Annotated in this window: 53 protein-coding genes and 1 riboswitch (1 of these 54 running past the window's edge); of the genes, 13 read left to right on the forward strand and 40 right to left on the reverse strand. The window is 48.2% G+C overall.

Annotated elements, in window-relative coordinates:
- Nucleotides 1–434: 434 nt before the first annotated feature.
- The 7 genes from ACTHPG_RS22750 to ACTHPG_RS22780 all read right to left on the reverse strand — a co-directional run bounded on the left by ACTHPG_RS22750 (nt 435) and on the right by ACTHPG_RS22780 (nt 6,422).
- The gene (locus ACTHPG_RS22750) at nt 435–1,655 is read right to left on the reverse strand and encodes a TraB/GumN family protein (protein ID WP_440391659.1); all 1,221 of its coding nucleotides are present in this window, start codon (nt 1,653–1,655) and stop codon (nt 435–437) included.
- 132 nt (nt 1,656–1,787) lie between these two features.
- Nucleotides 1,788–1,970: a hypothetical protein gene (locus tag ACTHPG_RS22755; RefSeq protein WP_239293079.1), complete on the reverse strand. Its 183-nt coding sequence runs from the start codon at nt 1,968–1,970 to the stop codon at nt 1,788–1,790.
- Between the two features lie 137 nt (nt 1,971–2,107).
- Nucleotides 2,108–3,403, reverse strand: coding sequence for an ABC transporter permease (locus tag ACTHPG_RS22760; protein WP_440391660.1), 1,296 nt, complete (start codon nt 3,401–3,403; stop codon nt 2,108–2,110).
- On the reverse strand, nt 3,396–4,298 hold the full coding sequence (locus tag ACTHPG_RS22765; RefSeq protein ID WP_440391864.1) for an ABC transporter ATP-binding protein: 903 nt from the start codon (nt 4,296–4,298) through the stop codon (nt 3,396–3,398). The genes ACTHPG_RS22760 and ACTHPG_RS22765 overlap by 8 nt, the downstream gene beginning before the upstream one ends.
- Before the next feature lie 20 nt (nt 4,299–4,318).
- Nucleotides 4,319–5,215 carry an ATP-binding cassette domain-containing protein gene (locus tag ACTHPG_RS22770; protein WP_440391661.1) on the reverse strand — a complete coding sequence of 299 codons (897 nt, stop codon included), beginning with the start codon at nt 5,213–5,215 and terminating at the stop codon, nt 4,319–4,321.
- 15 nt (nt 5,216–5,230) lie between these two features.
- Nucleotides 5,231–5,620: a GntR family transcriptional regulator gene (locus tag ACTHPG_RS22775; RefSeq protein ID WP_440391662.1), complete on the reverse strand. Its 390-nt coding sequence runs from the start codon at nt 5,618–5,620 to the stop codon at nt 5,231–5,233.
- An 88-nt stretch (nt 5,621–5,708) separates the two neighbouring features.
- Complete coding sequence (locus ACTHPG_RS22780) at nt 5,709–6,422, reverse strand: hypothetical protein (protein ID WP_440391663.1); 714 nt, start codon at nt 6,420–6,422, stop codon at nt 5,709–5,711.
- Between the two features lie 209 nt (nt 6,423–6,631).
- Between ACTHPG_RS22780 and ACTHPG_RS22785 the strand changes: the two genes are divergently transcribed.
- A complete protein-coding gene (locus tag ACTHPG_RS22785) occupies nt 6,632–6,955 on the forward strand; it encodes a hypothetical protein (RefSeq protein ID WP_440391664.1) in 324 nt (107 codons plus the stop codon).
- A gap of 109 nt (nt 6,956–7,064) precedes the next feature.
- Here ACTHPG_RS22785 and ACTHPG_RS22790 read toward each other — a convergent pair whose 3' ends face one another.
- From ACTHPG_RS22790 to ACTHPG_RS22830, 9 genes are all read right to left on the reverse strand, one after another.
- Complete coding sequence (locus ACTHPG_RS22790) at nt 7,065–7,436, reverse strand: hypothetical protein (RefSeq protein WP_440391665.1); 372 nt, start codon at nt 7,434–7,436, stop codon at nt 7,065–7,067.
- A 141-nt stretch (nt 7,437–7,577) separates the two neighbouring features.
- Nucleotides 7,578–8,042 (reverse strand): DUF420 domain-containing protein, encoded by a 465-nt coding sequence (locus tag ACTHPG_RS22795; protein ID WP_440391666.1) that lies wholly within the window; start codon nt 8,040–8,042, stop codon nt 7,578–7,580.
- A gap of 35 nt (nt 8,043–8,077) precedes the next feature.
- Nucleotides 8,078–9,001, reverse strand: a complete 924-nt coding sequence (ctaG, locus tag ACTHPG_RS22800; RefSeq protein ID WP_440391667.1) for a cytochrome c oxidase assembly factor CtaG — start codon at nt 8,999–9,001, stop codon at nt 8,078–8,080.
- A gap of 108 nt (nt 9,002–9,109) precedes the next feature.
- Nucleotides 9,110–9,430 (reverse strand): cytochrome C oxidase subunit IV family protein, encoded by a 321-nt coding sequence (locus ACTHPG_RS22805; RefSeq protein WP_278297054.1) that lies wholly within the window; start codon nt 9,428–9,430, stop codon nt 9,110–9,112.
- 3 nt (nt 9,431–9,433) lie between these two features.
- Complete coding sequence (locus tag ACTHPG_RS22810; RefSeq protein WP_047840264.1) at nt 9,434–10,060, reverse strand: cytochrome c oxidase subunit 3; 627 nt, start codon at nt 10,058–10,060, stop codon at nt 9,434–9,436.
- Nucleotides 10,057–11,907 carry a cytochrome c oxidase subunit I gene (gene ctaD, locus ACTHPG_RS22815; protein WP_440391865.1) on the reverse strand — a complete coding sequence of 617 codons (1,851 nt, stop codon included), beginning with the start codon at nt 11,905–11,907 and terminating at the stop codon, nt 10,057–10,059. Before ctaD ends, ACTHPG_RS22810 begins: the two co-directional genes overlap by 4 nt.
- Nucleotides 11,908–11,978: 71 nt before the next feature.
- Nucleotides 11,979–13,031: a cytochrome c oxidase subunit II gene (gene coxB / locus ACTHPG_RS22820; protein ID WP_440391668.1), complete on the reverse strand. Its 1,053-nt coding sequence runs from the start codon at nt 13,029–13,031 to the stop codon at nt 11,979–11,981.
- A 565-nt stretch (nt 13,032–13,596) separates the two neighbouring features.
- The gene (gene map, locus ACTHPG_RS22825; protein ID WP_440391669.1) at nt 13,597–14,358 is read right to left on the reverse strand and encodes a type I methionyl aminopeptidase; all 762 of its coding nucleotides are present in this window, start codon (nt 14,356–14,358) and stop codon (nt 13,597–13,599) included.
- A gap of 133 nt (nt 14,359–14,491) precedes the next feature.
- Nucleotides 14,492–14,680 carry a hypothetical protein gene (locus ACTHPG_RS22830; protein WP_017690840.1) on the reverse strand — a complete coding sequence of 63 codons (189 nt, stop codon included), beginning with the start codon at nt 14,678–14,680 and terminating at the stop codon, nt 14,492–14,494.
- A 399-nt stretch (nt 14,681–15,079) separates the two neighbouring features.
- Between ACTHPG_RS22830 and ACTHPG_RS22835 the strand changes: the two genes are divergently transcribed.
- A complete protein-coding gene (locus tag ACTHPG_RS22835) occupies nt 15,080–15,358 on the forward strand; it encodes a transposase (RefSeq protein WP_440391670.1) in 279 nt (92 codons plus the stop codon).
- Between the two features lie 93 nt (nt 15,359–15,451).
- Entirely contained in the window at nt 15,452–15,790 is a 339-nt protein-coding gene (locus tag ACTHPG_RS22840; RefSeq protein ID WP_440391671.1) for a DUF4870 domain-containing protein, read from the forward strand.
- Between the two features lie 293 nt (nt 15,791–16,083).
- Here the strand turns inward: ACTHPG_RS22840 and ACTHPG_RS22845 are convergent, their stop codons facing one another.
- Both ACTHPG_RS22845 and ACTHPG_RS22850 read right to left on the reverse strand, forming a co-directional pair.
- Nucleotides 16,084–17,445, reverse strand: coding sequence for a nucleobase:cation symporter-2 family protein (locus ACTHPG_RS22845; protein ID WP_440391672.1), 1,362 nt, complete (start codon nt 17,443–17,445; stop codon nt 16,084–16,086).
- 1 nt (nt 17,446) lies between these two features.
- On the reverse strand, nt 17,447–18,034 hold the full coding sequence (locus ACTHPG_RS22850) for a xanthine phosphoribosyltransferase (RefSeq protein WP_440391673.1): 588 nt from the start codon (nt 18,032–18,034) through the stop codon (nt 17,447–17,449).
- Between the two features lie 301 nt (nt 18,035–18,335).
- Nucleotides 18,336–18,435: riboswitch (purine riboswitch) on the reverse strand.
- A gap of 270 nt (nt 18,436–18,705) precedes the next feature.
- Between ACTHPG_RS22850 and mscL the strand changes: the two genes are divergently transcribed.
- Nucleotides 18,706–19,200: a large conductance mechanosensitive channel protein MscL gene (mscL, locus tag ACTHPG_RS22855; protein ID WP_440391674.1), complete on the forward strand. Its 495-nt coding sequence runs from the start codon at nt 18,706–18,708 to the stop codon at nt 19,198–19,200.
- A gap of 240 nt (nt 19,201–19,440) precedes the next feature.
- Here mscL and ACTHPG_RS22860 read toward each other — a convergent pair whose 3' ends face one another.
- Nucleotides 19,441–19,743 carry a hypothetical protein gene (locus ACTHPG_RS22860; RefSeq protein WP_440391675.1) on the reverse strand — a complete coding sequence of 101 codons (303 nt, stop codon included), beginning with the start codon at nt 19,741–19,743 and terminating at the stop codon, nt 19,441–19,443.
- A gap of 79 nt (nt 19,744–19,822) precedes the next feature.
- Between ACTHPG_RS22860 and ACTHPG_RS22865 the strand changes: the two genes are divergently transcribed.
- Complete coding sequence (locus ACTHPG_RS22865; RefSeq protein ID WP_440391676.1) at nt 19,823–20,476, forward strand: NUDIX hydrolase; 654 nt, start codon at nt 19,823–19,825, stop codon at nt 20,474–20,476.
- 266 nt (nt 20,477–20,742) lie between these two features.
- On the opposite strand, the gene ACTHPG_RS22870 is transcribed toward ACTHPG_RS22865, so the two are convergent.
- Both ACTHPG_RS22870 and ACTHPG_RS22875 read right to left on the reverse strand, forming a co-directional pair.
- Complete coding sequence (locus tag ACTHPG_RS22870; protein ID WP_440391677.1) at nt 20,743–21,549, reverse strand: TrmB family transcriptional regulator; 807 nt, start codon at nt 21,547–21,549, stop codon at nt 20,743–20,745.
- 73 nt (nt 21,550–21,622) lie between these two features.
- On the reverse strand, nt 21,623–22,444 hold the full coding sequence (locus ACTHPG_RS22875) for a zinc ribbon domain-containing protein (RefSeq protein WP_440391678.1): 822 nt from the start codon (nt 22,442–22,444) through the stop codon (nt 21,623–21,625).
- A 349-nt stretch (nt 22,445–22,793) separates the two neighbouring features.
- Here ACTHPG_RS22875 and ACTHPG_RS22880 point away from each other — a divergent pair, with 349 nt between their 5' ends.
- Both ACTHPG_RS22880 and ACTHPG_RS22885 read left to right on the forward strand, forming a co-directional pair.
- Nucleotides 22,794–25,382: a UvrD-helicase domain-containing protein gene (locus tag ACTHPG_RS22880; RefSeq protein WP_440391679.1), complete on the forward strand. Its 2,589-nt coding sequence runs from the start codon at nt 22,794–22,796 to the stop codon at nt 25,380–25,382.
- Between the two features lie 94 nt (nt 25,383–25,476).
- Entirely contained in the window at nt 25,477–25,845 is a 369-nt protein-coding gene (locus ACTHPG_RS22885) for a hypothetical protein (protein WP_440391680.1), read from the forward strand.
- Nucleotides 25,846–25,938: 93 nt separating this feature from the next.
- On the opposite strand, the gene ACTHPG_RS22890 is transcribed toward ACTHPG_RS22885, so the two are convergent.
- Both ACTHPG_RS22890 and ACTHPG_RS22895 read right to left on the reverse strand, forming a co-directional pair.
- Entirely contained in the window at nt 25,939–27,009 is a 1,071-nt protein-coding gene (locus ACTHPG_RS22890) for a Gfo/Idh/MocA family protein (RefSeq protein ID WP_440391866.1), read from the reverse strand.
- Between the two features lie 47 nt (nt 27,010–27,056).
- Nucleotides 27,057–27,533, reverse strand: a complete 477-nt coding sequence (locus tag ACTHPG_RS22895; protein WP_062837317.1) for a GNAT family N-acetyltransferase — start codon at nt 27,531–27,533, stop codon at nt 27,057–27,059.
- Between the two features lie 249 nt (nt 27,534–27,782).
- On the opposite strand from ACTHPG_RS22895, the gene ACTHPG_RS22900 reads away from it, so the two are divergent.
- Nucleotides 27,783–28,853: a copper amine oxidase N-terminal domain-containing protein gene (locus ACTHPG_RS22900; protein ID WP_440391681.1), complete on the forward strand. Its 1,071-nt coding sequence runs from the start codon at nt 27,783–27,785 to the stop codon at nt 28,851–28,853.
- Between the two features lie 591 nt (nt 28,854–29,444).
- Here ACTHPG_RS22900 and ACTHPG_RS22905 read toward each other — a convergent pair.
- The 5 genes from ACTHPG_RS22905 to ACTHPG_RS22925 all read right to left on the reverse strand — a co-directional run bounded on the left by ACTHPG_RS22905 (nt 29,445) and on the right by ACTHPG_RS22925 (nt 36,182).
- Entirely contained in the window at nt 29,445–29,846 is a 402-nt protein-coding gene (locus ACTHPG_RS22905) for a RidA family protein (RefSeq protein ID WP_440391682.1), read from the reverse strand.
- A gap of 266 nt (nt 29,847–30,112) precedes the next feature.
- Nucleotides 30,113–31,087 (reverse strand): M15 family metallopeptidase, encoded by a 975-nt coding sequence (locus ACTHPG_RS22910; protein WP_440391683.1) that lies wholly within the window; start codon nt 31,085–31,087, stop codon nt 30,113–30,115.
- 240 nt (nt 31,088–31,327) lie between these two features.
- On the reverse strand, nt 31,328–32,137 hold the full coding sequence (locus ACTHPG_RS22915) for a hypothetical protein (RefSeq protein WP_440391684.1): 810 nt from the start codon (nt 32,135–32,137) through the stop codon (nt 31,328–31,330).
- Between the two features lie 55 nt (nt 32,138–32,192).
- Entirely contained in the window at nt 32,193–35,396 is a 3,204-nt protein-coding gene (locus tag ACTHPG_RS22920; protein WP_440391685.1) for a DEAD/DEAH box helicase, read from the reverse strand.
- A gap of 366 nt (nt 35,397–35,762) precedes the next feature.
- On the reverse strand, nt 35,763–36,182 hold the full coding sequence (locus ACTHPG_RS22925) for a chemotaxis protein CheW (RefSeq protein ID WP_164783412.1): 420 nt from the start codon (nt 36,180–36,182) through the stop codon (nt 35,763–35,765).
- A 364-nt stretch (nt 36,183–36,546) separates the two neighbouring features.
- Here ACTHPG_RS22925 and ACTHPG_RS22930 point away from each other — a divergent pair, with 364 nt between their 5' ends.
- Nucleotides 36,547–38,526: a methyl-accepting chemotaxis protein gene (locus ACTHPG_RS22930; RefSeq protein ID WP_440391686.1), complete on the forward strand. Its 1,980-nt coding sequence runs from the start codon at nt 36,547–36,549 to the stop codon at nt 38,524–38,526.
- A gap of 420 nt (nt 38,527–38,946) precedes the next feature.
- Here ACTHPG_RS22930 and ACTHPG_RS22935 read toward each other — a convergent pair whose 3' ends face one another.
- From ACTHPG_RS22935 to ACTHPG_RS22960, 6 genes are all read right to left on the reverse strand, one after another.
- A complete protein-coding gene (locus tag ACTHPG_RS22935) occupies nt 38,947–39,894 on the reverse strand; it encodes an aminopeptidase (RefSeq protein ID WP_440391687.1) in 948 nt (315 codons plus the stop codon).
- Nucleotides 39,895–39,994: 100 nt separating this feature from the next.
- A complete protein-coding gene (locus ACTHPG_RS22940; RefSeq protein ID WP_440391688.1) occupies nt 39,995–41,980 on the reverse strand; it encodes an alpha/beta fold hydrolase in 1,986 nt (661 codons plus the stop codon).
- A gap of 60 nt (nt 41,981–42,040) precedes the next feature.
- Nucleotides 42,041–42,607, reverse strand: coding sequence for a TetR/AcrR family transcriptional regulator (locus ACTHPG_RS22945; protein WP_440391689.1), 567 nt, complete (start codon nt 42,605–42,607; stop codon nt 42,041–42,043).
- Between the two features lie 410 nt (nt 42,608–43,017).
- The gene (locus ACTHPG_RS22950; RefSeq protein WP_440391690.1) at nt 43,018–44,316 is read right to left on the reverse strand and encodes an ABC transporter substrate-binding protein; all 1,299 of its coding nucleotides are present in this window, start codon (nt 44,314–44,316) and stop codon (nt 43,018–43,020) included.
- Nucleotides 44,317–44,855: 539 nt separating this feature from the next.
- Nucleotides 44,856–45,692: a carbohydrate ABC transporter permease gene (locus ACTHPG_RS22955; protein WP_315939158.1), complete on the reverse strand. Its 837-nt coding sequence runs from the start codon at nt 45,690–45,692 to the stop codon at nt 44,856–44,858.
- Nucleotides 45,692–46,573 (reverse strand): carbohydrate ABC transporter permease, encoded by an 882-nt coding sequence (locus ACTHPG_RS22960; protein ID WP_036607341.1) that lies wholly within the window; start codon nt 46,571–46,573, stop codon nt 45,692–45,694. The genes ACTHPG_RS22955 and ACTHPG_RS22960 overlap by 1 nt, the downstream gene beginning before the upstream one ends.
- 143 nt (nt 46,574–46,716) lie before the next feature.
- Between ACTHPG_RS22960 and ACTHPG_RS22965 the strand changes: the two genes are divergently transcribed.
- Nucleotides 46,717–48,546, forward strand: a complete 1,830-nt coding sequence (locus ACTHPG_RS22965) for a cache domain-containing sensor histidine kinase (protein ID WP_440391691.1) — start codon at nt 46,717–46,719, stop codon at nt 48,544–48,546.
- Between the two features lie 4 nt (nt 48,547–48,550).
- Nucleotides 48,551–50,179: a response regulator transcription factor gene (locus ACTHPG_RS22970; protein WP_440391692.1), complete on the forward strand. Its 1,629-nt coding sequence runs from the start codon at nt 48,551–48,553 to the stop codon at nt 50,177–50,179.
- Nucleotides 50,180–50,361: 182 nt separating this feature from the next.
- On the opposite strand, the gene ACTHPG_RS22975 is transcribed toward ACTHPG_RS22970, so the two are convergent.
- Entirely contained in the window at nt 50,362–51,327 is a 966-nt protein-coding gene (locus ACTHPG_RS22975) for an arsenic resistance protein (RefSeq protein ID WP_440391693.1), read from the reverse strand.
- A gap of 226 nt (nt 51,328–51,553) precedes the next feature.
- On the opposite strand from ACTHPG_RS22975, the gene ACTHPG_RS22980 reads away from it, so the two are divergent.
- Nucleotides 51,554–52,312, forward strand: coding sequence for a tryptophan-rich sensory protein (locus ACTHPG_RS22980; RefSeq protein ID WP_440391694.1), 759 nt, complete (start codon nt 51,554–51,556; stop codon nt 52,310–52,312).
- Nucleotides 52,313–52,434: 122 nt separating this feature from the next.
- Here the strand turns inward: ACTHPG_RS22980 and ACTHPG_RS22985 are convergent, their stop codons facing one another.
- The 4 genes from ACTHPG_RS22985 to ACTHPG_RS23000 all read right to left on the reverse strand — a co-directional run bounded on the left by ACTHPG_RS22985 (nt 52,435) and on the right by ACTHPG_RS23000 (nt 56,698).
- Entirely contained in the window at nt 52,435–52,809 is a 375-nt protein-coding gene (locus tag ACTHPG_RS22985; RefSeq protein ID WP_017690870.1) for a RidA family protein, read from the reverse strand.
- Nucleotides 52,810–52,956: 147 nt separating this feature from the next.
- A complete protein-coding gene (locus ACTHPG_RS22990) occupies nt 52,957–53,637 on the reverse strand; it encodes an oxidoreductase (protein ID WP_440391695.1) in 681 nt (226 codons plus the stop codon).
- 279 nt (nt 53,638–53,916) lie between these two features.
- A complete protein-coding gene (locus tag ACTHPG_RS22995) occupies nt 53,917–55,074 on the reverse strand; it encodes an MFS transporter (RefSeq protein WP_197997917.1) in 1,158 nt (385 codons plus the stop codon).
- A 208-nt stretch (nt 55,075–55,282) separates the two neighbouring features.
- On the reverse strand, nt 55,283–56,698 hold the full coding sequence (locus ACTHPG_RS23000; RefSeq protein ID WP_440391696.1) for a sensor histidine kinase: 1,416 nt from the start codon (nt 56,696–56,698) through the stop codon (nt 55,283–55,285).
- Between the two features lie 239 nt (nt 56,699–56,937).
- Between ACTHPG_RS23000 and ACTHPG_RS23005 the strand changes: the two genes are divergently transcribed.
- On the forward strand, nt 56,938–57,591 hold the full coding sequence (locus ACTHPG_RS23005) for a phosphatase PAP2 family protein (protein ID WP_440391697.1): 654 nt from the start codon (nt 56,938–56,940) through the stop codon (nt 57,589–57,591).
- 4 nt (nt 57,592–57,595) lie between these two features.
- Here ACTHPG_RS23005 and ACTHPG_RS23010 read toward each other — a convergent pair whose 3' ends face one another.
- Nucleotides 57,596–57,671 carry the final stretch of an HD domain-containing phosphohydrolase gene (locus ACTHPG_RS23010; RefSeq protein ID WP_440391698.1) on the reverse strand. It continues 1,436 nt past the right edge of the window, so the window shows 76 of its 1,512 coding nt (coding positions 1,437–1,512); its start codon lies beyond the right edge, outside the window; it ends in the stop codon at nt 57,596–57,598.

The raw sequence follows: 57,671 nt of genomic DNA on the forward strand, positions 1-57,671 counted from the left end.
CGTTCATTCTGCAAGCAGAATGTTTACTCACTCGTTGTTCAGTTTTCAAAGATCAAACTTGTTTTGTTACCGAATGTTTTTCTCTTCAGCAACTCTTATATAATATCATGTCCGAACCAACTTTGCAAGCTCTTTTTTTAAGTTTCTTTCGAAGCTTATTTCATTCGCTTGCCGCACCGTGTATCTCGTGTTTTTTTGGCCGGAAATAGAATATACCATGGAACATGGATGCTTGTAAAGAGCTAATTTCGAAAATATTAATTCTGCATCTTGACCATATTAAGGACTAAGAATCTACAATGAAATCTTAGGTGTAATTATATTCTGCTGCTGATCTTCTCGATATAATCAGTCTTTCTTCTATATAATAAGAAGATAACCCTCTCAACTCTCATATTCGAGACGAAAAGGTTACCTTCTATAATAATCTATATTTATTTGCGTTCTACTTTATATCCTTTATCCTCAAGCAGTTTCACGATGCCGTGATCGCCCAGGTAGTGTGCTGCGCCGACAACAATGAAATACTCTTCGCCTTTGCCGTTTTTCAAGTAACCATCAATTTTATCCGCCATACCAATGTTACGATCAACCAACATCGCTTTGTTGTACTCCTCGTTCGTGGAGAAGCTGTTTGTCAATTCAAGCAGCTGCTCGTCATTACCCGTTTTCCACATCTCCGCCATTTGATTCACACTGTTATCCAGCACGTCAAAATTCTCGATTGTCGCTTTCAGTGTTTCCTCTTGGGTTTCTTTGGAAAAGTCGTTAAACATGCCAAGTTGAGATTGGTAACTCTCCAATTCTATAACCGGAAGTTTGCGCTCGATCGCTTTCTGGATGAAATACAGATCCACTCCTGCCGAAGCTTCATATCCTGCCGTTGCGGACTTCAAACTTGCGAGTGTACTCTCCACTACCCAAGGCTTAAACGCATCCATAGCATTAGGTTCCAGACCATTTTTCTTCAATACATCCCCCAGCTTTGTATACGTTCCACTGGAAATATGATCTTTCAACGTTGTTCCATCCTGATACGAGCCCAGACTTAGAACCAACTTTTGCTGTTCTTCGTCAGCGGCTTTGCTAATATCAATCTCTACCCCGAGATAGTCAGCTTCCGCAAATGCTTCTTCGAACTCCGGACGTAATGGATAGAAGCTCTCATCGGCAATATGCATGGACCCTACCAGATATACCGTGTTTCCATTACTCTCCACTTCCCACATAAAGCCGCGTCCACCGGTTTGAACAGTTTCGCTTGCTCCGCCTTTGGATACCAACAGTACTGTGCGCGTTGCAGCATCCCAGCGTACTTCATAACCCGCTGCATCACCAACGATGCGAATTGGTGCATACGTTACACCGTTGATGCGCGTAAGTTTACTTTTGAGTGTAATTGTTTTACCATCTACCACGGCCGTGATCGTATCATCTGTCACAGTCGTTAGCTTCACGTCCATGGCATCCAGCGTAGTGCGCAGCGGGACCAGTGTTGTGCCTTTTTCCAGGATCGGTGCTCCTGTAGCATATTTCACCGCTTGATCATTGACCTTTACGGAAGTTCCCTGAGGAGCCGCCATTGCCGGTACCGCAGATGCGAGCAAACCCACCGAGATTGTAAGAGATAATAGCGTGCGTTTCCAATTCTTCATATTATGTATTCTCCTTTATTGAATATAGTTGCCAATCATTTTGATAGAATGGACATACTTAGATACTACGGATAAAGGTGGAAATGGTGCCACCCATCTTAGAGTAGCACCTATTTTTTGTTTATTTTTTCATTATTTTTTGCTGCCAGCCATCCAGAGACCTACAGCTGCAAAAATAGCTCCAGCTCCCATCATCGCCCCTTGAACTGCATCCTTCACCACAGAACCTTCTCCACTTATGACTGATGCTAACAATAGAACAACTACTCCTGCGCTCATTAACTTATAGGACTTTGTATTTAATTGATTAATCATATTCAATCTCCTCCATCGTTTTTATAGTTTTTTTACCACAGCGACTGATTATATAGTGGTGAATAAATATTCAACTCTCATTAATTTTGAAAATAGTCTCACCAATTATGACAACACACAAGAACTGAATAATTATATTAGATCTTATAAGCCTTCATGGCCTTAAATAACTCTTTAAAGGTTGGGCGTTTACCGTACATCAACACACCTGTGCGATAGATTTTGGCTGCAAGCCATCCAAAGATGACAATGGAGACGATGAGAATCGCTAAGGAAGTTAGAATCTCCCAAGTCGGTGCAACTCCCGCACCGATCCGTACCAGAATTGCGGTCGGCGACGTGAATGGAATGAAGCTTGCGATTTTCAACAACAGAATGTTCGGCGTAGAAATACTGAAGATCGCAATATAGAAAGATACAAGCGACAACATCGTAATCGGCAGGACAGCCTGACCCAGTTCTTCCGTACGACTTACCATTGAGCCAATGGCAGCGAACAACACGGCATACAGGAAGTAGCCCAGAATGTAGAATATAAGTCCGTACACAATAACCGCAATATTCACATCACTCAGACTCATATTGAAATCACCTAACACTGCACGGTTATGCGGCAGCAGGATATTTCCGGCAACCACCGCTCCGAAGATCCCGATTTGCAGCATGCCCACCATGAAAATACCGATGATTTTACCGAACATCTGACTGAGCGGTGATACACTCGTAATCAGAATCTCCATAATACGCGAGCTCTTCTCCGCTGTGATCTCAGAGGCAATCATGTTGCCTGTCATCATCGTAGAGGTGAACAGCAGGATGATCAGCAAGTACACAACAATATAGTTAATCGGGCTCATCGCACCTTCTGACTCAGCACCGGCGCCACTTTCATCTGTGCTCAAGCTTTGCTCGGTGAGCTTCACCGGTGTTGCAATTAGTTCCTTCTGCTCCGCTGTGAGCACATCCTTCACAACTACATCCAGCTTCACACTTTGCAAAGCGGCTTCGATGGATGCAATGATCTGAGGAGATACGTCTTCTGCTGAATATAGAATAGGCTGAGGGAACTCCTGTCCAGCAACAGCTTCAAACTTCAGATAGCCATCGATAAGCCCTGCTTCCGCATCCGCTGCAAGAGCCACCTCATCTTTGTCTCCACTGGCAATGAATCGATAGGCCTGTTCTCCTTGGGCTGCAGAGAAGTTCTCCAGTTTCTCGGAAACTTCAGTCTGCCCTGCACTCAGAAGACCAATATTTACAGGGTTACTGCTTGAAGCTCCGCCAATGGAACCCCCGTTGAATAAGGTAATGAAATATGGAACATTGAGTCCGATAGAAATTAAAAGTGCAAGTACAATGGTCGTGACCATGAATGATTTCGTTTTAACTTTGTTTTTGAACGTAAAACCTGTAATCGTTCCCATTTTATTCATTCGACTCACCTACCTCACGAATAAAGATTTGGTTAAGCGTTGGTTCCTTCAGTTCAAAGTGTTCCACTGTCGTCTGGGTCATGGCTGTTCTCAGGATCTCCTGAGCCGCTTCAACCTGACTAATATGTATCAGGTACCCGCGCTCATTCCGCTCGACTTTCTTCACACCAGACAATTGTTCGAGTCCTTCCACACTTCCGATCGTACCCAGGAATACCTGTTCACGTGGATACCGGCTCTTGATCTCCTTGATCTCTCCTTGTACCACCGTGTTGGAACGATGCAGAATGGTGATCTGACGACATAACTCTTCAACATGCTCCATGCGGTGTGTCGAGAACAGAATGGCTGTACCTTCGTCACGCAACTCCTTGACCGTGGACTTGAGTAATTCCACATTCACAGGATCCAGTCCGCTGAACGCTTCATCCAAAATGAGAATCTGCGGTCTATGCACTACGGCTGCGATAAAGCCCATTTTCTGCTGATTACCTTTGGATAACTCTTCAATCTTCTTATCGTAATACTCAGGTACCTCAAACCGGTCCAGCCAATACTTGAGGCTTTGGTCTGCATCCTTGCCATTCATGCCACGAAGCCGTGCAAGGTAATTAATCTGTTCGCTGACTTTCACCTTCGGGTACAATCCGCGCTCTTCGGGAAGATAACCCATAATCTGTTGCAGCTCTGTATTGTAGGGCTTGCCGTTGTACAGGATATTGCCTCCGTCAGGGTGAATCAGTCCGAGCACCATACGCATTGTTGTTGTTTTACCTGCACCATTGGCTCCCAGCAGTCCGTAAATCTCTCCCTCTTTTACATTGAGCGTGACTCCATTAACGGCTGTTTTGTCTGCATATTGCTTGACAACTTTCTTCAATTCCAATCGATTCATCATTTATCGTCTCCCTTCGGTTATCTCCACTGTACGGGTGCATACCCGGCAATCCAGAACGCCAGTACTTCATCTAATTCAAGGTTGCGGATTTTCAACACTCGGTTTTTTGATAGCTCCAGCCTCTCTTGCGCTTCACTGACTCGGGTTGTAATGACGCGAACCAGCCCCCCCTCTTCCAAAGTAGATTCCACAAGACCAGGGATACTCTCAGGCCTTAAGTCACCTTCATACCAGACTTCTTTCCACTGATCGAGCACCATATCTTTCTCGGCCATCCCGAGCGACTGCCCACGGTGCATCAATACGATGTAATCCGCAAGCCTTTTGACTTCGTCCGCAATATGTGTGGCAATCAGAATCGTGGTGTCTCCGCCCGCCATGTAGGTACGAAACTGCTCGACCATCACTTTCCAGGCAAAGGGGTCAAGTCCTGAGGAAGGTTCATCCAAAAGCAATAGTCTTGGGCGAGCTGCAATTGCAGCTGCAATCTCAAATTTTCGCCGTTCTCCCTTGGACATCTTGTTCAGCTTCACATCAACAGGCACTTCCATATCATGAATCAGTTGGTCAAACAACTTCATATCCCAACGTGGGTACCAATACGCCCGGAAATGGGCTGCTTCCTGTGCTGTTATCCGATTCTCTTCCAAACCAGCGTTATCTGCCACAAACCCAATCTGTTGTCTCAGTTCGATGGGAAGAGGCCCATCATGTTCCTGACCAAACCATATAATCTGCCCAGCATCTGGCAGCACCACTTGTTGCAGCATATTAAGAAGTGTGCTTTTTCCTGAACCATTGTGACCGAGAATAGCCACTACATACCCTTCCGGGATGGTGAGATCAATGGGGCCAATAACTCTGCGTCTTCGCATTTTGGATACGCCGTTCAACTGAACTGCTATGGGTTCCATGTATGAATCACTCCCTTACTTCGCGTAAATAGCCTTCAGAACTTCCTGGAACAGGCTCTCCATCTCTTCCTTCGTGCACCCTACCGATTTCCCAGACTGCACAGCTGCCATCATGGCTTCCTGTGCGGCCTTCAGTCTATAATTTTCTCTATCGCCGGCTTCTACCTGGGCCACAAATGTACCCGTCCCCTGCTTCGTACGAAGCAGGCCTTCATTCTCCAGATCCTGATAGACCCGTCTAACCGTAATAACACTGCAATTCAGTGCTCCGGCGAACTCCCGAATGGACGGCAAATGTGTTCCCTCCCCCAACTGCCCCGTAATAATTAATGATCTTAACTGATTTTCAATTTGGTGGTATAAAGGTTCAGCGCTATTTTCATTAATTTGAATGGGTATTTTCACATCTCGCACCTCGCCCTCCGGTACACTCCAGTCTGTTACCTGATCGTGCCGGTTTCATCCTGTATTCATACATAAGCTCAACTCTCATTTAATTCAAATCCCGATGAACAAGCTTCTTCAGCGTCAAGCGACTAAATAGCCATAATACCGCTAAGCCAGCTACCAAAGAAATCCACATCATCGGGGAAAGCAGACCCCATGATTTACTTTCATCCATCACCATTCGAAAGCCGTAACTGCCTGACATTCGAATCAATAAGGATATGCCAATGGCAATGGGTACAAAAAGCGTACTGAGAACCAAGTATTTCTTGCCACTGTTCAGAAACTCTCCATAAATATAGAATCCTGTGACCAAAAGTCCATAACCCGTACAGGTCAAGCTAAAGGCCAGATATTGATCCCATCGAAATCCTTCAGCATGAAGGTTAACCACGTATAGCGATCCGTAGAAAAAAATACCATTGTACGCAAACGCCATTACCGATTGCTGTAGCCTTGACCACATCACCGTTTGTTCAGGGATCGGGATTCTGCGATAGTAGGCCAACATCTGCGTGTAGGAATCCTCCTGTATGTAACGGAAGGAGCGCCTACAGAACATGAACCCTTGAAATGGCAACATGATCAAAAAGAAGGAATCCACTACCGGATTAATGAAATCTGTCTGTTGTTGTCCCAATAACATCACACCGCTCATGCCGCCAGTGTATATCATGAATATTGCAGACCATAGCCATTGGAGCTTATCCTTACTCATTTGGTTGCGGGTCAACCACCACGCCTGCTTCCATTCGTTCATATGCATGCCTGCCTTTCAACTGTCATTCACTCATCTTGCTTACTGTGCTCACTGTGTTTACTGTATATATCAATATACACAGTATACAGACCAAATCATCATCCCGTCAACCCCTAATTTTCCTGAATCAGGAAGAAGAGGTGGGCCACCGATCTGATTTACGTTACAATAAACACAGCACTGAACTCAGCGAAAGGGAGGTTATTCAGATGACTTGGCTGATAGAGCCCGGAATAGTCTTCCTTATCATCATTGGTGTGATCTGGTTGCTCATCCGAAGTGACCGTCAGCGTCACCATCGCGACCAAGACAGACAACCCATCCGGCGAGGTAACAGTTATACCGACTCTACCTCAGGGTCCCCGGTCATTATAGGGGATGACTCTCATGAGCGACATTCAAGACATAGCTTTGATCACAGACACCCGGAAACCGATTCTTCTTCAACCTCTCACCATCACAGCAGTGACAGCAGTAGCAGTGACTCTGGAGGAGATAGTGGCGGCGGAGATGGTGGTGGCGGGAGCGATTAACACCCATTCCCTGATCACAGCAAAAAAGCTGTACCTGATATTGTGTAAACACAATTCGGATACAGCTTTTGCCGTTCTCTAGCACCTGTTAGAAGAAGAGGCCTTGCGATTAAACGCGGTTATAGCCATTTGGCAAACTGCGGTTGGCGCGGATCTCACGAATCTCGGCAAGAGTCAGCCGCTCATTCGTGGAGATCAGGGATTCCACGTCATTGCCACGGATCAGATCATCCAAATCTCTCAAGTTGGTGTTACCGCGGAAGACACGGAATCCCCCCTGAAAGTTAGGCCGTGTAAACACAACGAGTGTTGCATTGGAACTTGTTGAGAAAAACCGCAGGCTTTCTACCCCGTCCAAAATATTGTCCAGGTTACGAAGGCCGGTGTTGCCACGATAGATGCGGCTTCTCCCTCTGTAGTTCTCTTCTGAATACACGGTAAGACGTGGATACGTTTGACTGACGTTGACTGTTTTTTTCATTTTGTTTCCCCCTCTCGAACTCATTCTATGAATGAATGAGAGGGGAAGCGTGGACGAATCCTATGCTAGATTCGTCCATTTTCATATTTTCAGAAGATTATAGTGACGCACGGCCCAGTAGATTGAACTTATATCCTTCTGTTACACACCAAGAATAGCTTCCCATACCGGACGCGTGTGACCACCAGGATATAATAGATACAACAGAACATACACGACAACACCTGTTAACGCTGAGCCGAACCAGATCATGGACGTGAACTTGCCCCAGCGGCGATGTGTTCCAAACTTCTTTTTGAACCCCAGCACCAGTGTGGAGATGCCAAAGATTGCTGCCACGGTAGCCAGGATGATATGAAAGATCAGAAATATCCGATAAAAGATCTCCAGATCAGGGTCTCCGCCCCATGCCGTATTCCCTACGAACACTGTACGAGACATATAGATTACGAAGAAGATTAGAGCTGCAATCGCACCTGCTACCATGGCGGACTGATGAGCCTCACGTTTGCCCTGAATAATCAGTACCCATCCGATCCCCACCAATACTGCACTAATCACAATGAAAGAAGTACTGATCGTTGGTAGCCAAAAATACATATCCATCGTGTGTTCCCCCTCTTGTCAGAACATTGACTTAATTATTTTGCAGCCGGATTGAGTGGCCCCCCTGCGCCCCCAGCAGGATACGAATCATCATCATCCTCCTGCTTCTCTTTCCGATACCATTGGAAAAAGACATAGGCCAACATGGAGGCGAAGATCCCTTCCTGAATAAACTTCATTACAATGCCACCGACCTGCTGATCTTCCTTCGCGGAAGACAGAAAGTTGAAGAACGCAGGCCCACCGAATGAGCGAAGTAACGCCGTAGAATCTCCAGACACACAATATCGCATCGCTTCAGCCCATACTGCCGGGTTGCTGTACGTCTGATACAACGGCTCGGACGCAAAAATAATCAATCCACACGCAGGCGTAAGCAGTACCATATTCAGAAAAATAAAACCGATCTTGGATAACCCCGACGCTTGTCTGCCCTCTGGCAACGGATTCAGCAATGTCCACCACATGAGCATCGAGGTGATGAACAGTGCAATATAATACAACCGGTGAACGGTAAAATTCAGCATGACGTAATCATGTACAATCGGTAGGTGATACAGCGAAAACAGCCCGTTAAAGAGCACTGCCGCAACGATCGGATGAGCCAGGAACGATAGCTGGCGCGTTGGCAACCAGCGCACGATTCTGCGCCATACCCAGATCGGCAGACCTTTCATCATCAACGGAGGCGCTACCAGATAGGAGAACGCCATACTCACCATGTGGAAGCTAAACATGACGTGACCGAGCAGATTAAAGGGCCCAGCTTGAGCCAGATACAGGACAAACAACCCTGTGATAAACATGATTTTCTGCCCGGCAGTCGCAGGCTCTGCATCCTTTATTTGCTCGCTTAACGGTCCCACGAGCACCAAATACGCCGCAGCAATGATCAGAAATAAAGCCAATATAAGCGGACTCCATAAGTCGTTGAAGCTAAAATACTGCAACCCGAGCATACGGGAAACCTCCCCGTGACCTAATTTGGTTGTTGCCTTCATTTCTTTGTGAAGATTCTTTCGCCAAAAAGGGGAAAAGACGGCGGCAATGCGCCGCCGCCATCTCTTTTACCACCAGACCCAATAGAGTGCCATTATGATGCACGTAAAGGCTACGAAGAAGCCAAAGGCCATGAATAGGATCGGCATTAAATGCCCTTTGTCCTTCATGTGCATCCAGTACCCCAATTGAACGAATACCTGAAGAATAGCCATGACGAGCAAAATAATAATCGTAAAGGTTGTGTTAACCCCTCCAGCAGAAGCAGCCGCGAACGCAATCAACGTGAGAATAATGGAGAAAACAAAAACCACGACGTGTTTCTGCGGCCCTTCCGTCCGGTGACGGTGTTTCACAGGCTGTTGATCCGTCTTATCCTGTGCCGACATGTGTTAGCCCACCTTTCCGAGCAGGTACACGACCGTAAAGATGAACACCCAGACCACGTCAATAAAGTGCCAGTACATTGCGGAGACGTATACTTTAGGTGCAGTTACGACCGTCAGTCCTTTTTTGAACAGCTGCCCGATAATGATTCCGATCCACACAATACCGAAAGCAACGTGGGCTCCGTGGAACCCGACCAGTGTATAGAACGCTGAACTGAAGGCACTTGTAGTCATGCCGAACTCTTTATGTTTCACATACTCATAGAACTCGTATATTTCCAGCGCGAGAAATCCCATACCCAGTACCACCGTGATGCCAAGCCACAATGCCAGTGCATCTCGCTTGCCCTTATGCATGGCCTGAATGGCAAATACACTCGTCAAACTGCTGACCAGGAGAATGAACGTTGCAGCGGCCACGAGTGGCAGGTGGAACAGTTCATTCGCCGTAGGTCCATCATTGGTTTGGCCACGAAGAGCCAGGAAGGTAGCAAAGAGTGTACCGAACAGTACCGTCTCGCCGCCAAGGAACAACCAGAAGGCGATTAGCTTGTTACGTCCTTCCAGTGTTGCTTTCTCCGGTTCATGCGGCAATTTGTCGTTCACCGGTTCGGCATGTGAGGTTGTCATGTTCTAGCCCCCTTCTCATCCTGATCCTCCGGTTCAATGTGCCAGCCATGATCATCATAAAGTGAACGCAGTGCCATTGATCCAAATGTAATGAGTAGACCGATGACAACGACAATATAATTGTTGAAAATAGCATTCATAAACGCATTTCCAAATTCATCCTTGCTGAACATCAAGCCAAGTCCGGCGATAAAGATACCTACGGACATTACAAACGGCAATGGCGTTGCTGAAGGCATATGAATCGAACCTACAGGTTCTGCTGGTGTCATCTCCGTATGTCCGGCCATCTTTTCCTTCCAATACGCATCAATTCCACGTACCAGCGGAGTCTGCTTGAAATTGTATTCCGGTGGCGGTGAAGGAATGGACCATTCCAAAGTACGACCGTCTTCCCACGGATCGTTTGGCGCACCAGCCGGTTTTCTCATGGTGATTACGATGTTAACGAGGAATAGAATAACCCCCACACCCATCAGAAATGCACCTACGGAGCTGACCAGATTGAGCAGATCAAAATCCTGATTTGGCAAATATGTAACGATCCGACGCTGCATTCCCATCAGACCGAGGAAATGCTGTACAAAGAACGTTAATTGGAAACCGATCATAAATGTCCAGAATGTCCATTTCCCAAGTGTTTCACTCAGAATACGTCCGAACATCTTCGGCCACCAGTAATGAAGCCCCGAGAACAAGCCGAGCACCAATCCCCCTACAATAACGTAGTGAAAGTGGGCTACAACAAAGTACGTATCATGGAACTGGAAATCCGCTGGAGCAGATGCCAGCATGACACCGGTAACACCGCCCATAACGAAGGTTGGAACGAATCCAACAGCAAACAGGTTCGCCGCTGTAAAACGGATCTGTCCACCCCACATCGTAAAGAGCCAGTTAAAGATTTTGATCCCGGTAGGTACGGCAATCAACATCGTGGAGATGGAGAATAGCGCGTTGGCTACATTTCCAAGACCTGTTGTGAACATGTGATGCGCCCATACCATGAAGCCCAGGAAGGCAATCAGAATGGTGGCAAATACCATGGAACTGTATCCGAACAACCGTTTACGCGAGAAAGTCGGAATAACCTCCGAGATGATACCAAATGCCGGCAAAATCAAAATGTATACTTCGGGGTGCCCGAAGATCCAGAAGATGTGCTGCCAGAGTACGGGGTTACCGCCACCTGCGACATCGAAGAAATTCGCTCCCAGTATACGATCAAACGTCAAAAGTACAAGTCCTACCGTGATGGCAGGAAAAGCAAAAAGGATAATGGCAGATGTAATAAATGTCGTCCATGTAAACATCGGCATCCGCATGTAGGACATGCCTGGAGCACGCATCGTAATAATCGTTGCGAGAAAGTTAATACCCCCGATGAGCGTTCCCAGACCCGCGATCTGAAGGCCGATGGTGTAGAAATCCACACCATGCGTTCCACTGTACTCACTGCCCGAAAGCGGCGTATATGAGGTCCAGCCCGCATCCGGTGCTCCCCCCATAACCCAGCTCAGGTTCAGTAGCAGTCCCCCAAAAAGGAACGTCCAGAAACCAAGTGCGTTCAGAAAAGGAAAAGCAACGTCACGTGCCCCGATCTGCAAAGGTACGACAGCATTCATAATGGCAAAAATAAGTGGCATGACACCAAGGAAAATCATCGTTGTTCCATGCATTGTAATCAATTCGTTGAAGACCTGTGCCGATACAAAACTATTCATAGGCTTCATCAGTTGAATCCGAATCAAAATGGCTTCAATGCCGCCGATTCCAAAGAAAAATCCACCCGCAACCAAATAGAGAATGGCAATTTTTTTGTGATCGACGGTGGTGATCCAATCCATCAAGCCCCTGTACCTCTTGACGCTATGCGCATGAGCCAAGGTTGTGTACCCCCTTCTTCGTCCTTGCTGTTCTATTCATAGTCCAATTTGTAGTTGGCCAGATATTCGGCAATTCCGTCGATTTCTTCATCCGTCAACCCAAGATCCTTGGGATTCGGCATGGTATTGCCCGGCTTCACGGATTGTGGATCATGGAGCCATTCTTTCATGTTATCCAGTACCGGACTGCCTTCTTCCTGTCCCTCACGAGAATTCAGCAAAATGCCTGCGACAGATTCCTTGCCGCCGATTCCCGTCAGGTTAGGTGCTACTGGTCCACCTTGATCACCAACAGCGTGGCAAGAAAGGCAGTTTGTTTTGAATTTCTCAGCCAATTGAGTGTCTTCAGGAAGAACTGCAGGTGCTTTCATCTGATTCACCCATCTGTCAAAGGATTCCTGGCTCACTGCTTTTACCTTGAACTCCATGAAAGCATGCGATCTGCCACATAATTCGGCACATTTACCGCGGTAAACGCCTTCATTCGGTGCTGAAAAACTGAACTTGTTAAGTGTTCCATCCGGGTTTGTGTCCATTTTGCCCGCAAGTGACGGCACCCAGAAGGAGTGAAGCACGTCAGCGGTTTTTAGTTCGAATGCGATTTTTGTTCCGGTCGGGATGATGAGATCTTGAGCGGTGGTTACGTCATATTGAGGATAAGTGAATTCCCACCAGTACTGATGCGAGGTGACTTGGACCTTAAGTGCATTTTTGTCATTGGACAGATCTTCGCCTTGGGCAAAAATCGTTTGGACTGTCGGTACTGCCAGCACTATAACCAGCAATAACGGAATGGCTGTCCATATTACTTCCAGCTTGAAATTTCCTTCAACCTGTTCAGGCATCTCGGTCTGCCCGGCTCGTCTACGAAACCGAATCAGAACATAGGCCGCTATGGCAAATACAATGATGAGCACCACGATCATAATCGTGATGGATAGCTTCATCAGATCATATTGGCCTTGCGCCACAGGACCCTGAGGTTTCATTACCGACAAGTCTTCCCGCCCGCATGCGGATAGCAGCAAAGAGAACACCGCCAGCAAGGGGAGAATTCGCTTTGCAACCTGCCACTGTTTCATCATTGATCTACCCCACTTTTTTACGTTTTCGTAGATTACCGTTGTCGTTCGGTAGAAAGGCAACAAAAGATACGTTTCAGCACGATACGCATAATCCTCTTCATCATACAGAATGCTTACGAAAATAACGCTTCCAGTACTCCCGTGATTTCCTGCTCAGGGCATGTCTGCGCATTCTTCCAATTCATTCTATATGCTTCAATCACTTATTAAATATAAGTTGAGGGTATGATTTTGTCAATCTTTGGACACATGTTCACAAATTGTTCACTTTATGTAAAAAACCGCTCTACAACTTGATTTGCAAACGATTTCAGTTAAAAGTATTACACTCTACATTTGAAAATTTTTGCCAAATTTCGGTGATAAAACTCGATTTATTGGTGATTTTTCTCACATTCAAAACATGCGGTATTATGCAAAAGAAAGATCCATTTTTATGGAAAACCTCTTCCATATCGATTCAGAAAACATACCTATCGCTCCATACCGCTACTATCAAGCTCAAAACAGCATGGAGCATTCCACAGAAAGTTAAATCCAAATCCTCTTTTTCACTGAATTCTTCTCATGTGCCATTGGTCAGAATCAAGGGGCCATCCCCAGTAATCGCAACCGTATGCTCATACTGTACCCCCCAGCTGCCATCTACGGTCCTTACTGTCCATCCATCTTCATCCCACACAACAGCCCCGGAACTGCCTTTCGTGAAGATTGGTTCAATGGTAATGACCATCCCCTCGGTGAGCATCATGCCCGTTCTGCGCTTGCCGTAAGGCAACACATTGGGCGGTTCATGAATATATTGGCCAATGCCATGACCGATAAGAGGTTTCACAATTCCGTACCGATACAGTCTGGCTGTTCGTTCAATGGCACTGCCAATATCTCCGAGCGTATTCCCTGGAACTGCCTGGGCAATCGCCCGCTCAAGTGCCTTCTCCGTACGCCTCATCAACTTGCGAATGGATCTGCTTGGTTCACCAATGCCATATGTCCAAGCGGAGTCAGCAAGCCAGCCATCTTTGTTGACCACCATATCGATGGTTACTACATCCCCGCCTGCCAGCTCCTCTTCTCCAGGAAATCCGTGGCAGACCACGTCATTGACAGAGGCACATGTCGCGTACGGATAACCTTTATACCCTTTTTGCTCCGGTGTGGCCCCATGCGCTGCCAAAAACTCTTCCACTCGCTCGTTGATCTCCGCTGTCGTGATCCCAGGTATCATCCACTGCTCAATATGCTGGTGACAACTTCGCAATATTCGTCCTGCTTCCCGCATGTAGCCAATCTCTTCTTTGGTTTTCAAAATAGGGTCCACATGCATTCATCCTTCCCGCTGTAGGTGTACTCCCATGTATATGCAGCAGGAACGCAAAAAAAACCGCCTGCCGGAGCTTATCGCCCGGGAGACGGTTCTATTCATTATCGGAACAGTATAATCAGAGTTGTGTGTTGTTTCAGGACACGGAAGAATCCATCTTGACAAGCTCGTGCTCAACCACAGAAGTCAATTCTTCCTCGTACCCACCCGTAATCCGGTATTTTCTCACGTACTCCTTCACGAATTTTTTTGGATCTTTAGGACGGAAAATCCGAGTCATTTCCCTCAAACTTTCTTTGACCTCATTGTGACCTTTCGTTGCCATTGTAATTCCCTCCCAAAACGTTGAAAGTGAATGCTCCGTTTAGAGAATGCCGAATAAGTCTTAAATGCCATCCATGAAGTTGTGTGCGCGGCTTAAAGCAAGCTTTAGGTCGGGAACCTCGCTAGAAAGCAAGTACCTGACACTATAAATACCCGATATGATTCGGAATGAATCATAATCTTATTGTAGCATATTCGGAAGTATCTTACGACTTGACGATTTCCTCTAATAAATATAACGGTTTTCATGCCCAAAAAGTTTAATTCCGAATCATATGTTATGAATGCCACCATTCTATACGGAATTAATATATCCAGCATAACACTGGACTATTCGGGGGATATTATCACGGACAACCCATACAGTTAAATTACTGTTATCCAAAGGAGGCGCCGTTTCATGGAACGCAAAGAACAGGATATGCTGCCCCTTTCACATGAAAAGGTGGAAGTAGACGGAGTATATATCAACGAAGCCGGACGTGAGGAACATTTGCATCGCGGGCAACACTTCCCGGCAGATCCCGTTCTCGGCAAGTCAGAATGGAAGCTGACGGAGTATTCTTTTGATAATCACCATGAAGGACGTACGGATGAACGATTGGTTCCCAAAGAAAACGATACTGATAAAATGGGCAAGATTACAAACCCTCGCAGACAAATTGAGGGCGGAAGATAATAACGTTTGTTTTGTAGTCAGATAAATTCACCGGTTCAGTTCTGTCCACCTCCTTCATAGCCTAATAAAAAAGGTTAAAGGAGGCTGGACCGGATGTCCCCCATGAAATCGTCTAGCGGTCTGGATGAAAATATTGCCGGTATGCTGTGTTACCTATTTACCTTTGTAGGTGGCATTGTCTTTCTCGCGGTGGAAAAGCGGAGTCGGTTTGTGCTATTTCATGCACTGCAATCCGTAACCGTCTTTGGCATCATTATGGTTGGGCATGTATTATCGACTTTTCTTCCGTTATTTGGGCCACTGGTGGCATCCTTGTTATCCCTGCTCGGTGTAGTGGTCTGGCTCATCATGGTGATCACCAGCTTGCAAGGGAAATGGATAAAGCTGCCGTGGGTCGGTGATTTTGCAGAGAAACAAATGCGTCATCTGTAACTTTAGGAATACATGACTCATAATAAAAGACGATCCTCCCCCTTAAAATCGGGTGTGGATCGTCTTTTATTTATTTTAAATATATTCTAGGTTTAGCAACGTTCTTCAGTGTTTCACATGTAAAGTTGATTTGTTCATGTGATTGAACATTCACAACATAAATAATAGATGTCATCAACCATTCATGTTGTACATCACCATCCATTAACCTGCTTAAATGTTCGTCTTGTTAATGGTGTATACAGGAACAGTTAACATAACAATCATGCTGGATAACAGGTCTGATGCGGCTATTAAGCCGACTTACCTGTCTCTCCAAGAATGGCATCTGCCTGTTGTTCAGCCATCTCGGCAGCTGTTTCCTTGGTGCCCAGACCATTGAACAGCAGGTTCATGAAGATCGCCGTGAAGCTGCCTGCAATGATACCGTTGCCGAGCATAATCTGAGCCCAGTCCGGTGCACCAGCGAACAGCTCAGGTACAACGGTAACCCCCAGTCCCATGCCTACAGAACAAGCAATGACAAACAGATTCTCATGCCGGTTCAGATCGACCTGACTGCCGATAATTCGGATACCGGATGATACCACCATGCCGAACAAGGCAACCATGGCTCCGCCAAGAACTGCAGTTGGCACGAGCTGTGCCAGTGCCGCAATCTTCGGCACAAATCCGATGACCACCAGGAGTCCACCAGCCACAACAATGACATCACGTGTCTTCACACGTGTCATCTGTACCAGACCTACATTTTGCGAATACGTGGTATACGGGAACGAATTGAAAATACCCCCTAGTACAATGGCCAGACCCTCTGCACGATACCCACGGGCCAGATCCTTGGAGGACAGGTCCTTGTCCAAAATTTTGCCCAAAGCCATAAATACACCTGTGGATTCGGCCACGCTGACAATCGCCACCAGGATCATCGTGAGAATCGGTACAATCTCAAATGTCGGTCTGCCAAAATAAAACGGCTGAACAACATGGAACCAGCTTGCATCAAGGATTGGAGCAAATTTCACTTTACCCATGAAGCCTGCTGCTATCGTACCAACGAGCAGACCAATCAGTACCGAGATGGAACGGATGAATCCAGTTGTGAAACGTGTCATCAGGATGATAAATAACAGTACACCGAATCCAAGCAACAGATTCGTTCCACTACCAAAGTCCGGTTGGCCCTGACCGCCACCCAGATCATGGAAAGCAACCGGGATCAGCGTCAGACCAATTATGGTCACAACAGAACCTGTCACGACAGGAGGGAAAAGCCTGATCAGCTTCCCAAAGAGACCAGAGAAGATCAATACAAACAATCCGGAAGCAATAATTGCCCCGTAGATGGCAGATACCCCACTATTCATCCCAATAAGAATCATCGGAGACACGGCCTGGAATGCACAACCGAGCATAACAGGCAGCCCTACGCCAAAATATTTATTTCCCCATACCTGAAGCAGTGTAGCCACACCACAGGCGAGCAGGTCAATGGCAATGAGATAGGTTAATTGTTCCTGAGTAAAGCCCAATGCATTACTCACGATCAGTGGAACGATAACGGCTCCTGCATACATGGCAAGCACATGTTGAAGTCCGAGTGAGAACGTTTTGATTGGATGACGATGTCGCTGAAAAATACGTTCGCGTGCCATATTAGTTCTTGCCCTCCTCGTCCGCAAATGTAACCTGTCCATCCGACAGTGCCCCAATGCGAACCAGCGATTCCACACGGTATCCCGCTTCTTTCAGCAAGCGACCTCCCGGCTGGAATGCTTTTTCAATAACGATGCCGATACCAACCACTTCAGCTCCAACCTGCTCCACAATGCGAGCCAGACCAAATGCCGCTTCTCCGTTTGCCAGAAAATCATCAATGATCAAAACGCGATCCCCAGGTTTCATAAATTTCTTGGCAACGGTAATTTCATTGGTTTCCTGCTTCGTGAAGGAGTAGACCTTCTCCACCAGAATGTCTTCCGTCAGTGTGAGCGACTTCTGCTTTCGTGCAAAGATCAGCGGTACGTTCAGCTCCAACGCGGTCATGATGCCTGGCGCAATCCCAGATGACTCAATCGTTAACACCCGTGTAATATTCTCACCTTCAAAACGGCGAATGAATTCCTTGCCCACTTCCTTCATCAGAACCGGGTCCATCTGGTGGTTCAGGAATGAATCCACTTTGAGTACTTGTTCGGACAGGACAATGCCTTCCTGTCTTACCTTGTCTTTTAACAATTGCATTGCAATTCTTCCCCCTGAATGCCCTCCGTACAGACGCACACACACTCTTCCAATCGCATGGTAAAAAAACAAAAAGCCCGCCTTTTCACACGCTGCGGAATAACCGGAGACGGGAAAAACGGACTTGTACGTATATGGACAAGCCGTATGGATGCTGCATGTGTGTTGAAGGGACATGAGAGCAGGAGTGCACTCCTGACATATCAAACGCCAAACAGTCCATCCAGAATCGGATGCGAAGGTACCTGAACCTGCTTTTCAAGCAAACTGTCTGAGAATAATCTCATTCCAACCATACAAAATGTTGCAGCATCTTTCCCGTAGTCCGATCATTCCGGTGATCGGGTAGAGACATGCAGGCCTATTCCTGCACATATACGAGTAACGGCATATTTAATTTTTGGCTCCATGATTCGTTACAATGTATGATCGCGAACCTGAATGTAAAAGGTTAAACATAACTGACAATGTTAGAAGTATACCGAATCGGCGGCGTGAAATAAAGAAGTATTTTCATGGAAGTTGCGGAAACTTGTCTTAATTTGCAAACAGGGGGTGATTGGAATCTATTTTTTATGTACAATATGAGAACGGAAGCGCGGAACTGAACGGAGAATGAATGGAACCGCGGCCTACATTTTCAATTGAAGGATCAAAGGAGATATGCAGACATGAAAGGTGTACTTAAAGAATTCAAGGAGTTTGCCGTCCGCGGCAACGTCATCGATCTGGCGGTCGGTGTCATTATTGGGGCTGCCTTTGGTAAAATCGTCACATCCCTTGTGAATGATATCATCATGCCTCCGGTAGGGAAACTGTTGGGTGGCATTGACTTCAGTCAGAAAATCATCAACCTGGATGGGGATATCAAAACAGCAAACGGACAGGACATTACCACTCTCGCTCAAGCCAACGAAGCTGGGGCTACCGTGATTGCTTACGGACAGTTTATCAACGTCATGATTGATTTTCTCATCGTTGCGTTCTGTATCTTCATGCTTGTGAAGGGCATCAACTATCTCAAAAGCAAAGAACACAAAAAGCCTGAGCCGAAAAAAACGACCAAGGCTTGCAAGTATTGTCTATCTGAAATTCCAGCTGCGGCTACCCGCTGCTCTCACTGTACTTCAGAGCTTGAAGCTGAAGGAAGCGGCGCAACGGCTTAACCACGATGAATGTTTTGAGACTAGCCGAGTTGAATGTTTATATAAGTTGTGATGCAGGGAACAACCTCTCACTTGCTGGAGTTTATGTATGAAAAGCTAGCTATATGGGCTTCATTAACAATTGGTTGCGTGATCAAGGTATGAAGGTTCCACCATAAAGGTGGGGCCTTTTTTTGAGCCTAACATACATATATTACATGTGCTCCCCCATGAATGTCATTCACAGCCATGCTCATGAAACTAGAAACGGCGTGGCAGCAAATGCTCTAGGATCGACTTCAGATCCTTGTCTTCTTTGTAGACTTCTTCCCCGGTATCAAGCTCCGTTACACGAATATAGTCAAAATTAGCCGAAGCTTCCAATGGTTTGAACAACAACTGGGCCTCATCTTCCAAACGTACGTTGAATCCCATATCCTTAAACATGGTGGTTAACTGACTGTTAGCGGGTTCCTGACCCTGCCCTACAAATATAAGTCCTCTAAGACTTTTACGCTCCTGAGGTTGCGGATAAATCACCTGAAAGTGTACAATGCATTCCATACGATCGTTCCCCTTTCGTTTAAAACATACTTTGTGAAATTTTGAACTTTAAAAACTGCTATATAAGGAGATACGTTTCATGACCCCAGAACGTTTCGACATTTATGACGATAATCAAAATTGGATCGGTACAGCGCTACGCAGTGAGGTCCATGCCAAAGGCTACTGGCACCGTTCATTCCACTGCTGGATCGTGCGTGACGAAGGCGAGCAGCGACAGGTTCTTTTTCAGCGTCGGCGTGATATGAAAGATACCTTCCCTGGATGTTACGACATTACAGCAGCAGGTCATCTCACCGCAGGTGAGCAACTGCAGGACGCCAGTCGTGAGCTGGAGGAAGAATTGGGTGTACATGTACCTTTCGATGCACTAACCTATCTATTCACGGCTACACAGCAGCTTCAAGGAGAGGTCCGTGGTGTTCCGTTCGTAGATCGGGAATTCAGTGCGGTCTACGGACTATGTCTGAACCAGCCGCTCGAAGCTTATGTTCTGCAGCCCAGCGAGGTGGATAGCCTGTATGAGGTGCCGCTGGATGATCTGCTCGCCTTATTCCGTAGTGAGATCGACGTCATTCAAGCTACCGGGGGTCAGACACACCCGTCAAGCGATCACGCAGCTTATGAACCGGAACGTATCGTTCGCGAGATTCGGGCAACGGAATTTGTGCCTCATGGCACAGCTTATTATGTTGACGTGTTGGAAGCTCTGTATCACGTACCTAAAGATTGATCAATTACAATTCTGTTCAACCGATCCTGCTCAATCGAATGTTCATAGTTTCATTTTCTCAAAAATAGCATAACTTCATACCTTTACTATCGACTCGACTGGAAACAGATGCTGTGACGAACATCACTGTCATATCTCAAACAGCACAAACAGGCGTCTGCTTTGGGGCAGCGCCTGTTTTATGTACACACGTATTCGTTGCATCAAAAATGATACATTGTGCTTGCATGTTCACTCAGTCCGATGTGGATTAGTAAATGCACTGCCTAGCTCGGGTCACCCTCTCCTGCAGGAGAGGACCAGTAACGCGCAGAAAGTTCTTCGTACCGGTGCCCATAGCGAGACTCCAGTTCCTCACCCATATCCTGTTCCAGTTCATACAACACCAGTTCTTGAGCAAAATGATTCAGCAGCAGTCCGGTCATTACCGGATGCTCCGTCACCACTGCCTGTGTGGCACATGTTTCACCGCGCATGCCCAACATGCACCAGCGCCGATCCACCACCAGAGAGAATTTCCGACCGTTACCCGTGCCATACAAAGGCAATCCCGGCAAAGGAGCGGGCTGATCAAGCATACCCTCGCCGCCATCACACGACCATAACAGCCGCACACCGCGAGCCTCAGCCTGCTGTAAGTCATGACGCAGCAGCTCCGCCTCTTCACGCCAAACGTCTACAACAATTTCATGCTGAGCCTCGGCCAATTCACGACTCAGATTCTCAAACACATTTTTGTCGCCCTCGATGTTATAGAATACAGGTTTCTCCGGTTCGCTCTTGGGCATGCTGCTCTGGACATAATCCAGAGAGGTACGCATCTGATCGGAGATCATACGTGTCATCTCCTCAGGCTTCAGCACACTGTACTTCGCGGGTTCCCCCGGACTACAGCGCAAAAATCCACGCTGTTCCAGCCGTTGCAGGGTCGCATATACATTGGAACGGGACACGCCAAGACGCTTCGCAACCTCATATCCTGAGGCTGATCCCTGGCGGGCGAGTTCCACCATAATTTTAGATTCCATCTCGGTAAACCCAAGATGACGCAAATGATGCAGCAGTTGGTCCATATTCCCGTCCCCCCATGCTGTCAGCAACCCGCACTGCCTCACACTGATGCGGCAGAGCTTCTACTGCATCAGATCAGATCTGTTCAGCACCGCAGCGCGGGCACCATTTCGAACCTTTGGGCAGCTCAGCTGCACAAATCTGACAATTCACCATTTCACGTGACACTTCAGTCTGTACGTCCACCGTGTTCACGACCGGGTTATTTTCTTTCCAGTAGCGGATGCGTTCGTCCAGCTCCTGCTGACGTTCACGTTCACGTTGCATCTCTTCGTCCCTGCGACGTTCCCACTCCGCATCAAACGCTTCCTTCTCTTCCTGGGTAAACTCGGTACTGTTATATTCCGATTCCGTCTCCAGATCGGCGATGGACGGAATGACCGTGTGATACGGCTCGTCTTCCTCCAGTTCCAATTCAGGTGGCGCATCGTAGAAGTCCGGCTCCGGACTAGGGGTCTGAGTCTGGGCTACAGCTGCCTCCTGCCTCGCAGCTGTAGTCGCTCCTGCAACTCCAGCAGTACCTACGGTAGGCGCTGGTGTCTTGAATTCACCCAACTTGCGCCCACATTTAGGGCAGAAGTTGGCATCCAGGGAAGCGACGTGTCCACACTCGCACAACCGTTCGTTCTTGAGCTGTGCAATCTTGTTGCGCAGACCATCAATCTCGTCCTGCAGTTCGTCGCAGAGCTGCGACAGATCCACCATTTCTTTTTCCGCACGCGTCATATCCTGTGCCCGGTAACCCTCATAGAAGATGCGACCCATATCTGTAAAATGGACTTCCTGTTCCTGTTGCAAGCCCACAATCTGGTTGTTCAGTTTCCCAATCTCAACGGCGTGCTGGGCACGCTCTGTTGCTTTGTTCGCTCCGTCTTTGATGCGTTGAAGCAGTTTCATGACCATTCCTCCTCTGTCCCGTCAAAACCCATATTCTCATTTTAAGATTTTAGTTGAGTAGCATATTGATTCTTTCATGCAAAATGCTCAGGCATATAACTTATACGATATCATGCCAAAAAGTTGCGTAATCTCGTGCTGTTGCCCGTTTTATACCGATACTGGATGAAATCGGGGGCTTTCGTCAAGACCATACGTTCGGGTATAATGAAGCTTTGACCATACTTAACTGCCTGATTAGGCAACTAACTCTATCATACCAATTTACAATGTGATTGTGAAAAGGGCAAATGGTTTACTTTTAGCCGGGATAGTCCTATCCCTGAATGCATACAGAGGTGGATGAAACATGTTAAGTCCGAACTCAACGTTCTACCCCCGTCCGCTCGGGGTTACCCCGGCGGCGTCCCTGCCCCAGTCCCCGTCTGCTCCGCTGGAGACCAGTCGGCAACTCGTGGACAATGAGCAACAGGATGCCTTTTACTTTCGTTCGCTGGAAGAGGCAGGCATCAAGTTAAACGCACCACAAATCTCGGCAGTCCGTCACGGCAGAGGACCCATTCTGACGTTAGCCGGAGCCGGTTGTGGCAAAACAACGGTGCTGGCTGCAAGAGCCGGTTATCTCATAGAGGTCAGTGGCGTACATGCAGGCAGTATCCTGCTGGTGACATTCACCAACAAGGCTGCCACCGAGATGAAAGACCGGATCGCGGCTTTGCCAGGAATACGCCCGGCAGCTGCAAGAGCCGTGCAGGCTCGCACCTTCCACTCTTTTGCCCTGACATTGCTGCGTCATTATGGCGTGCAGGAAGAGATCTTTGGCGAGTCACGGGCTCAGCATACGGTGCTGAAGATGCTTTTGCGCCAAAACGGCATGAGTGAAGCCTTCCAGCCTGAAAGTCTGCTGGCGATGCTGTCCGCATGGAAGATGCAAGGATCGGAAACTACCGACCTGCCTGAAAAATCGCAGGAAGAACGCGATGCCAAGCGTGTTCTCCTGGGTTACGAAGCCTGGAAACAGGAGCGGGGCAAAATGGATTTTGATGATATTTTGCTGCGGGCAGCTGCCCTGCTTCGTGATCCTGCTGTTCTGGGTCCGCTTCAGAAGCGATTTCAGTACATTATGGTGGACGAGTTCCAGGATACCAACCATCTGCAATATGAGATTGTGCAAAAATTGGCTTCCGCCCACCGCAACCTGATGGTTGTCGGAGACGATGACCAGACGATCTATACCTTTAATGGCGCACGCCAGGAATCAATATTGGAATTCGATAAAGTATACCCCGGTGCACGCATTGTGACGCTGGATATCAATTATCGCAGTGATGCACGCATTCTGGGACTCGGAAGTGAACTGGTCGCCCGCAATAAACGCAGACGTGACAAACGGCTTCGTGCCGCAGGAAACCGTGGAGATGCGCCCCGTTTCGCTACACCTTCCAATGCGGAGGAAGAAGCGGCGTGGGTTGTAAACCAGCTGTGTCAACAGGTTGAAGAAGGGCAACACACCTATCGCGATATTGCGATTCTTCATCGGACAGCAAGCAGCAGCCGGGCTGTATTTGAGCAGCTTGTGTTGAAAGATGTGCCTTTTGTACAGCATGGTGCTTCCCCGGTGTTCTATGACCAGTCTCTCATCAGACCCCTGATGGATCATTTGCGTCTGTCCCTTGATCCACGCGCCATGGATGCTCTTCCCAGTGCACTGGGACCGCTCTATGTATCACGGGATGCCGGACTGGAGTGGATTCAGCGCTGTGAACAACAACAGGCGAAGAAATATCCGCTCATCCATCTGGTGAAATGGGACAAGCTGAAACCGTTCCAGCAGGAACAGGTCAAGGAACGTATCAAGCTGATCAAATCACTGCACAAACTGAAGCCCATCATCGCCATTCAGGAGATGCGCAGGCAGTTCTACGACAAGTATATGGAAAGTGGTGACCCCAGCATCTTCACCCATTATAAGGAAACGATGCTGGAAACCCTGGATGAATTCGAAGCTGCCGTCAAAAAATTCGAAACCGTAGAAGAGTTCATTCAATTCGCGGATGAGCTCTCCCGCAGACACCGTGAGATGGAATCGCTGCGCCGTTCACAGGACAGTGACGCCGTACAATTGATGACCATCCACCGGGCCAAAGGACTGGAGTTCCCTTGTGTATACTGGATTGGAGCCAGCGAAGGCATCGTGCCTCACAGCACAGCATTGCGTCAGGATATTCCCGAAGATCAGAAAGCTGCGCTCGCTGTGCAGCAAACAGATGCGGAGCTGGACATGGCGCTGGAGGAAGAACGCAGGCTCGCCTACGTTGCCATCACACGGGCCAAGCAGTATTTGTATGTTACCTCACCCGCGAGCCATCACGGAAAGCCAGCAGATGTGTCTCGCTTCCTGCTAGAAGCCTTCGGCATGGAAGTTCCGGACAAACGCAAACCGCGTGAGGAGAGCCGGACGAACAGCCAATCTTCATATGGCAAAGGAAATGCGCAGTATGCCCGCTCAGGCTCAGGTGCCCGTTCCGAAGGTCGGGATATGGCACAGCGCCGTGCAATTAGCCACAGTGACCGTCGTGACTTCGAGGTCCACAACGAACGTGACGAGGATCGCCTCGGTGAACGGCGTGGCAGCGGTGAGATTCGCAACCATAAGGCATTCAGTACCACAGGTATAAGTCCGACAGCTGCGAGTTCCTCCCGTCCACAATCCCACAGTTCAGGTTCAGGCTCAGGTAATGTTGAGCGAACGGAGACCGTTGCCGTCTGGAAATGTAGTTCGTCCACCTGTAAAGCGTGGTTAAGACAGAAACCGGCTGTGCCTTCTTCAAAAGCAACCAAGAAGGCATCATCCGGTCCACCGGCCTGCCCTCTATGTTCAGGATCGATGGAGGCCAGCACTCGTCAGGTTCCCGTAACGGGGAGACTTGGGAAATAAACTAACACGAGCATCGTAGCTCGTTTCAGGGCGCTTTTTGCTGTTTATTAACAGTAGAAGCGTCTTTTTTCCATTTCAGAATGGGGGTTGGATTATGCAGGACGGCAAACAACATCTGTATGTATCGGTAACTCATAACCTGATTGAACGAAGCAAGAACGAATCTACACCCTTTGAGGTGTTGGTGGATGACGAACAGTTGGGCCGATTGAAGGATCTGATGAAGGTATTGGAAGATGACGATGCCTATACTTTGCAACGGGCCCCGGTGCCCTACAAATCGGCAGATCATGATGAGGCAACAGAGCAATTTTCGGATGGCATGACCATGCTGTATACGTTTCTCTATGACCATGGCACGCCTGATTCCCGGCAGGCCATTGAGAGCATGAACGTGCTTCCAAGGCTTCAGGATACGGATTATGATGACCCGGGGTATGAGAATTCACCACTCAATAAATGACACGACAGGATGCCAAAAAGCATGCGTAACCGCAAATCACGCGGATGACGCATGCTTTTGTTATATGAAGGACAACTGCAACGTGAAACGTACTCAGTCCAGTCGAATCTCCTGCCCTTTCTCGGCGGATTCGTAGATTCCGCATAGCATACGCGTGGAAGCCAACCCATCCGCGATTGGACTGATCGGCTCAGTCCCGTTCAGGCAACAATCCACAAAGTGGTCGATCTGATTCTGGAATGCACTATGAATATGGAGGCCCGTATTGTCCGTCTGGGGTTCAATATTCAGGATGGTATTATTTTTCTCCGTGACGATCAATGTCTCCGGCTCCAGTTCGAACCCACCACGCTCGCCATATAATTTCACGGAAGATTCATCTCCGCGTGCATGCAGGGTAAAGCTTACATCCACCGCAAGCGATGCCCCGTTCTCAAACCGAATAAGTGCATTCGCCATATCTTCTACGTCATTCACAGCTGCGCTGTAGTCGGCTGCTTTGTAAAAGGAAAGATGTTCGATATGGGCACGATTGCCCAGCTTCCGATACGTATTACCACTGACCGAAACAGGTTTCGGCCGGCCCATCAGATACCAGCACTGGTCAATAATATGTACGCCCAGGTCAATCAGAGGACCTCCGCCGGAACGGCTTTTGTCAGCGAACCAACCGCCTGGATTACCGTGACGTCGCAGAATGGAAGCTTTCGCATAATACAGTTCACCAAATTCCCCGGCATCAATGAATCTGCGCATCATTTGCATATTGTTATCATAACGACGCACAAATCCAACGATAAAGGTACGTCCGCTCTTCTTCACCGCTTCTTCAATCCGCAGCGCATCTTCCACATTGGTTGCCACCGGTTTCTCCAGTAGCACATGCTTGCCTGCCTCCAGTGCAGCAATGGCGAATTCCGCGTGTGTATTGTTCCAGGTACAGATACTGACAGCATCCACATGCGGGTCCTCCAGCATCTCCCGATAATCGGTGTACACGGATTGGGCATCATACTTCTGCGCAGCAGCTTTAGCCCGCTCCTCGTTCAGATCGCAGATGGCATAGATGACGGCATCCTCATTCTTGGCATAACACCTCATATGAAGATCCGAAATGGACCCTGTACCGATCATTCCAATGTGCAGCATTTGTTTCGTGCTCATCATCGTCCTCCCTTCCTTTTCCACAACTTCCACAACATCACTATCGTCTAGTCTGCCCGCAGCATGCCTTCGTAAATACCCGGCGTTGAATTTTCAATCTTCACGGCACCCAGTGTTCGGGCATAGAAATCCACAGGACCCGCTGATCCGATAATGGCATAACCGTAACCGTCCGCCTTCATCGCATGCATACAAGCCAGTAACAGGGCTGTACCTACACCCTTGCCCCGTGCATCCTGGCTCACGCCTGTCGGGCCGAAGAAATTGCGGCATGTCGCTTCGTAACAGGCAAAACCAATCATTTTCCCATGCTCAACCGCAATGTAACAGGACACAGGCTGACGTGCAAAAGCGACCTCACATTCATCTACCCAAGCCTGGCTAAAATGTGACCTCACCCAATCCAGTACAAGCTGCTTCTCTGGGGCAATGGCTCTTCGAATCACAATGGAGGATTCCTCCAGCGTTCGTAGGCCACTCTCTTGTTCCGGCAAACGATAGAGCGCTACCAACATATCACTCATCTAATCCGTTCCTCCTCATACCTGAATGTGAAATAGGGGAAAGACTTGGCCACTTACCTGAAATTAACCTAATTCTGCTGCGGATAACCTGCAATACTAGCGATATTTCAAATCTAAACTAACCTACCGCTTACATTCATTGCATGCCAACTGCAACACTGAGACGATCTGTCCCGTCTATTAACTTGAAGCGCGGCCCTAAGGAAGATTTTACCGCGACAGTACAAAGATTAGAAGGGATGAATATTGATGAATAACAACATGAAAAAAGTAAGTGCCGTGATGGCCCTGTCCATGGCATTGGGCGGTGGAGCCGCTTATGCAGCAACATTGGACAACACACAACCAGTCCATCAGACATCCGTTTCAGCCGATAGTAAGGCAGCTGATGCAGTAAACGTATCCGTGAATGGTGCATCCATCTCCAATGGTTATTGGAACAAGGATGGCAAAGTAGCCATGATCCCGCTGCGTGATCTTACCGAAGCACTGGGTATTGAACTGGAATGGCATAAAGAAACTAAAACGGCAGAGCTGACCCGTGGCGCTCTTTGGACACAGGTAATCACAGGCAAGGATCAATATTCCGTAAATAAAATGCTGCTCACGCTGGGTACAGCACCTGAAATCACAGGCGGCAAATTGTATGTACCGGCTTCTTTTGCCGAAAAAGCACTGCATGGACAAGTGAACACAACAGGAAATCAGGTGACGATCTCAAGCGAAGAGGACGTGAAGACGGTTACTGAACGTGGTGTAATTACCAGAATCTCAAACCAGGATAAATATAAGTCCATCCAGATTGGCGGTGCAGGGTTGGATGGCATCGTGCTCAACCTGAGCGATGAGACAAAATTCATCTCCGTTGAAGGGAAAGAAATTGCACTGACTGATCTGGCCATCGGCATGAACGTGGAAGCTGAGCATTCCCTGATCACCACCCGCAGTCTGCCACCACAAACGCCGACCTATAAAGTCACTGTACTGGATGCAGCTACAGCATCTGAGGCACAACCTCAAGAGGTTCTGGGTACAGCAGGTACAATTGAAGATGTAAGAACTACAGAAGGCCTTATCTCACAGATTGAGATCACAGGTACACGGTTAACAGAAACCGGTCCTGACCACGTGGTGCTGAATATCAATAAAGATACACTGCTCGTAAACCACGAAGGTGAGACGGTGAAAGCTGAAGAACTGACCAAAGGAGCCAAAGTCATTGGGTTCTACAGCCCTATACTGACACGCAGCCTGCCTCCGATCGGAACAGCATGGAAAGTCGTTGTTGAAACACCTGTAACATTGCCGGAAGCGAAATAAATCGAATAGAGCATGCGACTGGTTAAGCTAAGGCACATGTTCTATGTTGCCGACCAAATGCATCTCTTGGCTGGTTTATTGCCATAATTGTGGCGTATTGCGATGGCCAGCCATCCGGCGAAGTCCATTCAAAAATAACCTTATCCGTTTGTCTTCTGACAGTCACGGGTAAGGTTATTTTTCGTTTTTAAGGATTAGGGTTTTAGGAGCGTGCCTTCAAACTTGCTTCAAACGAAGCGCACCTGAACTTGTCCGGAGCAAGCACGTGCAACATGCGCTGCATACGACATGCGCTATATACGGACATACGTTGCATACGACGTGCGTTGCATACGGAATGCATGGGCAAGCAGAATAAGCGATAACGAATTTTAGGCGTCTTATTATTCTAGGGTTTAAAGTGCCTGTAAAAACCCAATGAATCCCAGACACGCTATGTGTGAATAAACAGCTGTTTACAGCGTTTTTGTCAGGATAATTCGGGAAATAACATGTCTGATGTTCCTTACATTTTCAGAAGAGGACTTGAGGGCCAAATAAGACGTCTTGAGTTCCTTAGGAAAATCTTCACGATAAGCAAGCTTCGCCGGATCAACCAACTTGGACTTCATCTTCAACAATTGCTTCCACTTCGATCTCAACCATCAACAAGGGATCAATGAGTGCGCTAACTTCAACCATGGTGGCTACAGGCTGAATCTGTCCAAAAAATTCACCGTGCGCCTTGCCAACTTCCTCCCACCTGGAGATATCGGTCACGAACATTCGGGTTCTCACCACATGCGACATATCAGCCCCCAACTCTTTCAGTGCATTTTCGATCGTCTGCAAAACGAATCTTGTCTGTGCATACGGGTCACCTGCCCCAACGACTACACCATCTTGCATCGCGGTTGTACCCGCTACTTCGATTCGATCCCCTACACGGATGGCACGGCAATATCCCACCAAAGGTTCCCATGGGGAGCCGGTAAATACCTGCTGTCTACTCATTCTCTCGTCCCTCGCTTTGGTTGTATTTATCCATCTGATTAAGCATGAATTATATCAGCCCATCATCATCTCAGACAATAGAATAGATTTTAATTCTATCTTAGTGCAGCTCCAGCACGTGGTGCCCTGCTTCATGACAAGGTGGTCAGCCAATATCATTTTTTACAGAAAAAAATCCCCTGAATGACTGCTCTTCGTTTAGATCAAGAGCAGTTTATTCGGGAATTTCAAGAAAATTAAAGTTTTCTAAGGTTGAAGCATCCAGATTACAACTTGATATTAGCCTCATCGAAGTATTCTTCCAGGGTTAACCCACTTTTGGCCACATCTGGTGCCAAATCGGTACCGATGTACCGAATATGCCAAGGCTCATAGACGTAACCGGTTATATCTTCTTCACCTTGCAAATAACGGATGACGTATCCATATTCTGCAGCGTGTTCAGCGAGCCACTGTCCTTCCTTCGATGTGCCGAATACCTCTTCCAACACATTGCCCACACTCGGGCTGGATACATCAATGGCAAGACCCGTCTGATGTTCGCTTCTGCCTGGAACAGAGCTTACACGATCCGTGTATTCCTGACCTTTGGTTTTGACATTGTTGTTGTAGATGGACACCTGACGTTGATATGAACGATAGCCCGACACCGCACGAAGCTCAATGCCATCCGCTTTTGCACCTGCAAACAACTTCTCCAGTGCCTCCGCCGCTTCCTTGCGCATATGCCGCTTCTCGTGGGGTTCATCGAAGGAGAACGGTACATTGGGTTCCACCAGATCGTCCGGCTCATAACCTTCAGGCAGACTGCGTTGTTTGTTCACAATGACCGTCATAGATGTGGCATTAGTCACCACAGCTTCTGCGTCAATTGTTGTTTGCAGTGCGCTGATGCTGCGTTTCTCCATCAATGGATCTTCCGCTGTCGCTCCGTTACCATCGTCTGAAGAACCCTGCTCTTCGCCTGCCGATGCATTCCCGGACTCGCTGTCCGTGCCTTCACCGCTGTTGCCAGAAGATGATGTGTCATCCCCGCCAGCGTTGTCACCATCCGATCCCTTATCCTCCGTAAAATGAACGGTTGTGCCGTCAGACTCCTGTTGTGTGCTACCTGTTCCATTCGGATTTTGGCTCTCCTCTGTGCCTGAACCGTTCTGGCACGCCGCAAGCAATGCTCCGCATATCATCAATGAGGACAGCATAACCACCATGCGGCGCTGTCTTCCTGTACGTGATTTCATGTAAAAACTCCTATCGCAATAATATAAATGTTTTCTAGTTGTCTGCGTACAATGTTCCCTGCGACAGTATACCTTAATTGGGAGCGAAGCTCCACCGGTATAGACCTCCTTAAGAAGAGATCGGAATGAACATATACGGCCTGTACAGCCTGTATGATCGTTTTTTGGACTTTTAGAGCACCATGCTGCAATCAAAACAAGCAGAGGTGATCTGAGATCTCCCCCGCTCTGATGGGTGTATCATTTGGTTGCCGGGCTGTCCGTCTTCTTCTGGACAGCCTGCCACATCCGCGCGGCTACACGCTCGCGGATCAGATCCAGCCCTGCGGTGGCCGGCAAGCCTTGCAGCAGTGCCGTCAGCTCCGGCAACGCCGGCGGCTTGCCCGGCTGCGTGAGGCGCACCTCAACGGCGCCAAAGCCCGGCCCCGGCTGGTGCATGGCGCCGTCCGCGGCTGCCTCGGCGATCCACTCGCCGACGGCCGCGCCGCCTTCGCCGCCCCGCACTTGCGGGCGGCCAGCCGTTTCCGCTGCGCGGCCGGGGCCGCTGGGATCATGGGCGAGTTCCTCCGCCCATGCCCCCAGCACGCCGGCGAGCAGCGCTTCGCGCGGCAGGCCGGCGTGCGCCAGCTGCAGCAGCGGCTCGGCCGCGAGGCGCGCGGCTACGGCGCGCTCAGCGGCCGCGGCATGCGCGCAGCTCGGGCGGCCGCAGGTGCACGCCACGGCCGTGCTGGCCGTTGCTGCTGCGCCTAGCGTGCCCTCCGGCGCTTGTGCGGCCGTCAGCAGCGCGGCAAGCTCCTCAGGCGCCGGGCCGCCGCGCAGCAGGGCGTACAGCGTCAGCGGGCGCTTGCGCAGCTGTGCCAGCACAGCCTCGCGCTGGGCTTCGCTCAGTCGCGCCGGCGTTCCCGTGACCGTGAACACGCCTGCGGCTGATCCAGTCTTACCCTCAGCAGCGGAGACGGAAAACTCCTGGTCCGCATCCGCTGCTGTATCTACTTCTGCTGTCCATCCACCGGGGGACATATGCAGCTCGATCTTCCATTTTTCGCTCACAACAATCCCCCTTTCTCAACTTTCTCAACATCTATATTCCCCTGAATGTTCAAGGTCACAGCCACGTCTCGCCCTGAAGAGAAATCAGGCCACGCAGCTCATCATCCGACATTTCGGTCAGCCAATTCTCGCCTGAACCAACGACCTGCTCGGAGAGTGCCTTCTTGCTCTCAATCAGCTCATCGATCCGTTCCTCAAGCGTTCCCTGACAAATCAACTTATGCACCTGAACGTTGCGATTCTGCCCGATTCGGAATACACGATCCGTCGCCTGATTCTCAACGGCAGGATTCCACCACCGATCATAATGAACAACGTGACTCGCCCGTGTCAGATTCAGACCTACACCTCCGGCACGAAGAGATAGAACAAACATGGACGGTCCCTCTCCTTTTTGGAAAGTTTCCACCATTTCATCCCTTTGCGCTTTCGACACGCCACCATGCAGGAAGTATGGCTCTTCCTCATATCGCTGTTTCAACCTCGATACCAACAGATCTCCCATAGCAACATACTGCGTGAAAATCAGGGCCGATTCCCCGTTATCCCGGATCGCGTCGAGCAGTTCAAGCAATCGTTCCATCTTGCCGGATGCCTCTGCCTTGCCGTGGTCTTTCCGATTGCTGTCCGCCAGCACCGGATGATCACAGATCTGCTTGAGCTTGGTCAGGGAAGACAGTACAATCCCCTTCCGGGCGATGCCATTTCTGCCGTCCAGCCCTCCCATCAGATCATCCACCACACGCTGGTACAATACCGTCTGCTCCGGCGTCAGGGAACAATAGGACTTCAGTTCAAGCTTCTCGGGCAGATCCTTGCGAATATCCGGATCACTTTTGAGCCTGCGCAGCATGAATGGAGATACCAATCGATGAAGCTCACGCAAGGATGCTGCATTTTCTTCGGATGGCCCCAGCCCCGTATACCGCTGGCGGAAGGATGAAGCTGTGCCCAGATACCCTGGATTGAGAAACTGGAATATCGACCAGAGTTCGCTCAATCGGTTCTCTACAGGCGTTCCCGTCATCGCAATACGATGAAGTGTAGACAGACGCATCACGCTTTGTGCTTGCTTGGTACGGTAGTTCTTAATATATTGTGCCTCATCCAGCACAACGGTGGACCAGTGCAATGAAGCCAGATCCGGGCCATCCCTGCCTGCCAGATGATAGGTCGTTAGGACAATGTCATGCGTCTGTGCTTCTGCCTGAAAATCTTTCCCATGCAACCGTTGTCCGCCGTGATGAATGTACAACGACAGATCCGGGGCAAACCGCTTCAGCTCACGTTGCCAGTTTCCAAGCAGTGAGGTAGGACACACAATAAGTGCAGGCAGATGAACAGGCTGTTCACTCATGTGCTGATCTGCCGTGAAAGAACCCTCTGATCCATTCAACACCTCATTCTCACGAGCTTCCTCTTCAGCCGCCTGACGTTCCTCATGTTTGCGGTCCAGCAGACAGGTAATGACCTGAATGGTCTTCCCAAGTCCCATATCGTCCGCAAGACATACACCAAAGCCCAGCTCACGCATCGCGGATAACCATTGGTAACCGCGTTCCTGATAAGGTCTTAGTTCACCATGCAATTCTGCCGGAACCTGTCGAGGCTCAATGCTGCGAAGCACCTGTCCATCGAGCAGGAAAGCAAGCATCCCATCGGATTCGGCACCAAAGACGGAAAGACCCTTCCATGCAGAATCCTCCCCTTCATCCGCAGCCAGATGCAGCCATTCGGAGAGAGGCATATATTGTTCTTCTTCTTTTTTCATATAACGCAGGACTTGGCGAATCTCTTTCGTATCCACTTCAATCCATTCACCACGGAACATGACATAAGGAACTGTGGATTCAGCCAGTGCTGCCAGTTCCTCTGCCGTGACTGGTTTACCGTCCAGCATGGGCTCTGCTTTGAAAGCAACCAATTGTTCCATGCCAAGCGCCGATGTGGCTCCAGGCAATCGCTCTGTTCCCCGATTCAACATCTGCAGACGGAGTCCAGCCCGACGTTTCCCGGCACGACTCCACCTTGAAGGCATGAGAACGGTTATCCCGGCTTTCTGCAAACGCGGAACGGCATGTGTGAGAAATTCAAAGAAACCCTGCTGCTCCAGCTTGATTCCCTCCGGACGTGCGGTAAGCAACGCCGTCTCCAGTTCAGGTGCCAGTTCTGCTGCTTGCCCGAGTGCCATCAGCAATTGCTCTGCCGCCGAGGTATATAACACTTTTCCTCGGTCCAGATCCCGCTCCGGATGCGCCCAGATGGTCCGTGCAGGCAACCTCAGGCTTGGTTCCTGCTCGCTATCCACCCAAAAATCGATTCCCCAGATCGTCTCATGTTCGCCGAGTGGAGGCTCCAGGCGGAGCACCAGCTTCAATTGGCCTTCAGCAGGCGCCATCTCTTCTGCTCCCACGATTGGCATCGACGTTCCACCAACTTCTTGCAGCGTATGAATAAACGCTGTCATATCGTCTGTCGGTCCTTGCACCGTCACAGGACGGAACATCGAGATCAGACTGTTCCACCAAAGTTCGGCTACCGGCGAAGATCCGCGACGATATGGCGTGCGGTAACGGGACAGTTCACTGTCCATGCCCTCCAGTTCAGTCGTCACTACAGCATGAATCATCCCACTCATGAATGAAAATAATACCGCAGCCCCTGCCTCTTCACGCGTTTCCGGTTCCAATGAAGCGTAAGCCCCAGGCGCAGACAGGCCGATCGGAGGCATCGCTTCAGCAAGATCGCGGAAGCGTTCAATGTCCTCCTCCTGCTGCAAGCGTGGCCGCCATACACCTGTCAATGTCTCTTGCCCGGTCCGCCGACGTGCTCCGGTCTTTGCTGCGAATTCAGCTGATGGAGCAATTGCTCCCCGCAACAGCAGCTCCTGTGTGAACTGCGCCGCTTTGATCCAGTAACGCATCTCTTCTCCAACCTGAATTCCGGCAGCATTGAACAAACGGTCATCCCACTGCAACAGCAACCTGAAGGCATCCTTGGGCGAGACGGCCAATCCTTCCAATGTGCGTCCCAGCAGTTGACGCCGCTTCGTGTTCTTGGCTTCAGCCGCGTTCCTCAGCGGGTTAGGCCAGCGCAGCTCCGCAAGACGCAGAGCGGCAGGCTGAAACAGACGACCCCCGTCGCCAAAATTCAACCGTCTTACCACGTGGCTCCATGCATCCACACGTGGTTCCGATGTTTCACCGGAAAAACAAAAAAATACGTCACCAAGCCATACTCCATACAGCGATTGCATCATTAAAGTCTCCCGTCATCCCTTCGCATTGTTACTCTCCATCATATACGAAAATGACCGGATTTAAAAACCTTTGCCCACAAAAAGTGGTTACTTCGTTGATTAGGGCGTGTCTCAAAACTCGCTGAAGTGCACCTTTCACCCCCTTTTCGCCCCCTGCTGCGTCTCTTTCCCTTGACGCGCCCCGGCACGCCTGCGGAAAACTTTCTTGCATGGAACGAAAATTCAGCAAAATCTGCTTCCTTCGGAGTTTTCAGACACGCCCTAGCAGCACAAAAAAATGTCCCTTCTCCCGAAAAGCGGATGAGGAACATTTGGTAAACCGAAGGATAATACTGAATATTGTAAGAATTACGGATCGTTATACTACTATGATCTGATCAAGCTGCCCAGCAATACATCCAGGTTCAAAATGCCTGCACGATGATCTTCACAGAACCCGATTTTGTCAAAAACGCCAAGCATGAAGCGGCGGTGTTCCTCAGCAGGTTCCTCGAAACGATCGTAACTCACGACGGAGTCAACCATATCGACGATCAGAGGTACAAATCCTCCTTTGTAAGGCACCACAATAATACGTGTAGAGGAGGTGTCCTCCTGGTCTGGCATGCCTAACAATACACGAAGACTTACCACCGAAACCACCTTACCGTACAACGAAGCAAAACCTCTGATCTCCGGACTTCCAAACGGGACCGTAGTCACCTGCACCATTCTGATGATCTCATGAACTTCATCAATTCGTAGTGCAAAAATCTGGTCTCCTACCGAAAAATTAATATATTGCATGCCCTCATCCATAGTTATCCCCATACCCTCTCATTCCGTATAATCAGACTACTTTCGTCTCATTAGATGTTACTTTGGTGTATCGGTTATTTTGGATCAAATGTTTAGGCTTCAGATCAATTTTGCCAACTTCAACAGGCGTTACATTACGATTGCTGTCTCCACTCTGCTCATTTGCCCTGTTGATTAAACAAAGTTCCATTTCCTTGGATCACGCTGGATGAAAGCACCGCTTGTGTAGTTGTTTTTGCCTGCAAATAAATCTGATCTTGAGCCATTCACCCCCTCTATTAAAAGCCATGTAACAATACCGTATAAACTACCGATATAAATAGTATATACAGGATTAGAAAAGAGGAAGATCATGACGCTCAAAACCAAAGTTATTGTCATCGTTACCACCATCTGCATTCTGCTTGCTGCGCCACTCAGCTATATCGCTCTGTACGTGATTGAGAAGCAAGCGACAAAATCCGTAGACAATGAGCTGCAAAGCACAGTCCAAAAAGCAGTAACAGAAGTCAACGGATGGGCTTTGACTCAAGCCAAAGTCATCGAAACACTGGGTAAAGTCATTGATGATACAGTGCCACTCAATGAAATCAGCATGGAACATCTGCAAGCTTTCCAACTGGCCTCCAACAAAGAGGATATCGCCACCATTTATTTCGGTCTCGAAGACGGTACATATCTAGACGGAGCAGGTTTTATTCCGGATGCAACCTTCGATGCACGTGAGCGTCCATGGTACGTTGCCATCAAAGCTTCGAATCAACTCACGTTCAGTGATGCTTATGTCACCAAAGCCGGTATACAATCCATATTTATCGGTGTGCCGCTACATGACGAGAACGGGAATTTCCAAGGGGCTATCTCGGAAAATATATCACTTGATTCCATTAAGGATGAGATCAGTTCGATCCACACAGACAACGGATTCACCTTTTTGCTGGACCAGAAGGGTGTTGTCCTCTCACATCCGAATCAAGAGTTGTTGAACACACCTCTAGCCGAACAAAGTGACTATACAGATATTGTGGATACGATGCTTGATCAACCTAGCGGGTTGTCCGAATATACATATAATAACGATCGGCAGTTAATCTATTACGAGAAAATTCCGAATACCAACTGGATTGTGGCAACCTCGATCTCCAAAGCTGCTGCCTTGGCGGAATTCACCAGGACAAGACAGCTGTATTTGGCGTTTATTGTTATTTTCACCGTGGTGCTGGCGGCTCTGGCCTACTTCTTCGCACTCAGAACGATCAAACCTCTGCTGAATATGAAGAACAGTGCGCAACAATTGGCGGCGGGAGATCTTACGGTGCAAGTTGCCGTCAAAGGTAGAGATGAAATTGCACAATTGGGAACTTCTTTCAATGCCATGTCCGCCTCTCTGCGTCAGTTGATTCAACAAGTGGATCACTCCGCACAGCAAGTACAGGCCTCTTCTCAAACGATGTACAAGGAAGCTTCCGGCAGCAATGAAATTGCAGGTCAGATCTCCACAGTTATTGAGGAGATTGCCAAGGGTGCAGGTGAACAGGCTGAATCCATCCAGTCCGGTGCAGAAATGGTATCTGGCATCAATCAAGTGATTGATCAAATTACAGATGAAGCTCATCAAGCTTCGCAAACGATACTGGATGTTACTCAGGCCATGGAAAGTGGCACAAGCGCTATCAGCCGCCAGATGGATCTTTCTGAAGTCGGACAACAATCCACTACTCGGGTCGAAACATCCAATGAACTATTACTTAGCAAAATTGGAGCAATCTCCGAAATTACGGGCAGTATTCAGAATATTGCGGCCCAAACCAATCTGTTGGCCTTGAATGCATCTATTGAAGCTGCCCGTGCTGGAGAGCACGGTAGAGGATTCGCAGTGGTGGCGGGTGAGGTTCGGAAACTGGCAGAACAGTCCTCACAGTCTGTAGCGGGTATTGATCAGTTGCTGAATGATTTGAATGCTGCAGGTCAGCAAAGCGCAGCAGAGCTTGAGCAATTCAGATTGAATAGTACAGCTCAATCCGACTCCATGGCAGAGACATCAGCATCTTTTGAGAATATCCGTCAGTCCATTGAGGAGATTATTCATCAGATCAATTCCATAACTTCGGGCATGAACAGCATCAAATCAGGTGCTGCTCAGGTCTCTGACGTCATTACAGGCCTTGCAGCGGTTGCCGAGCAAAGTGCCGCTTCAACCGAAGAAGCGGCGTCATCGACCACGGAGCAATCCGAGTCCATTGGTAACATCGCAGAAGCCGCCAAGGCATTATCGGGTCAAGCGGATCAGTTGCTGCTGGAAGTCAGTCGTTTCAATACGGAGAGTAAGTAACCTGACATTAAAGCTCATTAATTGATATGCGAAAAAGACCAAAGACCGGCTTGAAGCTGATCTTTGGTCTTTTTTTATCCCCATATTTTATGGATCGGTTTCTATGTTTTCAAATACTTGGAACAAAAAAACCGAATTTCTGTGGATAACTCGTTTAATTACTCCAAAACGACTGTTATACCGGATGAAAACATGAGTTATACCTGTTTTGTGGATAAGTTGTGCACATATTGCACACATGTTGTGGATATGTTTAGCTTTTTATGTGGATATTTATTATATTAATGTGGACATGTTGTGTATTTGTTTGTAAATCTGACGTAAAATCTGAATTTCCACTCCAGTTATCCATCACTGTGGACACGTTGTGGACATGCCCGCTTCCCCTCCATGTAAATACGGGGATACGTAGTTATTCAATTATTCCACTAATTCACCCTGACGCATGATTAGCTTGTCATCGATGTACACGTCCGGCTTTTGCACAACAGCATCAATGTGCACACCTGCCGCAATCGTGCCACCGAATGTGTTATTGCTGCCAAAGGCGACATGGATCGTGCCGTACACCTTCTCATCCTCCAGCACTACCCCCGTAATGCGTGCCTTGTTATTGGTACCAATGCCGAATTCACCGAGAAAGCGACCATCACCCTCACCGAGCGTTTCCAGTAATTGAGCCCCATCGGGTCCTTCAGCTGACACCAACCGTCCTTCCTTGACGGTTAATAACATCGGTTCACGGAGTGCACCAATTCCAGCAACGGAGCCATCAACCAGAATACTGCCCTCGCCCTTACCCTCAACGGGAGCAATATAAGCTTCTCCTGAAGGCAGGTTGCCCGATTCACCGGGATTCAAATACAGGCCTGTGCTTGGTACACCATTACGATTCTCTATGGAAAAGGAAAGACGATGTCCCTGCTTCTCTATGCGCACATGGCGACCTGCGGTTAATAGAGCCGTTACCTTCTCGGTCAACGCCTTTACTTGCGAATACTCAGCTGCAATGGCTCCATTCACAAACATATCCTCTGTCATTCCGGGCATTGTTGCCACTCGGGTCCCTGATGCGGCGGCTTGTTTGCGTGCCTGGGTATGCGTTAATGAATATCGGGTTACACACACCGCTACATCCGCCCGAATCATGGCCTCTGCGATCGGTGCAGGCGGCTCTTCTCCGGATCTGCTGCGTTCCTCCATAATTAGCAGGACCGACTCCGCACCAAGTGCTTTTCCTGCCTCATAGATGGATTCGGCCAAATCCCGTTTCATATCGTCTGCGACAACCACCAGATGTTCTCCGCTTCGCAGTCCGAGACATTCGGTTAGTACCTTTTTACTGATTTCTACACGTTGCTTGCTCATACATTCATCTCTCCTGTCTTGGTTTCAGCTCTCACAACTCTATTTGACCCTTTCGACGATTGACCGGGGACTCCTGCATGTCCAAATCTGAACTCACCCTCTAAGTAGCAGCCCATTCAGCAAGGATTGCGGCTGTTTCCTTATACTGAAACGTCGGAAAGTAATGTCCATAGGGTACATCTAAGCGTTTGACCTGTGAGTTCATATCCCGGGGATAGTGATATTCCTGATCTTCCTTGCCCCATACGACTAGAGTATTGTTGGTGTGGTCATCACCCCACTCTTTCATCCAAGAAAATGAACGGACGCTTCCCTGCTTGCCAGAGTGAATCCACCGTAACAAATCCGCATTCGCACCCGCAATTCGAGGAGATTGGAGACTGGAACGTATTCTTTTGGCCATCGTATGAGTCGTAAGACTGCTCTCGCCTGCACCGCGATATGCACTGAACATTTGATTCCAACTCTTCTCTGATCGGAGACGAAGCAACGACCGCATCACACCTCTTGGCAAACGGGAAACCCATTTTAGCACATTCGGGTTCGAATTGTTGGCAGCTGGCTGAAGCAAACCTAACCGAATGTCTGTCCGTCCGCTACGCATCTGTGCCGCAGCTGCAATAGCAGCACCGATTGAATGACCGACCAGCTTCACCGGACCTTCAAACTCACCGAGCGCCTGAAGCAACGCATCCACCTGACCTTCAAATGCTTCATCTCCCTGATGTACAGGGGAACGACCAAATCCAGCGAGATCGATTAACCATACCGGATTCCCGGTCTGTTCCCTAAGCTGTTGTCCCAAAGGTAACATCTCATCAGCAGATTGGAGCAAACCATGCACAATAATCCAAGGTTCTCCCTCACCCTCCCAACCAAGCATAGCCATATTTCCGCTCCGTGAACGAATATAATCTGCCTTAAAATCCTCAGGCAACGGCGTATTACGAAGGCGATAATCCAGATCGGCTGTAACCAGCGGAAGCTGTTCCCGGATGTCCGGCCAGGATTGCCCCATGCGTGTGAACAGTGCCTCCGTCTCTTCGACCGGGAATGACCTGTTGGTAATAAAAGCAACCGACTCTGCTGGAACACCACTGATGCGTGTTCCACCTGATTTCATGATCCATTGAATCCATGGCAGGGGCACAGCCCCCTTGGGCTTGGGTACATCCAGTTGCTCTGCCAGAAGATGCAGCAGTTCCTTCATATTGGGGCTGTCTTCCTTCCGCGCCAACAGTGGATAGGTTCCTCCGGCTGGATCTGCTTCCCTGGATAGGAAAACAAGTGTCTGTGCAACAACATCATTCTCAACAAGGGGTAACCAGTAGGACGCCCCTCCCGGCACGACCGGCATAAGTCCTTTCTGAACCGCCTGAATGAGCAGCCCAATCCCACCCGTTTGCTCTGTTTCCCCAGTGGGACGCGGCCCAACCACGGTACTCGGATTCACAACAGATAAGGGATAGTTATGCTCTTCCGCATGTTCACGAATATGCAGATCGGCATGAAATTTCATCTCTTCATATGCGCTTTCCTGATCGCCAACATGACCGCCCTGAAGGTAATTTCCCTGCTCGTTCCGCTGTCCATAGGGACTCATGAAACCAACCACGTGGATAAAGTGTCTCAGTCCGCGGGTATGATGAATTTCCTGTGCAATTTGGCCCACTTCTCTGGCCCCGTTCATGAATATCTGTTCGGCTACCTTTCGTTCCAGGGTAACATCCATCGTTCCCCCGGCATGAATGATCACATCTGCTTCAACAACACGCTCCCGATCTGCCGCGGTAAGTCCAAGACCCGAAATGGACAAATCACCTGTAATGAAGGTTACTCGGTCAAAATCCTTCACTCCGTAAGCCTTCAGCACCGTTCTGGCACGCTGTTCCGATCGAACCAACAAGAGCAATTGATCGTCTCCCTGCGCGAGTTGTTTGACCGTTTCTTTGCCGATAAAACCGGTGCTGCCTGTCATGAAAATGATTGTTGGCTCCATATCAGACGTGCTTATTACCTGATTAATTTTTGTTGAATTTGACGCTGTATTTTCTTCATTGGATACTTGGATCGTATGTACGTTCATTCCGTTATCGCTCCTTTTAGTACCATTCAGTACTAGTTATATTCAAAAAAAGAGCTTCGTTTACCGAAGCATCTGACAAAACGTACGTGCCGATTGTTCAATAATTCCTACATCACGCTCAGTTCCCGCCAGGATCAGTGAACCTTCCAATGCTGCTATAAATAATAACGCAGCCGGTCCCGGTTCGATTCCCTTGCGAAATTCACCGCGATCCAAACCTTGCTGAAACAACTTCTCCACCATAGGTCTGAGCTCGCGAAAAAATCTGGATATGCTTTCCTTCACTTGGGGTGCGCTGTCAGGTGTCTGCATATATAACGTGACAAACGGGCAGCTCCCCTCATAATTTCGACCCTCAATGCCTGCCGACAGCAATGCCATAAATGAGTAGATACGCTCCTCCACTCCTCGCTCCCTCTGGCTGAGCAGCAGATACAACTCCGACTCATACTGGGCGACCCAGTATTGTACCACGGCCTGAAGCAGTTCCTCCTTGTTTTTAAAGTGATAATAAATGTTGGACTTGGATACCCCACTCACTCGCACGACCTCATCCATGCTGACGTAGCTGTACCCCTGACGCAGAAATAATTGTGCAGCCACTTCAACGGCCTTGGTCCGGTTCACTGGATTGGAACTCTTGGATTTGGCAGGTCCGGGATTCATTTTTTGATTTGTCATATTTAGAACTATACAGTACTAATCGGTCGAAAACAAGTATTTATGTTAATCATAGATCATCTTCAGCTTATACGAATCCATACTTGTCCACATTTAGAGATTTATACACACAGATATCCACATATAGTATTACGTGTGTGTTAAATATGCCATTAGATCGTTAAACTGCTTTCCGGTTATCCACACTTCAGAGATATTACATTCTCTCATTCTTCCCAACTTAGTGGCTCTTTGGGAAAACTAAAACAGGCCCACCAGAATGAAAGTTCTGGTAGACCTGTTTACTGATTTATTCTGAACACTTCATAACGATTACGTTAACCTGTGGATACTATTTTTTGTGGATAAGCTAAGGTTTATTTTTTCAGACTATCCCAGTTCTGCTGTAGTGCATCGAGCAATCCGGCTTTATCCGATTTGCCTGCAACATAAGCCTGAATGGTGCTGCCATACTCTTGTGGAACACCTTCAGGGAAACGGTTGAAGTTCCAGCTCAGTGTTTTATTCGCCTGGCTATACTTCATGATCTCTGTGGCGAGGTCACCCAGATCCTCCTCAGATGCCGTAATGGAACTAAACGCCGGGATGAACTTGAATTCTTTGGTCATGTATTGTTTCCCGATATCTGAAGTTACGAGCCACTCCAAAAACTCCTTTGCTTCCGTTTTCACTTGAGAGTTCTTGTTCACAACCCAATAGTTCGGTACGCCGACAAACAATTTGTCATTGGATTCATTGTTAATTGGCATTGGCAGGATACCCAGATTCAGATCGGGATCGATTCCATCGATCTGTACTTGAGTCCAGTTCCCTTGCTGCATCATCGCCGCTTCTCCACTCGCAAACAACGTAACTTGAGTGTTGTAGTCGGTAGTCAGCGGGTTTTTGTTGCTGTATTTCAGCGTTAAGTCGAGCAAGTTAATCCAGTCGTTAAACACCTGATTGCCAGCGATTTTCTCCGTGCTTTCGTTCAATCCCTGGATGAATTTCACCGGATCTGCCTGATTTGCAAATGCCACGTTTACGTTATGATTACCCAGCACCCACCACTCCTGATAACCGTTCGAGAATGGGGTAATGCCTGCGGCTTGAAGTTTCTGTGCAGCTTGATCCAATTGTTCCAGTGTCGTTGGAATTTCGGTAATACCCGCTTTTTGGAAGAGGTCTTTGTTATAAATGAAACCATAACCCTCCAGCGCCAGCGGCTGTCCATATAACTTGCCGTCTTTGGTCATTGGCTCTTTGGCTACTTCAAGCGCATCCTTGGCCCATGATTCTCCGGACAGATCTTCCAGATATTCAAGCCATGTATCCAGCTCACGATAACCACCTACGTTGAAGATATCCGGTTGTTCGCCAGCGGCAAACTTCGCTTTCAATGCAGCGCCGTAGTCACTGCCGCCACCTACAGTCTGAATATCCAGTTTCACGCCTGGATGGGAGGATTCATACTCCGCTTTGAGACGATTGAGCGCTTCCGCAATTTCGACTTTGAATTGGAAGATTTTAATGGTTTTATCTCCTGCAGCAGCCTCGCCACCACCTTGAGCATCCGTGTTGACCGGACTGCCACTCTTGTCTCCATTGCCACAACCCGCGAGCATTACCGAAAAAGCAATCAGCATAAGCAACGTCAACTTCGTCATTCTTTTCATACATACACTCTCCCTATAGTAGTTTCAGTATAACAGTTCACTAAAACATAATTACACTGGCACTCCGATGACAGAATAACCTTCCGATCGCTGTTATCCCCAGATTTTTTTGATCCATTATTAATGGGAAAAATCCTGGGATAGCGTATGCTTCCGAAGTAACTTTCTTCCAGAAAGCTTTTAGGCGAACGCTTCGCTTCTTCAATTTATTTCTGCCCTCTTCGTTATCGTTGTAAATGTTTAGTTGAACTTATCAAGCCTTTATCAAGGAAGGAGCCCATTCTATCTCGGCCTCTCTCTCTTCAGGAGTCATGGCCAAGCTATGCGGGCATGTCTCCCTTTGCACACCTCCATGCGAGGTGGGAGCAAAGGGATCAGGATGCGATGTAGGAGCGGAGCGTTCGCCTTTGAAACTCGGTGGCTTCCTTGCCCTAATACATTCAGGCCACCGAGGGGCAACAGCGACCGAAAGCGCAACTTGAGCCCGCCAGCGACCTTTGCCTCGCACTCCGCCACAGCGACCCTTGCCCTCGCAACACTCACCCTTTAACTGATCCAGCAGTAATCCCCTGAATGATATACTTCTGCATCAGCAGGAAGAAGATAATGATTGGCATGATGCCCAGCACAAGTGCCGGCAAGGCCAGATCCCATTGTTTCGTATATTGTCCGAAGAGCGCAAAGGTCGCAATCGGGATCGTACGCAGGTTCGAGCTTTGCAGGATCAGGGATGGCAGCAAATAATCATTCCAGATCCAGAGTGTATTCAAAATGATGACGGTTACATACATCGGTTTCATCAGTGGAAATACGATTCGGAAGAACACACCATAGGCAGAGCTTCCATCCACCCGAGCTGCTTCCTCAATCTCCAGTGGGACGGATTTCACGAATCCGTGAAACAGGAAGACAGACATCGGTGCCCCGAAACCGAGATAACAGATAATGAGGCCGCCAAGGCTATCGATCAATCCCAGATTACTGGTTACAGTAACGAGTGGAATCATGATAGACTGGAACGGAATCACCATGGCGGCAATGAACATGCCGAACAAAATCCGGTTGAACCGGGTATCGCTGCGAACCATTCGGTACGCGGCCATGGAACTGATCAGCACAAGCAACAGATTGCTGACTACTGTAACGATAAGCGAGTTCATCAGCGCGGACGGGAAGTTAATTTTCTCCCAGGCGTTCGCATAGTTGCCCCATTGGAATACTTCCGGCCATGCAGCCGAATTGGTGAGCAGGTCACCGAAGGTTTTGACTGAGTTGACGAACAGGAAGTAAAACGGAACCAGGAATAAAAGTCCAATGAGCACCATGACAATCTCGGTTAAAATGGTACTGAAGCGGTAATTTTTTGTCGTCTCCATTAGGCTTCTACCTCCTTGCTCTTCGTCAGACGTACCTGAATCATGGTGATGATGGCAACGATAACGAAGAACACGAGTGCTTTGGCGGTTCCGATGCCATATCTGTTATTCACAAAGGCTTCGTTGTAAATATTCAGTGCAACCGACTCTGTTGATCCGAATGGTCCACCTTTGGTTAGCGACAGATTGAGATCGAACATTTTGAACGACCAGGAGATCGCCAGGAACAGACAGATCGTAACACCCGGCATAATGAGCGGAAGAATGATGCTCCGCAGTACCTGCCAGCGACTTGCGCCATCAATCTCGGCAGCTTCCAGCAGATCCGGGGATACATTCGTCAGAGATGAGATGTAGATGACCATCAGATAACCTGCGGTCTGCCATACAAACACAATCACGATTCCCCAGAAGGCGGTCGGTTCATCTCCTAGCCAAGGAAGGTTGAAGAAGGACCATCCTGTTACATCGCCTACTGCTGAAAACCCTTTCACAAATATGAACTGCCAGATAAAGCCGAGCAACAACCCACCGATCACGTTAGGCATGAAAAAGATCGTACGCAGAATGTTTCTCGTCTTGAGCGGTTTGGTCAGGAAATAGGCCAGGAAAAAGCCAATCACATTGGTCAGTACCACACCAACTACGGTGAAGCGCACCGTAAACCAAAACGCCGTTTGGAACTTGGGATCATTCGCAAAAACATGCACGAAGTTATCGAAACCTACCCAATTAATGTTCTCGGATACCCCGTTCCAATCCGTAAAGGAATACACCATGCCAAGCAGGAAAGGGACCACGATGATGAGAATAAAAAACACGATGGAGGGACCCACGAACACAAGCTGCTGTAACAGCTGTGAAGATTTGCGATGCTTCATATCGTTCTCCCCTTCTATAGATGGATGAAATTGGTCTCTTTCTCTATTAAACTCCAATATCGCCGAGGGAAACACCGACCCTCGTGAACAGTTGGGGGTAAAATATTGTCCTATCTTAACCTGCAACCAGAAGGGGTGTCCCGATGTCCAAGTACTACAGTATACGCACCAAATTGATTGCCTTTATGCTCATCGCCACCACACTTCCACTGCTTGCGTCAATCAGCATGACATTTATCCAGACCAAGACGGCCCTGCGGGAACAAGCTGTTGAGGAGAATAAACGCCTGATCTACCAAGCGTCCACGAATCTCAATAACTATGTGGATAACGTGGCCAGAGCGTCGCTGGCTGTGTATAACGACCCGAACTTCCTGCGTAACCTGGCGAAGATTCCTGGGGATTATCGTGCGGTGGCCGAGGTATACACTACTTTGCAGACAATCCGCGCTGCTGTACCGGATGTTTTTCAGCTGTATTTGCACTCTTTTGCCGCCAATCAATCCACCCTAATTACCAATCCCTTTCCGAAGCGGGAGGAACGTACACAGGCCTATTCCGGCTCGCTTCATGGAAAAACTGGGGGTGACAGCCCGGATATTTGGGTTGAATCGGCTCATATGAGTCACACTTACGGATTCAAGGCTGCCTCCCCGGATGATCCTGCAAGAACGGTCATTACCTTGCATCGGGTGATCAAGGATATTCCGTCCACCGAGCGTCTGGGTGTACTCGCCATTGATCTGAATATGAGTACCATTGCAGCCATCTGTGGCAGGCTGTATGATCCGGCTAAGGAACAGATCTATGTTGTGGATGGTCAGAATCAGATTATTTACCAGGGACGTTCCGAGGTTAATCATACGGATGCGCTGCGAGAGGTAACAGCCAATGAACTGAATATCGCACGATCTGGCGCGGGTACAGCCCAGAATGTCGCAGGACATTTTGAACAGGATCGTTCCATGTATGTATACCAGCAACTTGGCAGCACGTACGCGGACTGGACCATCGTCAAACAGATTCCGAATGAGACGTTATACGCCAGAGCCACCACACTCACGTGGAATAACGCGATGATTGCCATCGCAGCACTTGTATTGGTCATTGTCGCAACCTTGTTCATCTCCATCCGAATCACCGGTCCGCTCAAGCAACTCATGCGGTATATGAATCAAATCCAAGCCGGGCGTCTGCATGTGGATATCCATCTATCCAGCCGAGATGAATTCGGAGTGCTCGCACGTCATTTCCGGGATATGATGGATACGGTAAATAATCTTATTTTGCGGGAATATCGACTCGAGATCGCCAATAAGACGAACCAACTCAAAGCATTGCAAGCGCAGATTCACCCGCATTTTCTCTATAATACATTGCAATCCATCGGTACACTTGCCCTTCAACAGCAAGGACAGCGGGCGTATACCCTACTCTCTTCCCTATCGAAAATGCTGCGTTACAGCATGCGGGATCAGACTTGTGTGACCTTACGCGAAGAGGCGGAGCATGCAAGGTTATATCTGGAACTGCAACAGGAGCGGTTCGGTGACCGCCTTGAGGTGGAATTGGATTTTGCCGAAGATACCCTGTCTGTTGAAATGCCACGAATGACGTTACAACCTTTAATTGAGAATTATTTCAAACACGGGGCAGATATTCAGCCAGGCAAAGGTCACATCTCCCTATCCAGCCGTCGGATCAATGATCATTGGATTGAAATCGAACTGAATAATAACGGACCCTCCATACCTGATGATAAATTACTGGAGATTCGGAGATGGCTTCATTCTAATCACACATCAACCGGGTTAGCCACACAAGAATCGGATGAGTCCGAGTCCATCGGTCTACGAAATGTGATACGCCGACTTCAATTGAACTCACATCCCGGTCACTCAGCTACACTTGAGATCAGCAATCGCGAACCGAATGGTGTGAAGATCAGGGTCAAACTATACGCGGGAGAGTGAACACATGAAGGCACTGCTTGTAGATGATGAAAAACATGTCCGCGATGCCATAAGATTGCTTGGTCATTGGGAAGACTTTGGTATTGATACGTTACTTGAAGCAGCAGACGGAGAGGAAGCTATCGCCTCCATCACGGCACATCAGCCTCAGATTATTCTTAGTGACATGCGTATGCCGGGCAAAGACGGGATGGCATTGCTTGAGTGGATATCGGCTCATGCCCCACACAGCAAGGTGCTGGTTATCAGCGGATATGATGATTTTGAACTGGTGAGGCATGCAATCAGGCATGGTGGCATGGACTACCTCCTGAAACCTGTGGAAGCAGATGAGTTGAATGCATCTCTATTAAAGGCCGTTACAGCTTGGGAAGAGGAGGATGCCATTCGGTTACAATCTACCAGACAATCCATTGTCGTTAATCGAATGCGCCCCCACTACCAGGATCGTCTGCTCACCGAACTTGCTGTGGGCAGAGGCAGCAGCCCATCACACATGCAGCGATTGCAGGATGAGTTGAATCTCCCCTCTCTAATCCCTGTCTGTAGTGTCGCTGTGACCAGCCTGTCCCATCTGGATGCAGGTTGTCTGGCAAAATATCGCAGTCAACCCGACCTGCTTGTGTTCTCAGTCCTCAATATCTGTGCCGAAATGTTATCCTCACCAGACGAAGGTGTAGTGTTTCGTCAGTTGGACCAGCCGGACGAGATTGTTCTGCTGCATTGGGGTCCATCCATTTCATTGGAGCATATTCTGGACAAGGTCAATCATGGATTAGAGCAGACGATTCAGCGCCGGCTTCATTTCGGCATCTCTACCTGTGAGTCCTACCCTGGCGGAATCTCAGCAGCCTATCTGGAGGCAAGTTCAAGGCTGTGGAGACGTAATGCTGTGCAAACCAAACAGCGAATCCATGCTTCAGTGGAATCATCAAATGGGAATAAAATCAGGCGTTTAACCGCCCATGAAGAACCCCTGCGTATGGCTGCCATGAGCTGCAGAGCTGCCAGTATATCTGCTGCAGTCGCCGAGTGGCTTGACCCGATTACTGATCTTGAAGTTGTCAGTGCTGAGCAGATCCAGCAATGGATCGATGAGCTGGAATGGATGCTGAGCCGCTGGCTTGATGATACGGCAGGTTCGCCGTTCAAAGAGGAAGACGTGACGGAGGAGCAGTCTATTCCCTTTGCCGAGTTATCTTTTGACGCTGAAGGACTGCTGTCTTCCCCCCTTCTTCGTTCATTGTTGGAACAACGACTGCTTGCCGCAGGAAAAGCACTTACCGCTCATCACCCTGCCAATCCTGATCCCATGAGTGAGATTGCCCGTTATATGGACGGACATTATCAGGAAGACCTGTCCTTACAGCAGATTGCTGCGCGTTTCTACCTGAGCCGGGAGTATATTTCCCGTAAATTCAAACAGCAATTTGGCCTGAACTGGTCGGAATATCTGGGAAAACTGCGGATCAATAACGCCAAGTTGTTACTGCAGAACCCTTCCCTGCGAGTTGCCAAAATCTCGGAGATGGTTGGCTTTCAGGATGAAAAATATTTCAGCAAAGTGTTCAAAAAAATGGAGGGCATCACGCCAGCGGAATATCGTAAAACATTATTGGAGGCTGGTATGTAACGAGTACCTGTACCGAATTTCAAAAAAAGAGTACTCCCGGCATGGCTCATCGGAAGTACTCTTTTTTTAACTTTACTTTTACATAGAATCGCTTATTTCATGATTTCATGACGTCTGCTTGGCTCTTTATTTTATAAGATAATACGATCCGAAGATCATCACATAGCAACATCCTAGTACACTCACCAATCCCGCAAAATCACCGCAGGTACAAGTCGAATGTAGATGAGCTCTCCTGCAAGCTCCACCATCGTCTGTGTAACAATAACAGCCGCAGCTAGTGTCGCCCATTCTGGAGGGAGTGCCAGCGCCAGTGGCAGAACAACCAGCGAATTCCGTGTGGCTGAACTAAAAATCAACGCCCGTCCATCTCCTGGATTCAATCCAAACCAAGTAGCAATGAGCCGGGATATCCAGGGCATAATGATCAGAAAAGCAACGTAGATCGGGATTACGTTCAGGATGATCGCCATATCATTGTAGACTTTGCCAATCTGTGAAGCGACGACCACAATCAGCGCGAGTGCCATCATCGGAACCGGGAGCCATGCCGTCGCATTCATGACTCGCTCACCGCTCGCTTTACCTCTAGAGAGAACTTGTGTAACAACAGCGAGCAGCAGTGGAATAACGATCAGGAACAGAAAAGCCTCCACGAACGGCCCTACTTGCATGACCTGCGCCACCTCAGCACCCATAAATAACCATAAATAAAAAGGTAACAGGATCATTTGTACTACAAACAGAAGAGGTGTTGCGGCCAGCATCAGTTTCTCATTGCCCCTGCCGAGCTGTGTGAACACTATGACGTAATCAATGCAGGGCGTTAACAGTACGAGATAGACTCCGACCAGAACGCCTGATGATTGTGGAAAGACCAGTGTAAGCAACCATACGACTACAGGTACAATGATAAAATTAGCCACCAGTAACGCCACCATAAATCGCAGGTTGGACCAGGACTCTTTTAACTGTAAAAAGGGAATCTGTACGAACATGCTGTATAACAAAACGGCAAGTACCGGGGACACAGTGTAGTGTAAAACATTTCCCCATGTTGGATTACTCAGCCCTATGACTGCTCCTAAGAACAGTGAAACAACATAGAACCAGGTTTGCTGTTTCTCCATCATTTCTCTTGTGAGCATTCTCTTCCTCCTCTTTCAGTGGAACATCGTGGGCATGGACATATTTCTGCTTCGTTACGCGTACATTGGGACAGAGTACTGTTCCAACGTAGCGGCAGAGCACAAGGATTTGAAAGATCAATTTGTGAATTTTTTGCGGCTGTTATTAGAATGGGCAAGAACTGGGTATATTCATTGTAGACTGACCCGTGGTTCATTCATTTCGTTAAACCAAGGAGGAAACACAATGTCACGTAACAATCCGTACAAGTGGTTAAACGCCATTGGTTTTATCGCTGTAATTATCGTGAACTACCTTTCCAACGCTCTGCCGATCGGGGGCAGAACCAACAAGGAAGTATCGGATATGTACCCTGTTCTACTTACACCTTCTGGGTATGCCTTCTCTATATGGGGTTTGATCTACTTGCTGCTTGCAGGCTTTGTGATCTATCAGTTCGTGCCTGCTTCTTGGAAGAGGGACTCCATCACCCGTCTCGGGTATTGGTTCCTGGCAAGCTGTGCCTTTAACGTAGCCTGGATTTTTGCTTTTCAAAACTTGCAGACGGGTCTTGCGTTACTGATTATTGTACTGCTTCTTTTGTCTTTGATCGTACTGTATGTAAAAACACGTACCATTACTGTTCCGACCACTGCTGAGATCTGGCTTGTAAAGCTGCCCTTCAGCATTTATCTTGGATGGATTAGCGTGGCAACCATTGTCAATGCAGCGGTGCTGTTATATAAAATAGGCTGGGATGGTTTTGGTATCAGCGAACCAACCTGGACTATAATCATGCTGATTGTCGGTATGGTGCTAGCAGTTCTTGTTAGCTTCCGTTATCGGGACAGTGTGTACCCACTTGTATTCACATGGGCGTATATCGCCATTGCACTTAAACAAAAGGATGTCACTTCCGTATATTATACAGGCATTATCATTGCGATCGTACTGGCCATCTACGCGGTATGGCTGTTCTTCGCCCGTAATCAGGATCGCGATTGATCGAATTCCCTCATTAAAATGCAAAAAAACATAGCGCAAAAGCAAAAAGCCGATTTCGGGTCAAATGACCCGAAATCGGCTTTTTATGTATACCGTTGGAATGGAGTTTGTCCTATTCAAGACTATTTCAAGGCTATAACTTCAATCTCCACCAGTGCATCTTTTGGCAAACGGGCCACTTCCACAGCACTGCGTGCAGGATACGGCTGTTCGAAGAATGTGCTATACACTTCATTCACAGGAACGAAATCGTTCATATCCTTCAGGAACACTGTCGTTTTCACGATTTTATCCATACTTGTGCCTGCTGCTTCAAGGATAGCCTTCACATTGCTCAGGGACAGACGTGTCTGCTCCTGTACATCTGCACCGAATTCTCCCGTTTGGGGATTCAGACCAAGCTGTCCCGAAGTGTAGATGAAATCGCCTGCATCAACGGCTTGACTGTATGGACCAATGGCGCCTGGCGCCTGATCGGTTGAGATTGGTTTTTTCATGGACGAGTTCTCCTTCATGTTCGTTATCCTGCTACCGCAAGGAGTCAGGGTTCGAACTCATTTTTGTTGCCTATTATACCACGATCTACCTCCAGCGAGAAACGCTCCTCACCAGCCATATGAAGTAAACAGCCCATTCAAAGGTTCTTAATCCCCGTCCGTGCCAAGCACATGAATGACATCATTAGGGTATACATGGTTTCCCTTGGCTTGTACCAGCGCAATATTCGTCATGGCCTGTGCAATGGTTGCGGCGTGGACCGCCCGATATTTGTCTACTCTACCTTTCATCCAGCGATCCAGAAACTTCATCGCATGAGCAGCCATCTGCTCACCGAACCGCTTCTCGTTTCGATCTCCCAGAATTAAGGAGGGGCGGAAGACATGCAATGACTGAAAATTGATATCGGACAATGCATCCTCCATCTCCCCTTTGGTCCGACTGTAAAAGACACGGGAACCTGCGCTCGCTCCCATGGAGGAGATCACCAGCATCTGTAATACCCCATGTTGCTTCGCAATAGTAGCTGCACGAACCGGGTAATGGTAATCGACCTGACGGAAACTCTCCTGACTGCCTGCTTTTTTAATCGTGGTACCCAAACAACAGAACAGATCGTCGATTTCATCGAATAAGTGGCCTTGGCTCTCCAGCTGTTCCCAATCCACCACATGCTGTTCCAGTTTGGGATGTTGCAGCTCAAGCGGACGTCTAACCAGAACGCGAACCTGGCTGTATACCGAGTGCTTCAGCAGCTTATGAACCAGTAATTCGCCTACAAGCCCCGTGGCTCCGATCACCATGGCTTTCCGTTCGAGATGATTCATATCCACCCCTCCACTTCGCTACCTTTTTTTAAAGATATACAATTACCTATGATCAACCTAATCATTTACACAATAACGGAGAGGACAGAAATAACCTGAAGAAGCGAAGCTAAAAGCTTTCTGAAAGAAAGCTGCATCGTAAGCATGTGCTGCGCCTTTATCCCCGGATTTTCCCTTTTCTAAAAGGAGTCAAAAAAAACTGGGGATAACAGCGATCGGAAGGTTGTTCTGTCATCGAAGTGCCAGTGTAAATATTCATTAGTTGAAATTATATCGTTTCTATTTTAACAGTACACGACGTCCAAGGGTAAATGTAAGAATCAGCATCACGACACCAACTCCAACCTGGAATCCATAAGCAGAGATCCAGGCCAGTGCATCGGACCAGGTCTCCATCTTTTCATACAACCAGCCACCGAGCAGCGGCCCAAGAAAAGAAGTGACTCCAGTCAGAGCCGAATACACGGCGACAAACATCGGTCTTTCACTTTTGGGTGTGTCCCCGATGGTAAAGTTAAAGGCCAGCTGATTGAATCCACCCACACCAATTCCAAGGAAGATATGAGATAGAAATAGCGCGATTAATACGGGCATGAAAGACATTAACCCCCATGACAGGCAAGAGAGTGCAATGACGGGCAATGTCCAGAATAGGAGGGTTTTGTTACTGAATCTGGCATTCAGATTGCCCCAAACATAGAAACCGGCCATCATGACCAGCGTCTGAACTACCGTGATCAGGGATACCGTCTGATAATTAATGTTCAATAGATCCAACATAACATAGGAATAGAGCGGAACAATCAAGGTCTGGATCAATAACCAGACAGCCAGAAATAGCGTTGCTTTCAGGAAAGAACGATCCTGGAAGGGCTTGATAAACATGCGCCAGAAAACCTTTTCAGTAGAACGTTCAAATGGAACGTCCGGATAGAAGAAATAGATGACTGTGTTGGCAATGGCACAGATCCATACTGGAATAAACAGAATCAGAAAGCCCATTTCTCCAGGGTAACGGTCCAATACAATACCGCCTGCGAATAAGCATACGCTTCCAAGAGCATTCAAGATCGTATTTCGAATTCCAAAATAACGTCCTCTCACCTTGGCAGGTACGATGTCGCCAATCAGTGAAGTCCAGATCATTCCGCCGATGGTGTTCGATATAAAAGCAACCGTATACACGCCAATATATACGCTTACCCACCACTCTTTGGGAAATATAAACGGAATCAGTCCCGTCGCACTCCACAAGATACGATGTGTGCCCACAAATAACAGCAGCATGCGTTTTCGGCTGCGAATACGCTGCATCCAGTAAGCTGCTCCGATCTGGGCAATGTTTACAAACGTTGTAATCGCGAGCACAAAGCCGATATGTCTCGACCCGGCCCCAAGGTACAGCAGAAATCCGGTTAAAAACGGGCCACCCAGCAATGTCTGTAAAATAATTGCCGGTACACCCTCCCATGTTGCAATCGATAAATTCGTGCGTTGTGTCGAACCCTTGCGCCGTGGTTTGCTTGCTAACGGGGGAGGGTTAACGTTGACCGTCTTCTGTATGGGGATACACTCCTTAGACCGGGTCTCAAAAGCCGGTCGATGCTAGTTGTCATCCCAAATTCTACTCACGGTGCGAAGGTTGTCAACTCATTTTTTCACGGTTCAATGGAAGATAGAGATGGAAGGTGCTTCCCTTGCCTTCAATGCTCTCAAGTTCAATCGATCCTCCCAGTAATCTAGCCAAATCCCGACTGATTGACAGGCCAAGTCCGGTACCGCCAAACTTTCGACTAATCGATCCGTCAGCCTGTTGAAATGCTTCAAATATGGAATGATGCTTGTCCTCAGCAATCCCAATGCCTGTGTCCTGAACGGAGAAAACGAGCCATCGTGTCTGAATACCTGCTTTCTTCATCTGCTTGGTGCTAACCGTCAGCGTAACTTTCCCCCGATGGGTGAACTTGATGGCATTGGACATCAGATTACGCAAAATCTGTTGAACCCGCTGTGGATCAGACCAGAGCGTGTCGGGCAACCCCGGTTTCTTATCCATGTGCAACTGGATGCCTTTTTTCTCGGCAACCAGTTGAAAGTGATTCATGGCATCTTCTGTAAGTTGTGCCACACTGATATCCTCCAGTACAATATCCAGCCGACCTGCTTCCACTTTGGACAGATCCAGAATATCGTTAATGAGCGTGAGCAGTTCCTGCCCGGAGTGATCGATCATGGTGGCGAAACGTACAATATCCTCCTGATCCATCGTATCAGCATTCTCACTGATCATCTGGGCAAAGTTAATGACACTATTGAGTGGAGTACGCAATTCATGTGACATATTGGCGAGAAATTCGGATTTGTATTGTGAGGCAATCATCAATTGTTTTGCACGATCCTCCAGTACAATCTGGGCTTTCTGTAATTCTTCCTTTTGCACGGATAAAAGCCTGTTTGTACTCTGGATCAACAAAATTCGATTCTGTTCATTCTGAAAATCACGTAAAATAAATGCAAACATCAGACTTAACAAAATGCCCGAAGGAAGTGTATAAGGCATAATATGTGAGAAGAAGTATGTAGCCGGTATGACTCCCAAGATAGCGATGCCTACACTATTGACCACATTGACGATGAGTACGACAATGATGCCTTTACTAATCAGACTGAAGTTGCTGCGTCTCATCCATATATTTAAACCCGCACATATCACACCGAGGATAGACATATTAATTACCGCTGCCACAGTTGCATCCGTGATACCAAAGCTCAGCCTTGATAAACCTATTCCAACACCAACGATGATCACGCTATAGGGTTGTCTGTATGTCAGAACGGCAACAATTAGAGGGACATAACGAAGGTCAAAGACGACTTCATCCGTCAGTTGAAAGCCAAAAACCGTACTAATCCAGCCTGAAAAAATAAGGAGGAACACTGAACCGATCTGTTTCACTCGGGATGAGGTACGTATGACGATATATTTATAAAACACACTAGCGAGATAGGCAACCGTTATAAGCATTCCCATATTCAATACGAACATTTTTGAAAACTGCATTCACTCACTCCTGTTGTCCGACTTTACTAGCCAAAACCCTTTTGTCCGTATGTATTTCTATCATATCATGCCCATTGAAACTTCGACATTCCTTCTTCAGCAAAAAAATACACAAAAATACACAAATCAGGATTCAATTTGTGCGCTGAACGTAGTAGAATATATTGTTGTTTAAATTTTAACTAGTTATTTGTTGGGGTCATGCTCCTCGGAGCATAAATGAAAGGAGAAACGCTGTTGTGCAATTGTTAAAAAGCAAATCCTATTGGCTGTCATTGAGTTTGATGTTGTCCTTGGCTGTCATGGGACTATTCTATGATATTCTCAATAGTCCGGAACGCGGGTTCGTCATACTGGATTCCTCGCTTGACCGGATCATTCCCTATGTACCCGCCATGTCCATCCCATATTTGGGTTGGTACCCGTTTGTATTCGGTGTGCTCGCCTACCTGTGTGCCAAGGATCGCCTGACGTATTATCGCGTCTTGTTATCCATGAATATCTGTGTCTGGATCTGTTATCTCATCTACTTCAACTTTCAGACCATGGTACCGCGCCCGGAACTAACAGGTACAGGCCTTGGAGCCTCTATTCTCGGATGGCTCTACAGCCAGGACCGTCCTTATAATTGTTTTCCAAGTATCCATTCTCTTCACTCTTATCTCGTTATGCGTGCTGTGCTCTCTGTCCCAAGCATTCGTAAACCCATCAAGATTTTGGTCGCTGCCGGTGCCGCAACCATTATCGTATCCACGCTTATGATCAAACAACATGTGGTCTATGACGCCTTGGGTGCAATCATACTCGGCGAATGTGTTCTCACGATCGTAACCGGCCTCGCTCTACACCGGAGACGCAGAAAAGAATCGAAGTGGACAGAGGGGATCAACTGATCCCTCACTTCGATGGCTTCTGAAGATGCTGTTGTCGTCTCCATTCATCAATAAACAAACCTGCAAAATAGGGGTCCCAT

Origin of the sequence: Paenibacillus sp. SAF-068, assembly GCF_051967555.1 — a bacterium.
In the GTDB taxonomy this organism is placed as follows: Bacteria; Bacillota; Bacilli; order Paenibacillales; family Paenibacillaceae; genus Paenibacillus.

Bases quoted from the DNA above. Each gene is read 5' to 3' on its own strand.
- ACTHPG_RS22750 (WP_440391659.1), bottom strand. From the start codon at position 1,655: ATGAAGAATTGGAAACGCACGCTATTATCTCTTACAATCTCGGTGGGT.
- ACTHPG_RS22755 (WP_239293079.1), bottom strand. From the start codon at position 1,970: ATGATTAATCAATTAAATACAAAGTCCTATAAGTTAATGAGCGCAGGA.
- ACTHPG_RS22760 (WP_440391660.1), bottom strand. From the start codon at position 3,403: ATGAATAAAATGGGAACGATTACAGGTTTTACGTTCAAAAACAAAGTT.
- ACTHPG_RS22765 (WP_440391864.1), bottom strand. From the start codon at position 4,298: ATGAATCGATTGGAATTGAAGAAAGTTGTCAAGCAATATGCAGACAAA.
- ACTHPG_RS22770 (WP_440391661.1), bottom strand. From the start codon at position 5,215: ATGGAACCCATAGCAGTTCAGTTGAACGGCGTATCCAAAATGCGAAGA.
- ACTHPG_RS22780 (WP_440391663.1), bottom strand. From the start codon at position 6,422: ATGAACGAATGGAAGCAGGCGTGGTGGTTGACCCGCAACCAAATGAGT.
- ACTHPG_RS22785 (WP_440391664.1), top strand. From the start codon at position 6,632: ATGACTTGGCTGATAGAGCCCGGAATAGTCTTCCTTATCATCATTGGT.
- ACTHPG_RS22790 (WP_440391665.1), bottom strand. From the start codon at position 7,436: ATGAAAAAAACAGTCAACGTCAGTCAAACGTATCCACGTCTTACCGTG.
- ACTHPG_RS22795 (WP_440391666.1), bottom strand. From the start codon at position 8,042: ATGGATATGTATTTTTGGCTACCAACGATCAGTACTTCTTTCATTGTG.
- ctaG (WP_440391667.1), bottom strand. From the start codon at position 9,001: ATGCTCGGGTTGCAGTATTTTAGCTTCAACGACTTATGGAGTCCGCTT.
- ACTHPG_RS22805 (WP_278297054.1), bottom strand. From the start codon at position 9,430: ATGTCGGCACAGGATAAGACGGATCAACAGCCTGTGAAACACCGTCAC.
- ACTHPG_RS22810 (WP_047840264.1), bottom strand. From the start codon at position 10,060: ATGACAACCTCACATGCCGAACCGGTGAACGACAAATTGCCGCATGAA.
- ctaD (WP_440391865.1), bottom strand. From the start codon at position 11,907: ATGGATTGGATCACCACCGTCGATCACAAAAAAATTGCCATTCTCTAT.
- coxB (WP_440391668.1), bottom strand. From the start codon at position 13,031: ATGATGAAACAGTGGCAGGTTGCAAAGCGAATTCTCCCCTTGCTGGCG.
- map (WP_440391669.1), bottom strand. From the start codon at position 14,358: ATGCATGTGGACCCTATTTTGAAAACCAAAGAAGAGATTGGCTACATG.
- ACTHPG_RS22830 (WP_017690840.1), bottom strand. From the start codon at position 14,680: ATGGCAACGAAAGGTCACAATGAGGTCAAAGAAAGTTTGAGGGAAATG.
- ACTHPG_RS22835 (WP_440391670.1), top strand. From the start codon at position 15,080: ATGGAACGCAAAGAACAGGATATGCTGCCCCTTTCACATGAAAAGGTG.
- ACTHPG_RS22840 (WP_440391671.1), top strand. From the start codon at position 15,452: ATGTCCCCCATGAAATCGTCTAGCGGTCTGGATGAAAATATTGCCGGT.
- ACTHPG_RS22845 (WP_440391672.1), bottom strand. From the start codon at position 17,445: ATGGCACGCGAACGTATTTTTCAGCGACATCGTCATCCAATCAAAACG.
- ACTHPG_RS22850 (WP_440391673.1), bottom strand. From the start codon at position 18,034: ATGCAATTGTTAAAAGACAAGGTAAGACAGGAAGGCATTGTCCTGTCC.
- mscL (WP_440391674.1), top strand. From the start codon at position 18,706: ATGAAAGGTGTACTTAAAGAATTCAAGGAGTTTGCCGTCCGCGGCAAC.
- ACTHPG_RS22860 (WP_440391675.1), bottom strand. From the start codon at position 19,743: ATGGAATGCATTGTACACTTTCAGGTGATTTATCCGCAACCTCAGGAG.
- ACTHPG_RS22865 (WP_440391676.1), top strand. From the start codon at position 19,823: ATGACCCCAGAACGTTTCGACATTTATGACGATAATCAAAATTGGATC.
- ACTHPG_RS22870 (WP_440391677.1), bottom strand. From the start codon at position 21,549: ATGGACCAACTGCTGCATCATTTGCGTCATCTTGGGTTTACCGAGATG.
- ACTHPG_RS22875 (WP_440391678.1), bottom strand. From the start codon at position 22,444: ATGAAACTGCTTCAACGCATCAAAGACGGAGCGAACAAAGCAACAGAG.
- ACTHPG_RS22880 (WP_440391679.1), top strand. From the start codon at position 22,794: ATGTTAAGTCCGAACTCAACGTTCTACCCCCGTCCGCTCGGGGTTACC.
- ACTHPG_RS22885 (WP_440391680.1), top strand. From the start codon at position 25,477: ATGCAGGACGGCAAACAACATCTGTATGTATCGGTAACTCATAACCTG.
- ACTHPG_RS22890 (WP_440391866.1), bottom strand. From the start codon at position 27,009: ATGAGCACGAAACAAATGCTGCACATTGGAATGATCGGTACAGGGTCC.
- ACTHPG_RS22895 (WP_062837317.1), bottom strand. From the start codon at position 27,533: ATGAGTGATATGTTGGTAGCGCTCTATCGTTTGCCGGAACAAGAGAGT.
- ACTHPG_RS22900 (WP_440391681.1), top strand. From the start codon at position 27,783: ATGAATAACAACATGAAAAAAGTAAGTGCCGTGATGGCCCTGTCCATG.
- ACTHPG_RS22905 (WP_440391682.1), bottom strand. From the start codon at position 29,846: ATGAGTAGACAGCAGGTATTTACCGGCTCCCCATGGGAACCTTTGGTG.
- ACTHPG_RS22910 (WP_440391683.1), bottom strand. From the start codon at position 31,087: ATGAAATCACGTACAGGAAGACAGCGCCGCATGGTGGTTATGCTGTCC.
- ACTHPG_RS22920 (WP_440391685.1), bottom strand. From the start codon at position 35,396: ATGATGCAATCGCTGTATGGAGTATGGCTTGGTGACGTATTTTTTTGT.
- ACTHPG_RS22925 (WP_164783412.1), bottom strand. From the start codon at position 36,182: ATGCAATATATTAATTTTTCGGTAGGAGACCAGATTTTTGCACTACGA.
- ACTHPG_RS22930 (WP_440391686.1), top strand. From the start codon at position 36,547: ATGACGCTCAAAACCAAAGTTATTGTCATCGTTACCACCATCTGCATT.
- ACTHPG_RS22935 (WP_440391687.1), bottom strand. From the start codon at position 39,894: ATGAGCAAGCAACGTGTAGAAATCAGTAAAAAGGTACTAACCGAATGT.
- ACTHPG_RS22940 (WP_440391688.1), bottom strand. From the start codon at position 41,980: ATGAACGTACATACGATCCAAGTATCCAATGAAGAAAATACAGCGTCA.
- ACTHPG_RS22950 (WP_440391690.1), bottom strand. From the start codon at position 44,316: ATGAAAAGAATGACGAAGTTGACGTTGCTTATGCTGATTGCTTTTTCG.
- ACTHPG_RS22955 (WP_315939158.1), bottom strand. From the start codon at position 45,692: ATGGAGACGACAAAAAATTACCGCTTCAGTACCATTTTAACCGAGATT.
- ACTHPG_RS22960 (WP_036607341.1), bottom strand. From the start codon at position 46,573: ATGAAGCATCGCAAATCTTCACAGCTGTTACAGCAGCTTGTGTTCGTG.
- ACTHPG_RS22965 (WP_440391691.1), top strand. From the start codon at position 46,717: ATGTCCAAGTACTACAGTATACGCACCAAATTGATTGCCTTTATGCTC.
- ACTHPG_RS22970 (WP_440391692.1), top strand. From the start codon at position 48,551: ATGAAGGCACTGCTTGTAGATGATGAAAAACATGTCCGCGATGCCATA.
- ACTHPG_RS22975 (WP_440391693.1), bottom strand. From the start codon at position 51,327: ATGCTCACAAGAGAAATGATGGAGAAACAGCAAACCTGGTTCTATGTT.
- ACTHPG_RS22980 (WP_440391694.1), top strand. From the start codon at position 51,554: ATGTCACGTAACAATCCGTACAAGTGGTTAAACGCCATTGGTTTTATC.
- ACTHPG_RS22985 (WP_017690870.1), bottom strand. From the start codon at position 52,809: ATGAAAAAACCAATCTCAACCGATCAGGCGCCAGGCGCCATTGGTCCA.
- ACTHPG_RS22990 (WP_440391695.1), bottom strand. From the start codon at position 53,637: ATGAATCATCTCGAACGGAAAGCCATGGTGATCGGAGCCACGGGGCTT.
- ACTHPG_RS23000 (WP_440391696.1), bottom strand. From the start codon at position 56,698: ATGCAGTTTTCAAAAATGTTCGTATTGAATATGGGAATGCTTATAACG.